A 57,671-nucleotide genomic window follows, 5' to 3' on the forward strand; every position below is an offset into this window, starting at 1 on the left:
GGCTTTGGTAGATGGCCATCCGCGTACGCTCGGCCTAAAAGAACTCTTGCAGGTTTATATCGACCACCGGATTGATGTGGTACGCCGGCGCAGCAAATTCCGGCTCAATAAGGCCCGCGAAAACCTGCATTTGACGGAAGGCTTGCTAATTGCGGTACTCAATATTGATGAAGTGATTGCCGTAATCCGTTCCTCCGAAGATACGGCGGCCGCCAAAGCCCGGCTCATGGCCGTTTTTGATCTTTCGGAAGTGCAAGCAGAATATATCCTCGAACTGCGTTTGCGCCGGCTCACAAAATATTCGCAACTCGAATTGGAAGGGCGGCGCGATGAACTCCTAGCTACCATCGCGGATTTGGAAAGCATTTTGGGTTCGCAGGCCCGGCTTGAAGAAACCGTGGCGGATGAGATGACGGAAGTGGCACGCGAATACGGTACGCCCCGGCGCACCGTCCTCCTCGAATCCGAAACCAAGGTGGCCGATATGCCCCTGGAAATTGCTGATGACCCAACCTGGGTGATGCTTTCCGGTACGGGCCTGATCGCCCGCACTACCGGAGCAGATGCTCCGGATAGTGGCCGGCCACGTTCCTCCCATGATGCCTTGATCTCGATTGCGCAGGCTACCGCCCGCGGGCGGATCGGCGTGGTTACCACGGCCGGCCGGGTGATCGCCGTAGACGTAGTGGCCATCCCCGCTGTCCCTGAAAATGCGGGAATCGCTGGTGGTTCGCGCGTCCGCGAACTCGCTTCCCTCGAAAAAGAAGAACAAGCCTTGGCTTTGGTAGAGCTAAGCGGGCCGAATGCGGAAGCCGGCGTTTTAACTTTGGTTACCGCTCAGGGCCGGATCAAACGGCTCTCGGATTCTCACCCAGAAAACCGAGACGTGGCAGAAGCGATCACCCTGGCCGATGGGGACTATGTGGCAGATGCGGCAATCTCTGCCGATACCGACCAACTGGTGATTATCACCTCCGATGCGCAACTATTGCGGTTCGAAGCTTCTTTGGTGCGTCCGCAACGGCGCGCCGGGCAGGGCATTGCCGGTATCCGGCTCAATCCGGGAGCGCGCGTGATCGCCCTCGGGGTGGCTCCCGCCAACGATATTTCCGGGACCATGGTGGTAACCATTGCCGGTAATTCGAGTGCTTTGCCGGGAACTACAGCAGGCAGTGCCAAGGTCACGCCGCTGGATCGTTTCCCGGCCAAGGGCCGGGGCACTATGGGCGTGCGAGCGCACCGTTTCTTGAAAGGCGAAGACGTTTTGACCATCGCCTATGTAGGCCCCGAACCCTTGCGGGCCGTGACCTCCAACGGCAAAGTCGTAGAGCTACCCGAAATTGAAGAACGGCGCGATGCTTCTGGCACCGCGCTAACTAAACCGGTAGCGGCTATTGGCAGATAGCCAGCGGTCCCTGGCTGGTTGCGCTCGGTTTGGTGGCAGGAGGCCGGCTCGGCTTGCTAGCGCAACCGGAGCTGCTTGCCGCCGAAGCAATTTGCCGGGCCGCCGGGCCCATCCGGAGCCGCGCACAGCTGGAGCCGCTCGCGGGGCGTTCGCCGGGCGCTCCTGCGGTTCGCCGGGCGCTCGCCCGGGGCGGCCCGCTCCGCACAAACGACACAGGGCGGCCGGCTCCGCGCAAACGACACAAGGCGGCAGCTTTAGAGTTGTTTCAAGAAGACGCGCGTTTCGGTAGCCGGGGAAAATCCGAGTTTTTTATAGCGGGCCACCCGTTCTGCGGTATCTTCCGGGCCTGTTTTGGCAGCGGCGTCGTTATTGTTTGCGCCGGAGTTATTTTCCCCCGCATCGGCCGCACAGGTGCCCGCATCGGCTGCACGGGAGCCCGCCGGGAAACGGTTAACCGTCACGTCCATGGACGTATACCGCATCCCCGCGGCCTTTTGGGCCGTCATTGAAGCAATTAGCAAAGCCGAAGTGATCTCCGCACCCCCGTGTACGGCCAGTTCATCCACGTAGCCTTCCGGCCAGCCCAAGGTTTCCCAGTCTTGTTCATATTTGGCGGCAATTAGATAGCCGAGTACCCGAGGCCTATCCCCGCGCGTATCCAAAGCCAAAAAGCTCCAATCCCGCGCCAAATAGGTACGCTCCGCGGCCCACTGTTCGGGCGTCATAATCGTATAGTCGAGTTTTTCGGTGTGGAAAGAGTTATGGGTAGCCAAAGCCAGCGCATCATATTTTGGGCTCAGCTCCACCAATTCCACGCCTTTTGGCACCCGCAAGGGCGGCAATTCGTCATGCAAATACCGCCGCATTTGCACGTAGCTATATGCATGTTGGAAACCGAGCGCGGCTAGCTCCAAGGCCCTTTCGCTTTCCCAAGGTTCCACGTGGGTTACCGCTACTGCCGCGGCCGGGCTAGCACTATCTTTTGCCGCGGTCTGGTTCTCAAAATTCCCTAACTCGCCGGCCGCAACTAGTTGCCGGGCTGCCCATAACTGTTGCGAAGCCAATTCGGCTACCAGTTGGTTGTGTGCTTGCGGATGCACCGCCCCGGAAAGAATTACCGAAGGCCGCCCACTGCCCACCCCGAAACTACGCACCAGGCCAAAAGCTACTAGCTCCCCGCCCGGCCCGCGCCGGCCAAACGCATAGTAGGCGCGCGCCGGATCAAAAAAGCTTTCCACTTCTTCAAAAGATGTACGGAAAGGTGCGCCGTCGTGCTTTTGCACCCGGGTAAGAAAGGCATACACTTCCGCCGCGTTAGCCACGGCTATAGGTTCCCAGCCCGCGCTGAGCTCAGGTACATGCGCGGGTTGTGCCGGTGCAGGCATTCATCACCTCGATTTGTGTTTCGGATTCGCGGAAGGTGCGAGAATTGAGCAGCAAATGCGGGGCTTAGGCAAAGCTAAGGCCAAGCTTAAGCGGAGCTTAGGCATGGCTCAGGCAGAGCTTAGGCGGAGCCGCAAGCGCTCGGGGCAGGTTCTAGACTACGCGTCGATGGCTTCCAAAGACACCTTATCGGCGCCTTCCACAATAAACTCGCGGCGCGGTGCCACCTCGGTACCCATCAGCATATCGAAAACCGATTCGGCTTCCTTTAGGGCAGCTTCATCTTCAATCCGGATCCGCCGCAAAGTACGCCGGGCCGGATCCATCGTGGTTTCCGCTAACTGGTTGGCGTCCATCTCCCCCAAACCCTTATAGCGCTGAATTGGTTCTTTATAGGTCCGCCCCGATTTTTCTAGCTTAGCTAGTTCGCGATGCAATTCCTCTTCCGAATAAGTGTAAATGTATTCGCCTTTTTTGCCGCCACGGCCCGCCACTTCGATCCGGTGCAGGGGCGGCACGGCGGCATACACGCGCCCGGCTTCCACCAAAGGCCGCATATACCGGAAGAACAACGTGAGCAACAAAGTGCGAATATGGGCACCGTCCACATCCGCGTCCGTCATCATAATGACCTTGCCATACCGGGCTGCATCCAAATCAAAAGTACGCCCCGAACCGGCCCCCACCACTTGGATAATCGAAGAGACCTCGGCATTACGCAAAATATCGGCCGGAGAAGCTTTTTGCACATTGAGAATCTTGCCGCGGATCGGGAGCAAAGCTTGGTATTCGGAATTGCGGGCCAGCTTCGCTGTACCCAAGGCCGAATCGCCTTCCACAATAAACAGTTCCGCTTGCGCTACTTCTTCTGAACGGCAATCGGCCAGTTTGGCCGGCAATGCCGAGGCTTCCAAAGCGTTTTTGCGCCGCGAAATTTCCTTATGCATCCGCGCGGCCACGCGGGCCCGCATTTCCGCCACGATCTTTTCCAGCAAGCGGGAAGTTTCGGTGCGTTGGTCGCGTTTGCGTGAATCCAGAATCTGTTCGAGCTGGGTGCTAACCACGCGTGAAACGATGCTACGCACCGCGGCCGTACCCAAGATTTCTTTCGTCTGCCCTTCAAACTGTGGTTCATCCAAACGCACGGTAACTACCGCGGTGAGCCCCGCTAAAATATCTTCCTTTTCGATGCGTGGATCGCGGGCCGTAATCTTTAGCCGCCGCGCATTCTTTTCAATGAGCGCGCGCATGGTCCGCACCAATCCGGCTTCGAAACCTTGCTGGTGGGTACCCCCGCCCGGCGTCGCAATAATATTGACGAAGAATTCTTCCTTCGTTTCATACCCGGTGCCCCACCGTAGAGCGATATCGACGGTGCAGGTACGTTCCACTTCTTCGGTTTTCAGGTGCTTCGTCTTTTCGTCCAAGACCTGCGCTTTTTCCGTGAAAGTATCCTCGCCTTGCAAGCGCATAGTGGCCGTGACCGCGGGATCTTCCGCCAAGAAATCCACAAAATCGGTAATCCCGCCCGCATACTGGAAAGTTTCTTCATGCCGGCCGTCTTCTCCCGGCGTGCCTTCCAAACCCCGTTCGTCTACGATCGTGATTTGCAAACTGGGAATCAGGAAGGCGGTTTGCCGCACGCGTTCCACCAGTTCGTCATAGTGGAAATGCGCATCGGAAAGGAAAATTTCCGGGTCTGCCCAGTAGCGTACCCGCGTCCCGGTTTTCTTTTTCGGGGTTTTTCCGACGACGTCCAGCTCCGATTTGTGCGTGAACGGATCAAAAGCGGCGTCTGGCTGGGGTTCTTTTCCGTTATCTTCGAACCGGCCGGGTTCGCCGCGCCGGAACTGCATTTGATAGGTTTTCCCATCCCTATCTACCTGTACGTCCATCCGTGCGGAAAGGGCGTTTACCACGGAAGCACCCACCCCGTGCAAACCGCCCGAAGCGGAATATGAACCGGTGCCGAACTTCCCGCCCGCATGTAATTTGGTATAAACCACTTCCACGCCCGATAGGCCCACCCCGGGAACCGTATCTACGGGTACGCCGCGGCCATTATCGGCAACCTCTACCGAACCATCCGCGTACAGGGTGATCTTGAGCTCGGAAGCATAACCTTCCAAAGCTTCGTCAACCCCGTTATCTATCAGCTCCCACAAGCAGTGCATGAGGCCCCGCGAATCGGTAGAACCGATGTACATGCCGGGCCGCTTACGAACGGCTTCGAGCCCTTCTAAAACCTGCAGATGACGCGCTGTATATGCTTCCGTAGTTGACACGCCCGCCAGTTTACCGAAACTCTTGTTCGAATCGGCCCTCCGCCGCGCGTTTACCCCGCCACCTGGCGCAAACGCGCCGCCAGGACCGGAAAAATAACCCGCCGCGGGCCCAGCACTTAGCCGGCGCTGCCGCGACGGGAAGAAGCGGCAAATTCTTGCCGCTTGCAGGTTTCTATCTGTCTATTTAATTATTTGATGCGGTCACGTTCATCTTGAATTTCAATCGCGCCGGCACTGAGCTTATCGAGATGTTGCGAAGCATGGTGCCCGCAGAAATACAGTTCTCCATATGGCATATGTACTCGCACGTATGCCTGTGCCCCGCAGGCATCGCACCGGTCCCGAGTGGTTAGAGTCCTCGTTTCTTGCAGTGTTGTAGTCACATATACATCAAAGCATGAACCGGCCCAAAAATTCCTGTCGGGACGGCTAGGTTCACCCGCCGGGAAATTTCCGGGCTGCTACTGCCCCGCTATTTCGCGGCTTCGCCTCCTTATTTGAGGAGTCGCTCTCATCTCGTGGCTTTCGGGATGACTTGGGGCCAGGTCAGCTTAGACTTCCGGCATGATTCCTTCCGTGCCATCTAGTAGCGGTTTTGCGGTGGTGGACGTGGAGACCACCGGCCTGGATCCGCGAACCGATAGGATCGTGCAAATCGGCGTCGTCTCCCTTGATCGGCAGGGCTATAACCAGGGTGAATGGGTGAGTTTGGTGCAGCCAGGCCGGCCTATGGGAGCAACTTTTGTGCATGGGCTTACGGCGCAAGACGTGCGGGAAGTACCTTCCTTTACGGCGCTGATTCCGCAGCTAGAAGAGCTTTTAAGCGGCCGGGCAGTGGTAGCCCATAACGCACCTTTTGACGTGAGCTTTTTGAATGCGGCGTTTGAGCGTGCTTCCTACCCGTTTGCGATTCCCGCCCAGGCCACCGTGTGCACGATGGAATTATCGAAAATTTATTTGCCGGAAGGCCGGCATTCTTTACCAGCAGCCGCAGAGCGAGCCGGAATACAGCTAACCGAACACCACCGTGCTTTGGCAGACGCGCGGGCCGCAGCGGGCCTCTTGCAACACTATTTGCAAGAAGAAGCTAAAGGAAACCACTATGCCGAGCATGCCATCGCTCGCGACGGGCGCGTCTGGAAACCAGCCGCCTGGGAAGGCGCACTTCGCGCTGCCATTGATATTTCCTGGCCAGAGCCGCTGTTCTAGTGCCGCGCACGTTATCGCGCCGCGCACGTTATAGCGCCGCGCACGTTGTAGCGCCGCGCACGTTCCTCGCACCGTTTTGGAAAGACAACGCTTCTCGGTATTCACAGCGCGGTTTCACACAAGATTTTTTGGCCCGGCTCGCACTACAAAAAATGGAAATGGCCCGGCAGGCACTGCGAACCGCGGAAATGGCCCGGCACGCACTGCGAAACCGTTTGGTTCCAGCAAGGCACACCGGGCCACTTAGTTTTGTAGTTGCGTTAGTTTTTCAGTTACGGCTTTGCCCGCGCGCTTTCCCGCCCGGGCTGCTCGCACGCAACACCTGATTTTTTCTTTTAGCCGCGCTTTATTCGAGGTAATCGCGCAACACCTGGCTGCGGGACGGATGGCGCAGCTTGGACATCGTCTTGGATTCAATCTGGCGGATGCGTTCACGCGTCACGCCGTAAACCCGGCCAATTTCGTCGAGCGTCTTCGGCTGCCCATCACTCAACCCGAAACGCATCGAAACCACGCCAGCTTCCCGTTCGGAAAGCGTATCGAGCACTTGCTGGAGCTGTTCCTTCAGCAAAGTAAAGCCGACCGCATCATCCGGATGTACGGCTTCCGAATCTTCGATCAGGTCACCAAACTCAGAATCTCCATCCTCCCCGAGCGGAGTGTGCAAGGAGATCGGTTCACGCCCGTACCGTTGCACCTCGATAACCTTTTCTTCGGTCATATCGAGTTCGTGCGCAAGTTCTTCCGTAGTGGGTTCCCGGCCCAGATCTTGCAGAAGTTGGCGTTGCACCCGCGCCAACTTGTTAATCACTTCCACCATGTGTACGGGGATACGAATCGTTCGCGACTGGTCTGCCATGGCACGCGTAATCGCCTGCCGAATCCACCACGTTGCGTAGGTAGAGAACTTGTAGCCCTTCGTATAGTCAAACTTTTCGACGGCGCGCACCAAACCCAAGTTCCCTTCCTGAATCAAATCCAAGAAGAGCATCCCCCGCCCGGTATAACGCTTCGCCAAAGAAACCACGAGCCGCAAATTAGCTTCCAGCAAGTGGTTCTTCGCCTGCCGGCCATCCCGAGCAATAATCTTCAGTTCCCGGATGTACTTGCGATCAGACGTATCAACCCCATCCGTATCGAGCAAATGCTGCGCATACAAACCGGCTTCAATACGCTTCGAAAGTTCTACTTCCTCTTCCGCATTCAGCAACGGCACCCGGCCAATCTGCTTCAGGTAATCCTTAACCGGATCAGCGGTCGCACCGGCAACATGTACGCGCACTGCCGGCTCATCAGACTCATCCGAATCCTTGACGGTGAAGGAACCCTTAATCCCGCGACTCGCCGTCGGCTTATCGTCCTTAAGTGCGGCTTGGGCTTCGGTTTCTTCCTCTTCCTCTTCTTCCTCTACTTCGCCGTCCTCAAGGTCTTCATCATCATCGACCAGATCAGCTTCGAGGTCATCTTCTTCATCCAGGTCTTCCAGATCTTCCAGATCCTCTTCATCGTCCAGATCTACATCGAGATCTTCCGGCAAAGTATCTTCGAGTTCTTCTTCTACTTCTGGTTTTTCTGGTTCCGCCTGGGCCTTCGCCGCCGCCTTCTTCGTAGCCGCCGACTTAGTTGCCGTGCTCTGCTTCGCCGTAGATTTCGCCGCAGCCTTCGCGCCGGTCTTAGCCGGGGAGGCCTTCTTGGTAGTAGCTGCCTTCGTGCCGGTAGTCTGCGAAGCCGCCGCCTTAGTGGCAGTGGTCTGCTTCGCCGTGGACTTCTTGGCAGAAGTCTTCTTCGTTGCGGCGGTGGACTTAGCCGCCGTCTTCGTAGTGCTGGCCTTCGCGGCCGCCGTCTTCGTAGTAGAGGTCTTCGTTTCCGAAGCCTTCGTCGCCGCCTTCTTAGCGGTGGCGGACTTCGCAGCAGTTGCCGCCTTGGTAGCAGTCTTCTTGGTTGCCGCCGCCTTCTTAGCGGTGGCGGGCTTGGTAGCAGACTTTGCCGTCGTACTCTTCTTCGCACCCGCCTTCGTACCGGTGCTACGAGAACTAGATTTTGCACTCGCGGACGTTCCCGAAGTGGAGGTTTTCTTCGCCCCCGACTTCGCGGAACCCGCCGCTGCCTTCGCACTACTCTTCCGCGTAGTACCGGACGCCTTTTGCGAAGTAGTACCGCTCCCCTGCGCTTGCGTTTCCTTCGCGTCCTGCACGGCTGAGTTTTCTGTGCTGGCTGACTTCGTGGCCACGAGACACCTTTCTGCTGACGACTATGCTTTCTGGCGTCCACTATGATCCCCCATAAAATAGCAGGAAACCAAATGGACGCACTTCGACCTATCAGTTAAAACGTCCGCACCCGCATTCTCATTCCCAGCAAACTCCAAAGTGGCTCGAAACACATCTACGCGCCTGGATTCCCGCCCCGCACTTTCCGTTCCCCGCTTCCCCGCCCCACACTTCGCCGCCCTACAACGCGCTCTGTTTTCTCCTGCTTCTCGTCCTCACCTCGTTCCTTCCCGATCTTCACCGCCGGGCGTGGAAAGCCACGGTGGTAGCGAAGCCCATTCCAGAGCGCGTGCCACCAAATTCGCAAGCGTGTAGTCCCGATCGGCGCGCAATGCTTCCCGGGCGCGCTGGCCCGCTAGCGAGGTCATGCCAATCCACCACGCAATATAGGCGCAGGTTGCCAAGGGGCACGGATCGTCATCCGGCGCGTAAGCGGCCACGGCGTCGCACAAACTAATCACCGCTTTCGCGCGCTGAATATGCGGGGCTTTATCTTTAATTTCTTCCATCGTGGGCCCCACCGCAATGTTTTCCAGCGCGGTGAGTGGAATTGGGGAAAGGGCGAGGCTGATCACCTGATCGCGCATCGTCGTGTCCATCAAACCCGCGAGCGCGATTCCGGCTTCTTCCGCTGTGACCTCGATAGTGGCTTCGTCGGCGAGTTTTTCGGCGCGGGCCAGGAGTGTATTCCACATTTGGGTTTGCCTGCGGTTTTCTTTCCGACGCCGGCTTTCGTTGCGTATCGTGGTGGCTTTTTGGCGTTGTGCGGAAGTGTGGCGGCGGATGGCGCGAGAGGGTTCTTTTTCTAGGGGTGCGGATCCTTCGTATACGAAACTGGCGGCGGCTGGGGATTCGGAGAGGGTTTCCCAGGCGGCAAATTCTCCGCTTTCGACGTCGAAATAGCCGTCCTTATCGGCAAGGAAAACGTCTAGACTCCACGGCGCGGAGGAGGCGGCCCACATTTCGTCAAGTCTTTCCCCGGCGTGGGTGATCGCGTGCATGGCGGTTTTGTAGATCTCAGTGCCAACGAAGTTACCGAGGTCTTCCGTGTAGATAGCGGCGATCACGCGTTGCATAGCGCAAGCTTGCACGGCATTGGCGATCGCGAGGCGAGTTTCGGGAAGTACGGGGCCGGCACTCAGGTTGATTTTCATGACCGGACCTACCGAGCCGGAAGGTGCAGCCGGACTATTGGGAGCGCATTGGGCCCCAAAAATGATCAGGTGGTTGTGCGGGTAAAAACCCAGGATATGCGGAATGACTGCTAGTGCCTCCGCGGGGCGTCTTAGAGTTATTGTCTGCATGTCCCCTATCTCAACAGGCGCCGGTTTTACTAGCCGGAGCCGGGCGGCAAACTGTGGAAAGCGTTTGCGTACCGCCACCTGTGGAAAGCGCGCGGGCCAGGTAAGGTAAATCGCATGGATTTGCACCTGGATGAGTACCGCACCCGTGTTGAGCAAAGAATTTCTGCCCGCCTCAGCAGCCTACGCCGTTTCGACGCGGTTGCTGGCCCTGCTTCCGAGTTGGTGGATTCCTGTTTGGAGCTTGCCCGGGGCGGGAAACGCTCCCGCGCTGTTTTGGTGCTCGCCGGGTTCTTAGCTGCCAGTGCTACCGACCACGTGGCCAGTGCTACCGACCATCCGGCTCCGCGCAGTCTTGCCCGAACCTCTTCCAATAGCGCCGAACAGGCTGAGTGCTGCGCCGCTGCGCATAGCAATATTGGTGCTACCGCGCCTACCGATGGTGATGCCACTGGGGGTAGCGATAGTTGTTTCGCTGGGCAAACCGAGATCTTGGGCGCTTGGCGCGAAGCGCTGGCCCGGGCGGGCGCCGGCGTCGAACTGTTTCATTTAGCGGCGCTCATCCACGACGATCTGATCGATGCTTCCCCGGTGCGGCGCGGGGTACCTACCGTCCAAGAACGGTTTGCCGATTTCCATGTTTCCCGCGGTTGGGTTGGTTCCGGTACTGCTTTCGGGAGCGCTATCGCCGTGATCGCGGGCGACACCGTCCTCGCTCAAGCCTGCACCGAAATCGCGAGCGGGCAGGATCTGGCCCAAAAAATCTCCGCCACTACGGCCGGGGTGGAAACTTTGACGCTGGAAAACTCGGCGGTGGATGCCTTCAACCTCATGGCCGAAGAAGTTGCCTACGGCCAATATTTGGATTTGCGTGCGGAAGTAGAACCGGCCACGGATCCGATTGCGCGTGCCTTCCAAGTGATCCGCTACAAAACGGTGTCTTATTCCGCGCTATATCCGCTCCTCATCGGGGCGCGGCTCACCGGCGCCAGCACCCCGGAACTCGAAGCTACCCTCACGGCTTTTGCGGTGCCTTTCGGGGAAGCTTTCCAATTGCGCGACGACGACTTAGGCATTTTTGGCGAACCGGAACATACGGGCAAACCCGCAGCCGGGGATATTACCGAAGGTAAACACACCGTGTTGCGTGCCCTCGCCGAAAAGGAGCTATCCTCCAGCCAGCGTGCATGGTTACAATCCCTGCAAAAAGAAAAAGGTGGCATGGTGGCGCTCGCCGATGCGGAAGTGGCACAGGTACGCAAACTGTTCATCACGAGTGGAGCCCGGGACGCACACGAAGCACTTATTGCCCAACGCGAGGAGGCCGCCGGCGCCGCCCTGGAAAAGCTTCCCGCGGCCAGCGCGCAAGTGCTTTCTAGCCTGCTCACCTCTTTTGCCGGACGCATCTACTGACAAACTGTTCTATGCGCCGGCCACTTCTACTGACTAACTAGTTCGAGCTTGTTCTAACTAGCTCTAACTAGCTCTATCTAGCTAAAGCCGGTAGCTAAAGCCGGGCTATAGCCCGGGGCATAGCCTTCGTGCTAGCTATAGGCCCGTATTTAGCCTTGCATTGCCAGTAGCCACTAGAAAGCCCGGCAGCTACTAGAAAGCTACGACTAGAAAGCTAAGCCGGCGATCACGCGGCGGACCGCGTGCGTTTTCCCATCGAGCAGGGCTTGCATGGGTGTAGTTCCCAATTCGAGATCCTCGCGCAACAACCAGCCTTGCGCTTCGGCGTCGTTATACCCAGAATCTTTGAGCATCGTGAGCGTGCCGCGCATCGAAGGCAGCGGAATAACGGCACCATCTTTTTCCACTAGCATCCGCGAATCGACCATGAGGTCCCCATCTTCCGTGCGGCGGGTAGCAAGCAGGCGCAAATCGCGGAGCATGCTACGCACTTCGCGTTGGGAAACATTGAGCGCTTCGCCCACTTCTCGTAAGGTCAACCAAGTCACGTTCTGTTCAGTCACACAACTAGATTACCGCTCGTACCGAGACTTTTGGAAAACAGGCAGCACACGGAGTTGGTTTCAAAAAACCGTCCCATAGTTCCTTGACTTTTTGATGTGATTCATGCAATTTCCCTAGCATGGCCGTGACATCTGACTCAAGATCAACTATTCTCACAGGTGTATTTATAAGAACGCTTATCTGCGCCATAGTTCGAGCTTCAAGGGAGAAATGAGGGCATATGATCGCTGATAAAGTGCGGGTTTTACGCCCACGCCGTGATCCGCTTCCCCACGAATTACGCGAAAGAATGAGCCGTGAGGTAGCGCCTTCAAAAGTCGAAACCCAAGAAATGGTGAACCGGATCGCTGCGATTATGGGAGTCAACCCCAAACTGGCGATGGCGCACGCCTATGTGGAGTCTGGTTTCGACGCCACTCTAGTTTCTCCCTGCGGAGCCGTCGGACCCATGCAAGTGGTGGCGGCTGCGGGCCGCTGGGCGGAACGCCTGGTAGGACGCGAACTTGATCTGTGCCTGCCGGCAGATAATATTACGGCCGGCGTTGCCATTATTCGGTACCTGCAACGCCACACGGACTCGGCGCGCGAAGGTATCGGCGCTTATTACCAAGGTTTGCGATCGATTCAAAAGGTCGGCCCTTATCCCTCAACCCAAAAATATGTGATGCGCGTTTTGCAAGCCGCCAAGCGTTTCTAAGTTTTTTGTAAGCGGTGGCCCACGAGCACAAAACCGGCGCGCGCTAGGCCGGTAAGTGCAAATCCAGTAAGTGCAAAGCTCGCGGGCACAAAACCGGCGCGCGCCAGGCCGGCGCAAGATTTGGTGTGGGGTTATAAGCCCGTTTTTTCCCGAATAAGGAGAGCCTTTCGGGCTTCCATAGGGTAATTTGTTGAGCGTGAGTATGCTTCCTGAGCTTGGGCAAACCGTCAATGACCGCTACCAGATTCTCGAAAAAATAGCGGCGGGCGGTATGGCCACCGTGTACCTGGCCCGTGACTTGTTTCTCGAACGCGATATCGCGCTCAAATTTCCGCACCCGCACCTAGCTAACCAAACGGTTTTCGTGCAACGGTTCCGCACCGAGGCACGTACCGCCGCACAGTTACGTGACCCGTACGTCGTCACCGTGCATGACCAAGGCACCTGGTACACCGGTGGCAACGACACACCTTTCCTGGTGCTCGAATATGTTCCCGGCCCGACTTTGCGTGCCGCGCTTACCAATTGCGAAAGTTTTACCCTCGGCACCGCATTCACCTTGCTCGAACAAGTGTTGCGCGGGCTTGCAACCGCGCACGACGCCGGAATCATGCACCGGGATGTTAAGCCCGAAAACGTGCTTTTGAGTCACGCTATTGCAGCCGATAGTCCGGCCGATAGCATTCACGCTAAGGTGACTGATTTTGGTTTGGCACGGGCGGTTTCTACCGCCACTTCCGGCGCGAATCCTTTCGGAACCGTGGCTTATGCTGCTCCCGAGATTTTGACGCGCGGCCAATCTTCACCGGCCTGCGATGTTTATTCGGCTGGCATTATGTTCTACGAACTGTTGCGCGGGGAGCAACCATTTACCGGGCCGCATAGTGCCAATGTGGCCTATCAGCACCTGAACCGGCCCTTGCCGCTACTACGCGCCCAGGCCGGGTGGATACCCGAAAGTATCGACCGTTTGCTTACTCGCATGGCCGCAAAATCTCCGGCCGAGCGTTTCCCTACCGCACGGCCCGCCCTGGCTGCCCTGCGTGAAGTGCGCGCCGAAATCCCCGACTCTCTTCTGCACCGGCGCATTACTTCCACCGCGGATGCCTCCGCACCGGCGTCGTTTGCACCAGCCGGGCCCCCGCCCACTGTTTTCCCCGGTACACCGATAGCGCCGGCCGCACCAGGATCGCTGGCCGCACCAGGATCCCCGGCCACACCGACATCGGCGACGGTGCCAGTATCACCGCCCACAACGATCTCACCCACCACGCCAATAACCACAGCAATACCAGAGGTGCTCGGCGAAGCTGAGGCGCCCGGCGGAGTTGAGGCACCCAGCGGAGTTGAGGCACCCAGCGAAGCTGAGGCACCCAGCGAAGCTGAGGCACCCAGCGAAGCTGAGGCACCCAGCGAAGCTGAGGCACCCAGCACGGCAACCATGCCATACACGTCTTCCTCACCGGAAGCGGCGCCGCAGGCGACGCTACAAGCGCCCGGCATGGCAACTACTCCATATACGCTTTCTCCGCCGGAAGCGGCACCGGAGAGAGCACCGCAAGCGCTACCGCAAGTTGCACCGCAAACGGTACCTGCGCAAAGTTTTGTTCCCACTCCGGCGCCTACCCCCGCAGCTGTGTGGCCGAACGCCGCCGATGGCACAGTTTCGATGCCGGATAGTGGTGGGCCTGCTGCCACCCGCATAATCACCGGTAGCCTTCCGGTTCCTGAAGCCCCGAGCAGCCTTCCGGTTCCCGAAGACCAAACTGGCCATCCGGTTTCCGAAAACCAGAAAAACTCGCGCCGCGGTACCGGTTATGCGGACCAAAGCGGTACTGGTTATACGAACGGGTTAGTTCGCGCGGGCGGCGCTACGGTTGGCCAGCGGCGCGGACTTTGGGCTATGGCTTTGGCCTGTCTGCTCCTCGCGCTCGCGGGCATCATCTTTTTTGTTTTCGTACGGCCAAGTGCCCCTTTCGGGGTGGAGTCAAGCACCGTGGTAGTGCCGGAAGTTGCTGGGCTCTCGCTTACTGATGCACGGGTCCGGATTGAAAAAGCGGGTTTGGTGACCAGTAGCTTTGAAACACCAAACGGGCAAAAGATTGGAACCGTCCTGGAAACGGCGCCGGCTGCCGGAAGTGAAATCAGGGCCGGAGAAACAGTGCGGATAACTGTTTCTTCCGGCCCTGGCCAACACAAATAACTAGTTTTAGAGGCGGACGTCGCGCAACATATCAGCCACTTGGAAGGCAACTTCCAAGGACTGCTGGTGGTTGAGCCGCGGATCGACCAGGGATTCGTAGTTGTCCCCCAAGGTTTCTTCCACGATTTCTTCCGAACCGCCCAGAATTTCGGTAACGTCGTCGCCCGTCATCTCCAGGTGGATACCACCCGGATGGGTGCCGAGCTTTTCGTGTACGGCGAAAAAACCCCGAATTTCGGTCATAATATCGTCGAAACGGCGCGTCTTGATGCCATTGGAAGCCGTGATCGTATTGCCGTGCATCGGATCGGAAACCCAGGTGACCGGCCGTCCATCGGCCCGTACCGCTTCCACAACCCGTGGCATCCGCTCCACAATATTTGCGGCGCCCATCCGGGTAATAAAGGTCAACCGGCCCGGTTCCCCTTCCGGATTCAAAGCGTCGATCAGCGCAATCGCATCTTCCGGCGTCGCTTCTGGCCCCAGCTTCACCCCGATTGGGTTACGCACACGGGAAAGTAACTCCACGTGTGCTTCATCCAAACCGCGCGTACGCTCCCCAATCCATAGGAAATGCGCGGAAGTCATGTACGGCTGTTTGGTCCGCGAATCAATCCGCGTCATCGCGTGCTCAAAGGGCAAAACCAGGGCTTCGTGGGAAGAGTACAGATCGGTTTCCGTCAAATCCCGCTGCTTCATATCGACCCCAGCGGCCTCCATGAAACGCATGGCCCGATCAATTTCCTTCGCCACGGTTTCGTACTTTTCGTACGCTGGGTTGGCCATAAAGCCCTTGTTCCACGAATGCACTTCCGAAAGGTCCGCAAAACCACCCTTCGTGAAGGCCCGCATCAGGTTCAATGTGGCTACCGAGTACAGGTAAGACTCGATGAGCCGCTGCGGATCATGCCGGCGCGATTCCGGCGTGAAATCGTAACCATTAATCGAATCGCCCAGGTAGGAGGGCAAAGTAACATCTCCGCGCGTTTCCATCGGATTGGAACGCGGCTTCGAATACTGCCCTGCCATTCGGCCAATCTTCACTACTGGCACCGAAGCGCCATAAGTGAGGATTGCGGACATCTGCAAAATGGTTCGCACTTTGGCGCGAATCCGCTCTGCCGTTGTTTTCTCAAAAGACTCAGCGCAATCGCCACCAAACAGCACAAAGGCCTGGCCCTTTTGGGCGCGGGCAATCTGCTCCTTCAATTCATCTGCTTCACCAGCAAAAACCAGCGGCGGTAATTTACGCAAATGCGCGATAACGCCGGCCAACTCTTCCGGATCGTCATAATCCGGCTGGTGCTTGGCAGGTTTATTCTTCCATGCGGAAAGTTCCGCGATCGCATTATTATCGGCGTCTTCGAACATATCGGGATTGTATACATATCCGCCCGTAAGCGGGTAAACATTCCAGCAAGCGGGAGTATCCTTCCCCAATTCGTGGCCATCTTCACGGTTTTACCGAGTAACTCGGTGCTTGCCGGGTATTGCGGGGCGCTTACGGTCTGCGCGGCGTCTGCTCGGCAACATCGCTGCAACCTCGCTGCACTTTCTGGCCTTCGGGCTGGCATTTTATCCGTGTTTACTTTCCTCAAAAATGGGCGACCACCGGCGGCGTCGGAAAACCGCACTGCCCGCAAAACTTCTCGGAAACATAAAACGCGAGCCCGGCAAGGCGCTAAAACCTTACCGGGCTCGCAGGCGTTATTTATATGTTCTGCAGAACAGAAACCGTTTACTTAGCGGGATGAGGTTCGATATCTTGTCCGATGGACCGCATGGTTTCTACGAACCAATCGGTGGTGATATCGAAAGCCTTGTGGCCTGCCACGCGGCTAAATTCGATATTGGTCAAAATGTTGCCGTTTTCTTCATCATGCCCGATAAGGCCCGGCTTGCCAGCTAGTGCGCATTCAACTGCCAGATCTACCATGCCTTTAATGAGCCGCAGGTCTTCCGGATTGGGCCGCGAAGCACGCGAATAGTAGCCCGACTTTTGCACATTGACCTTTTCCGCACCCAATTTGTCTGCAAACTGGCGGGCGAACCACTGGCCGGGATTAATCAAATCGAGCTTCACGTGGCCGAAGGGATCAACCGGAACTTCTTCGCCCGCAGCCTTCATTTCTTCCACGATTTCTTCCACGCCAGCACCTTCGGAAAGGAAAATATTTACGTTCCCGATCTCGTCCATAATGGCGCGCAGGCGCTTAGCTTCCTTCGCAATATCAATATGCATTTCCGGGAGGAACACGGCATGTACATCCCAGCGTTCCTTGGTGAGCCCGAGCGCGGGAGCATATTCTTGTTTGCCAACCCAATCGTGGTAGTACTTGGCGGCTTGAGCGGTGAGGTAACCACAATTACGACCCATCACTTCATGCACCATGAGCATGCGCGGGTTGGAACGGTGTTCCCCAATCACGTGGGCGGCGAACTTGGCTGATTCTTCCGCTGCCGTCCACGCGCCTAGCGATTGCTTGACCGGCACAATATCGTTATCGATCGTCTTCGGCAGGCCGACGACGGTCAACTCGTGGCCATGTTCATGCAGGTAATGCGCAAGATCTGCGGCCGTAGTGTTGGTATCGTCTCCGCCAATGGTGTGCAAGACGTCTACGCCGTCCTCGGTAAGCCGGTTTGCGGCAAATTCCAGCGGATCGGCGTCTTCGGGAACAAGCCCGCGTTCTACTAGATCCTTCTTATTGGTGAGCTTGACACGCGAATTTCCGATCGGTGAGCCGCCCCACTTGTGGAGCACGTGAGCTTGCGCGCGAGCCTGCGGAGTGACCTCGATATAGTTACCAGTGAGCAGGCCATGGTAGCCATACTGATAAGCAATGATTTCTACATCAGGGACCAATTCGGTATACCGCTCGATGAGACCTCCCACGGCGGAGGAAAGGCAGGGAGCAAAACCCCCGGCAGTAAGTAGCGCAACTCGGCGGACAGTCATCTTTGAACCTTCCGTTTCCTGAAAATACCAATCGGGTAGCGGCCCGAGCCACTACCGTCCTTAGTTATCCTACAGGCGGCTAAGCTGATCTTCATGGACCAACGAGCCGAGGAACCGCAGGATAAAGATTTCGACGCCGCCTGGGAAGATATTTCCCGCCAACTCGAAGCAGAATTCGCTGCCGACTCCGAAACTACTACCGCGCCGCCGCAGAATTTGCCGCCGCACACACCCGCGTCCCCGGAGGATAACGCCCAGCGGCAATTAACTGGCGAACCGCAAACCACCACAGCACCAGGGAAGTTTACGCCCGCCTTTGCAGACGCCGTTTCACATACTGAGAATTTTGCGCCGCGCCCGGCCGGGCCGCGCGATTGGAACCCAGCCCCTGAAGATTTAGAGGACGTGCCTTTCGCTGAAGGTCACGATCCGGAAACTTTTGCGAGTTACAATCCGCCGCCAGCTCCCACGCATCCGGCCGCACCATGGCTATGGGGTGGCTCGGGTCTTGCGGGCGTTCTTGCCATATTGTGCCTGCTCGGGTACTTGCCATATGGCACGTTTGGCGCTGCAGTTTGTGCGCTGGTAGCTTTAGGCCTCGTCGGGGCGGCAGTTGTTTGCACCTCCCCCGCCCGGGAAGATACCGATCCTTTCGACGACGGCGCCCGCCTCTAGCCAGTTACTCAGTTTTACTCAGTTTTGATTCCCGCCCGCACTTAGCTATCACGGCTCAGCTCCGCGGTTCTGTCCGCTGGCAAACCGCGGAATTAGTCGGCGCACACAAATCGCGGAACTAGTACCCACCAATTCCGCGAAAACCGTACACACGCAAACCACGGAATTAGTCCGCGCACCAATTCCGCGAAAACCGTACACACGCAAACCGCGGAATTAGCACCCGTACACAAACCGCGGAATTGGTGCGCTGTGCGTAAGCTGATGGGGTGACGCGCGAATCTTTGTGAAAGGACTGCGAAAATATGCGAACTGGCCGGGCGTCTCGTAAGGATTATCTCGATCTTGATCCGGCTCGGATTCACCGGGAAGGGGCGGCCCCGCCCGCGCCTGAACAGCTTACTTTTACGGATTTGGGGCCAGAACTCAACGAAGTGACTTTTATCGTCGTCGATCTGGAAACCACCGGAAATAAACCGGGTTTGCACGCGATCACGGAAATCGGGGCGGTGAAAACACGCGGCGGAGAAACCGTGAGTGAGTTTTCTACTTTGGTGAACCCGGAAGTTCCCGTCCCGGCTTTTATTGCTTCCCTCACCGGGATCACTACCGCGATGACGGTAACCGCCCCAAAAATTGCCGCCGCGCTACCCGCGTTTTTAGATTTTGTGGATCCGGATTCCCGCCCGGTTTTGGTAGCTCATAATGCCCGTTTCGATATTGGGCATTTGCGCGGCGCCGCTCAGGTTTTGGGCCTGGATTTTCCCAGTTTGCCGGTGCTTGATACTTTGCCCCTGGCGCGTCGCGTGTTCACGCGGGAAGAGGTGCCGAACTATAAGCTCGGTACGCTCGCCGGTTTTTGCCGTGCCACGCACAGCCCCAGCCATCGGGCTTTGGCGGATGCCCGGGCAACCGTAGACGTGCTGTACACGATTTTGGGGCGTTTGGGCCCGCGCGGGGTCACTCATATTGCGGATTTGTTTGCGGCTTCCAATCCGGTGCCCGCCCACCGGCGCCGCCGCGCCTACCTTGCCGATGGGCTTCCGAAAGGGCCCGGCGTGTACCATTTTCTGGGGCCGCGCGGCGAAGTTTTGTATGTAGGCACCTCGAAAAACGTGTACAAACGCGTGCGCCAATATTTCACCGCCGCAGAAACGCGGGGCCGGATGGCCGAAATGGTGGACCTGGCCCAAAAAGTGGAAGCCTTCCCCACGGCTACCGCGGTAGAAGCCGCGGTAGTGGAATTGCGGCATATAGAAAAATACGATCCGCCTTATAATCGCCGCTCCCGCCGGCCTAATTCGCAACCGTGGCTGGTTTTGGACCGCAAACCTCGCACCGGCGAACCGCATATTCGGGTAGCGCGCGGCATCCCAGACGCAGATATCGAAAACTGTTTAGGGCCGTTCTTTTCCGGTGCGGCGGCCCGGCGCGCCAAAGAACTAATTTGTTTAGAAGCAGGCCTGCGCGAAGGGGGTTTGCAGATCCCGCGGGCCACCGATTTTTCGGATTCGCCATGTACGATTCCCGGGCACGTACCTGGCTCTGCACCCGGGCAATGTGTTTTGCCACCGCGCGGCACGGCGAACCCGGTTGAGGTTGCTTCACGGCGTGCCGCCCAGATTTTGGCTGGAGACGTAGCCTCCGTATGGGAGCACCACTTGGCTTTGATCCGCAAACTCGCGGCCGCCGAAAACTTTGAGCAAGCCGCAATCGAACGCGACCGCCTCGCCGCGCTTATGGGCGCTGCCCGGCGCCGCGAAAAACTCTTACCTTTGTGGCGCAGTTTCCGGATTATTGCCGCCCGGCGCCGCGATTCGGGCTGGGAGATCGCCGTTATCTGTTGGGGGCGTCTCACCGCCGCAAGTTTTTGTGCCGACGCCGCACGCCCCGCCCTCCCGCTAGCCTCGCCGCAAACCGGCACGCGAACAAATGCTGCGGCAAGGCCTCCAGCAGGCACGCCAGCAGATGCCGCAGTGCGGGCGCAAACAAGTACCGCCGCACGAGCAGAACCAAGTACCGTCACACCGGCAGAACCAAGTACCGCCGCACGGGCGCAAACCCGGGTGCCGGCCGCTGATATTCCGCGACAGGCACAGTTGCTCGCACAAAACGCGGAATTAGTAGACCGCCCGGAACGGGCAGCGGGTTTAGCAAGCAGTGAGGAAACCGAGATTTTGGCGAACTGGTTGGCAGATCCGCGCACGCGTATTTTGGAACATATCGGCACTATGCCACTAGGAGTACCCGTGCAGGGTGCGGCACGTTTCCGCCTGCCCGCAAACCTGCGCCAGCTTCCCCGCAATAAATAAACTTTGGCCGGCTTTGCTTGGCCCGTATGTTCGGACCTAGCAAAGCCGGCCAATAATCGTTTTATTTTCCGTTCGTATTGATTTAGCAAACAACTGGTTCTAGTAGCCGCCTGGCTTTAGTAGCCTGCCGATTTTGCTAAACGGCCGGTTTTAGCAGCCAGCCGGTTTTAGCAGACGGCTAGTCTTAGTAGACGGCCACGATGTCTGCCACCACGCCCATGGAGGCCGTGTCTGGTTTGTTCGGATCAGGCACGCCAATGTAAACGCGCGATCCGGCCGGAACTCCCTGCAAATTCTGGCCAAAGAGTACGTGATCGGAAGGGAAGACGCGCGGGCCGGAAGGCGTGCCTTGGGCCTGCGGTTTCCAGGTGGATTCAGCAACCGAAGAGTTATCCCAAGAAACTGCTTCGAACTGGACTACCACCATCGATTTTTCCTTGATCGGCTGGCCCGTGCCCCGCGCAATCACCTTCGTGGTGATTTCCTGCGGCGCTGCTTGGCCTTCCTTGACCGCCAGGTCGGTTACCGGCTGACCCAACTCGCCCTTGTATTTGACCGGCAAAGAATCCGGATCGGTTTCTACCTTGGCATCTGCCTGCCCGGCCGAATCGCCCTGCCAGGCCCCGTTAACTTCCACGTAGAAAGCGAGCGTGGCATTCGGTTCGATTCCCTGCGTACCGCTTTCGCCATATCCGAGCTCCGGCGGGATGGAAACAATGAACTTATCGCCCACGTGCGAATCTTCCAGCACCGTAGACCAGCCCTTGATTACCCCACCTACCGGGAAGGATGCAGCCGCGCCCCGTTCAAAGGAAGAATCGAAGACCTTCGCATCACCCCACTGCTGGCCCACATAGTTGACCACTACCGTAGAAGCCGCGGTAATCTTCGCACCCGTGCCTTCTTCCAGTTTTTCCACTCGCAGATCGGCGGGTTTTTCTTTCGTTGGGAACTCGAGGATGGGCTGGCCGGCGTCGTTCTTCGCCAGCTTTGGCATTCCCTCACTCGTATAGTTGATCTCTACTGGAGCTGCACTTTCGGTAGCTGAAGCGGTAGCTTCTGCAGAAGCCGAGGCCGAAGCGTTGGCATCAGAATTAGCACCACCCGAGCAACCGGCCAATGCTAACCCTACAGCGGCCAAAGAAACGGCCAGGATCGATTTACGCATGCTTTTCACCCAAATTCTTCAACAACAATGCTTCTGCCAGAATAGCGTTACGCCAGTCGCCCAGGTGTAAGGATTCGTTGTGGGCATGTGCACGAGTGTCGGGATCTTCCACCCCGGTAATCAGAATTTCTGCTTCCGGGAACACTTCATGTAGATCCGCTACGAAGGGAATCGAACCGCCGGTACCAATTCCCACCGCGTGATGGTCAAAAGCTTCCGATAGTGCATCGCGCATAATCTGCGTTGCCGCTGCCCCACTATTCACCTTGAAACCGGGGCCGGCTTCCGCCACTTCAGTAGTTACCTGCGCTCCATACGGGGCGTGTTCATGCACGTGCTTTGCCAGAAGTTCGCCGGCTTCTTGCGGATCTTGGCCCGGTGCTACGCGCAAAGAAAGATAAGCCTTGCACACTGGAATAATCGTGTTGGAAGATTCAGCGGTAGAGGTCACGTCCATACCAATCACCGAAATTGCCGGTTGCGTCCACATCCGCGAGTTATACGAACCGCGCCCAATAATCTGCATATCTTCCGGGATTCCCGCGTCTTGCCGCAGATCGGCCTCGGTGTACTCCACCTCGGCGTCGTCCCAGCTTTGCAAACCGGCAACCGCAACCGCTCCGTCTTCATCATGCAATGAAGCAATAATGTGGCTCATCGCCGTCACTGCGTCCAAGGCCACCCCGCCAAACATGCCGGAATGAATCCCGTGGCTCAAAGTGCGCACTTCCACGCCGAGCCGTACCACCCCGCGCAAAGAAGTGGTAAGTGCTGGTTCGCCAACCTTCCAGTTACTCGAATCGGCCACCACGATCACATCGGCCGCCAAACGCTCCCGATATTCTTCCAAGAAGGCGTGGAAGGTGGGGCTCCCAATCTCCTCTTCACCTTCGATAAACAAGGTCACGTTCACGCCGAGCTCATCGCCCAGCGCGGAAAGCGCGCCCATATGGACCATGACGCCCGCCTTATCATCGGCCGCGCCCCGCGCGTACAGGCGTCCATTCCGTTCCGTTGGCTCAAAAGGTGGTGTTTCCCACCCCTCGGCGGTGCCTTGCGGTTGCACATCATGATGCCCATACAGCAAAACCGTGGGTTTATCCTCCCCCACCTGCTTATGTGCCAATACCGCCGGCCGGCTTTGCAAACCAGAAGGCGCAGTCACCTGCACTACTTCGGCTTCCAAACCGCGCTCACGTGCCAATTGGGCTACGTATTCTGCGCTTTTGCGTACTTCCGCTTGGTCAAAAGCGTCTGCCGAGATCGAGGGGATACGGATGAGATTTTCGAGTTCTTCACGATGGTGAGCCAGTTGCTCATCCACCTTTTTCGCCAGATCTGAAGTCATAGGCTTAGCCTAGCGCGCCGCCGTGCTTGCCCGCGGTAACTTCCTATCGTGGCCCCTGTTTTTCCGTGTTTCCGTACGTATTTTCGTATCGAGTTTTCCATACGGTGTTGTCTGCTCTGCTTTTCCACACCGCGTTTTCCGTATCCATTTTCCTGCTGTGTTTCCTGTGTTTTCTATATCCACCGCGCACTGGCTTCGGTGCAGTACGGCGAGATAGCAATGCGCCGAGATAGCAGTGCGGCGAGATAATCGTTTCACCACACAGTATTGTTTGTGGCGGAATTGTTTGTGGCGGATGTTGGTTTGTTCTCGGGGCGGTTGTGGCACGGTGTTGTTAGTACCTACGGATGCCCCGCGGTTTCGCGGTTGCGTCCGACGCAGTTCGGGTTACGGCGTCGTTAGAGCAACGAAGAGACGATAGTAGGCCGGCGTCGCGCACTTTTTTCTGGTGAACACGTAGACTTGGCGCGGCAAGATTATTGGCAAACTGAGAAAGACTGCGCATGGCACTTTTTGGGAAGAAAAAAACCGAACCGGAAGAAAAACCGGAAACTTCGGCGCCCGCCCAGCGGCCGAAGGGCTATACGCCGGGTAAGGGACGGCCCACCCCGAAACGTAAGGACGTAGAACGCCGCAATCGGCGTCCAATCATTTCCGAAAAATCCACGTTGACTCGGGAAGAAAAGAAGATCCTCAAGGCGGAACAGCGTGCCCGTTCCAATGAGATTTACGAACGGCAACAAAAGGCCATGCGCGAAGGTGACGAAAAGAATATGCCGGAGCTGCATCGCGGCCCTATTCGCCGTTTTGCACGTGACTGTATCGATTCGCGGCGCCACTTTGCGACCCTTGTACTCCCCTTGCTCGCCATTATTTTCATTGGGATTTTCGTGTTGCGGGCCAACCCCGTGGTGATGCAATACTTCGTGTGGGGAACTTACGGTTTGCTGTTCGTAATGCTCTTCGATGGTTGGTTGGCCGCGTATCGCGCTCGCACCCTAGTGGCACACAAGTACGGGGCGGACAAAGTTCCAGATCGCACGATTTCCCAAATGTGGGTCCGTACTTTCTATCCGCGCCGCTGGCGTATGCCGCGCACGCAGTGCGCAATAGGTGAATATCCCGAGGGCGGAGCTCCGGAAGATTTGCGAGCCGCTCGCCAAAAGAATCGGGAAGATCGGCGCCAGGCGCGGGCCGAAAAGCGCGAAGAAAAGCGCACACTACGCCGCGCTAAGAAAGAAAAATAAGAGAAACGCAACCCGCTTGCCGGGCTGGCCCCAGTTCTTCCTGGCCAGCCCGGCTTTTTCGTGCCGCCCGGCCAGCGTAAGTTAGCTGCTCCGCCAGCTAGTGTGAGGTGTCGGCCCTACTAGTGCGCGCTTTCGTTCCCATTCGGCTAACCCGAAGTCCCGCCCGGCAAGTACAAGGTTAGGCGGCTTCGCGCATTTTTTGGAGGTTTGAGGGCCGGGACCATAGCAACCAGGCCAGCGCCAAAATCGCGCCGAGCGTGGGCAGATAGAAATAGGTTTCCCCACCTCGATACCAGGGATTGACGGGCACAAAAGCATCTGGGAAACCCACGCCGAAGAAAGGCAAAGCAATATTTATAATCCAGCACACGGTGGCGACCCAACGCATTTTCCGGCCATTGTGCAAGCAACCGATAGCCCCTCCCAGCCAGCAAAGGGCAGCCAGAATCGTGGTAAATACGTCCAGACCATTCCCGTCAATTGCCGAAGAAGTTGCGGAAACAACTCCCCTCCAACAAAAAACTACTGCCGCTACTAAGAGGGCGAGCAGGAGGAAGCGTGGCCACCCCGTCGCGCGGCGGCGATCGTCCTTAATAATTTCGCCATCTTCTGCCACTACAAACCCCTGTCCTATCGATCGGTTTTCGCACTCCGAGCAAATTAGAGCCCTACTATTATTCGTGCATCTTCATTATTTATGCATCTTTTTCTGCAAGCCCCGAGTGGCTCCGCATCTATCTTGCGTATATTACGCTGTAACTGCAAGAAACTGTGCCTCATCGGGGCCGCGTCGGGCCGCGCCCAAAGCCCCTGCCCGATAGCTGCTTGTGCCCAATGTGGGGCGGCTAAGCGCACCCCGGGCAAAACCCCTGCCGGGAGCTGCTTGGCTCCTGCCCGGCGGTTTGCCCCTGCCCGGTAGCTTGGCTTCGCCCGGTAGCTTGGCTCCGCCCGATAGCTTGGCTCTGCCCGGTATATTATCCAGCCCGGTGGCGCTCATTCCATTCGCGCATAGACTTCGGGTAGCCAGTTTTTTGTACTTCGTAGAACGGCAAACCCAGCTTTTCGGCAAGGCTAAGCGCTACTTTCAAGTCTTGCACTTTGCGCCGCGTCCATTCGCCGTCGCGCGCGATTAGCAACAAAGCGGGTTCTTCCCGCGGGGTGGCCGGCTCAAAATAGGCTTCCACTCCTTTCCGGGTGGAAGTGAAAGCACGCAAGTGTTCTTCCACACGCGTGTTTTCCTCTCGATTGTTCTTGCCGGAAAACAGGCCGCCACCGCGACGCCCCGCACCGCCCCCAGAACGGCGATTATGCTTATTTTTCAAACGCGAGAAAAAACTCATAGGAGAAGCCTACAGATCTTGCGTGCGAGATTCTGGCTACCTCAACAACAAAGTTACGTATCCGTAGCATGTAAATGATAGAAATATCTAGCCCTTTAGTCATTCCAAAGTGGCAGAATAGAACCGTGGTGCGGACCACGTCCGCGTACTGCTCTCACTCATAACCGTAAGGAGAATTTGGTGGCAGAAGTCAAGGAATACGATGTAGTGATTCTCGGAGGCGGTAGCGCCGGATACGCTACGGCGCTCCGCTCAGCCCAGTTGGGCTTACATGTTGCGCTCGTCGAAGCAGACAAAGTAGGTGGCACCTGCCTCCATTACGGGTGCATCCCGACGAAGGCACTATTGCACGCCGCCGAAGTTGCTGACGAAACCCGCGAAGCGCAGCGCGTGGGTGTGCAAGCAAGCCTAACGGGTATCGATATGCCAGCCCTGCAGGACTACAAGAACGGCATAATTGCCGGCATGTTCAAAGGCTTGCAGGGCCTGTTGAAGGGCCGCAAGGTCGATGTGATTAACGGCTGGGGCAAGGTCACGGCCCCGCACACGGTGACGGTTGATGGTACGGAGTATCGCGGGAAGAACCTGGTTCTTGCTTCTGGTTCTTACTCGAAGACGATCGGGCAGCAAATCACCAAGCGCGTTCTCACTTCCACCGAAGCGCTGAATTTGCAGGAAACGCCGAAATCGATCATCGTGCTCGGCGGCGGGGTGATCGGCGTGGAATTCTCCTCTGCTTTCCGTTCCTACGGTGCGGACGTACAGATCATTGAAGGCCTGCCCACTTTGGTGCACGCGGAAGATCCCGAAATCGGTAAGAACCTGGAACGCCAGTTCCGCAAGCGTGGTATCAAGTTCGCCACCAACACCATGTTCGACCACCTCGAAGAAACCGACCATTCGGTGAAGGTCTTCACCCAGGATGGGAAGGAATTCGAGGCCGAATACCTGCTCATTGCCATCGGCCGTGCCCCGCGCACGGAAGGCATGGGTTATGAAGAAATCGGCGTGAATATGGATCGCGGTTTCGTTTTGACCGATGAGCGCCTGCGTACCAATATCGACGGCGTCTATGCCGTTGGGGACATTGTGCCGGGTATCCAGTTGGCACACCGCGGGTATTTGCAGGGCATGTTCGTGGCCGAAGAAATCGCTGGGCTCTCCCCGCGCGTTATTGACGAAACCCTGATTCCGCGGATTACCTTCTGCGAACCGGAAATCGCTTCGGTGGGGCTGAACCAAGACAAGGCGGAAGCCAAGTACGGCAAGGAAAACATTGTTACGGCTTCCTTCAACCTGGCGGGGAACGGCAAGTCGCAGATCCTGGGTGCGCAGGGCTTCGTCAAGCTGGTGCGCGTGAAGGACGGTCCGATCGTTGGTTTCCACGCGATTGGCAAGCGCATGGGCGAACAGATTGGCGAAGGTCTGACGATGGTGGGTTGGCAAGCCTATCCGGAGGATTACGATGGCCTCATTCACCCGCATCCCACGCAGAACGAAGCGATTGGGGAAGTCCTTCTCAAGCTGGCTGGCAAGCCGCTTCACAATTAGCAAGAATTACCGCAGTACCGCGTGGATAACGCTCGTGCCGCAGATAACAAGCTTTTAGACGTAAGAAAACTGAACTGAGGGATTACATGTCTGAACCAATTAAAATGCCCGCGTTGGGAGAATCCGTTGATACCGGTACCGTCACCTCGTGGCTCAAGGAAGTGGGCGATACGGTTTCGCTCGATGAGCCTATCCTCGAGGTTTCGACGGACAAGGTTGATTCCGAAGTCCCCTCCCCCGCAGAAGGCGTACTGGAACAAATCTTGGTACAAGAAGATGAAGAAGTAGCGGTAGGTACCGTGCTCGGCTATATCGGTGATGGTTCCGGAATCGGTGGGGCCGCGGCTGCGGCCGCCACTCCGGCACCGGCAGCCGCCCCGGCTCCTGCAGCCCCCGCTGCTCCGGCTGCTCCGGCTGCTCCGGCTGCTCCGGCTGCTCCGGCCTCCTCGGCCACCCCGGCAAGTGCGGGTACCGGCGTCGCCGTGAAGATGCCCGCCCTGGGCGAATCGGTAACCGAAGGTACCGTAACCTCCTGGTTGGTTGCCGAAGGTGAGGAAGTTTCCGAGGGTGATCCGCTCCTGGAGGTTTCCACCGATAAGGTCGATTCGGAAGTTCCGGCTCCGGCCAGCGGCGTACTCCAGTCCATTGCCGTGCAAGAAGACGAAACTGTAGCGGTAGGTACCGTGCTCGCCTACATTGGCGATGGCGCGGCCGCTGCCCCGGCACCGGCCGCCCCGGCGGCACCGGCTGCTGCTCCTGCTGCCCCGGCTGCTTCTGCCCCGGCGGCATCTGCTGCTCCGGCCGCGGCCCCGGCAGCTCCGGCCACACCTGCGGTTGCTACCGAACCCGATGCTTACATCACGCCGATCGTGCGCAAGCTCGCCCGAGAACTGCAGGTGGATCTAACTACCGTGCAGGGCACCGGCGTGGGCGGCCGTATTCGCCGCCAGGATGTGGAAGAGGCCCACGCAGCCGCCGAAGCCGCCAAGGCCGCACAAGCTGCCCCGGCACCTGCCGCCGCTGCGGCTGCTGCTCCGGCTCCGGCCGCAGCCCCGAAGGCTGCGAAGGTGGTCAAGGGTGGCCCGGATGATCCGGAACTGCGCGGTACCACGCAGAAGATGTCGCGCCTGCGCCGCACGATCGCGGACCGCATGGTCGGCTCGCTGCAAACTTCTGCCCAGCTCACCACGGTTATCAAGGTGGATGTGACCAACTTGGTGAAGGTGCGCCAGGCGCAAAAGAACGCTTTCCAAGAACGCGAGGGCACCAAGCTCACCTATCTGCCCTTCTTCGTGAAGGCCGCGGTAGATACGCTCAAGACTCACCCGACCCTCAACGCCCGGATTTCCGAAGACGGCAAGACCGTCGAATACTTCGACTACGAGAACATTGGCATCGCGGTTGACACCCCGAAGGGCCTGTACGTTCCCGTAATCAAGAACGCTGGAGATCTCAATGTGGCCGGCCTGGCCCGCGCTATCAATGTGGGCGCGGCGAAGGTGCGCGAAGGGAGCGCCGGCGTGGACGACCTAACCGGCGGTACCTTCACCATCACCAACACCGGCGGCAACGGCGTCATGTTCGACACCCCGGTTATTAACCAACCGGAAGTTGCGATCCTCGGAATCGGTGGGATTATGCGCGAACCGGGCATCGTCAAGGCGGCTGATGGTAGCGAACTGATCGGTATCCGTAGCTACCTCTACCCGGCGATCACCTACGATCACCGGCTCGTTGACGGTGCGGTAGCGGGCCGGTTCTTGAAGGACTTCAAGAACCTCCTCGAAAACACTGATTTCAACGAATGGCTGTAAAGCTCTAACCAAACCGGGGCTGTACAACCCCAAACAAGCGGGCCGGGATGCAACCGGAAACTGGGTGGCAAACTCAAGTTTCCGAGAATCCCGGCCCCGCTTTATGCTTCCGGTTGTTTTCCGAGTGTCGCGTTATGCGCCAATTATACACGCCGCCCAAATAGGCCATGATTCATTTCTCTACCTCTAGTTTTATGCAGGTTTTGGAAGGACGAAAAGCCCGTTCTATACTTTTTCTATGAATAAAATTCACGCGGCGGCCGCTCTTCTTGCTGCCTTTTCTTTTGCACTCACCGCTTGTTCTGGTTCGGGTTCGACCCAAAACTCGACCGGAAATGCTTCCGCAAGTTCTGCAGCTACGCAGGCTTCCGGTTCAACGCAGGGGGCTTCCCAGACGGAACGCAAGGCCGTCACTGATCCGGAAAAGGACCAGCCGGTTTCTTGTATGACGGGCGGCACGGCAGAAAAAACCGAATTTGCAAACCTGCAGGAAGCCTGGCAGAAAGGTGCTGCGGATCGTTTTGCTTGCGCGCCGGTTTATAACGGTGTGCAGTGGAAGAGTAGCGGCCGAAACTCGCAAGAAGAAGCCGCACTCAAAGCCGCCAGCGATGCTGGTTCGGCCGCTTCCCTCGGCGATCTTTACACCACTTGCGCTTCCCCGGCCTTCGGAATCGATTCGCTTTCTGCCACACCTTCTGCTAATACCATTGGCACTTTGCAAGGTGCGGTAACCCTGTGCCCAAATCATCCGGACGCCCAGAAAGCCAAGGATTTCATCGCGCAACACCCAGCTCAGCCGGCTAGCAAGTAAACCGGCCCAGCCGGCCGCCAAGCCAGCCCCAGTCAGCCCCAGCGCCCCGTAAAGCTAGAGGGCGCTGCCGGCGGCTAAACAAAAGGGCACTACCGGCGGCAAAACAAACCAGCCCCGCCAGCCGGCCACTAAACAAAATGCGCAGCTATACAACTGTCGTTTTAGTGGCGCGCGGTCTCGGGGCAGGGCAAAACTTCGGAAATCCGCCAGGGTTGGCTTTCTACCACCCAGCGTGCGCAGCGTTCCGGTCCGGCTGGCACACGCTCACCGCTGTTAAAGACAAGTTCTTCTTGCACCGTCAGCACTTCTAGCACTTGTAGCTCAGATTCGGCGGTCCAGTGCGCGGAAACCATGCGCGTGTGTATCTGGGAGACAGGATTGGCGGCCAAAAAGTCCGCGAGCGCGGCATCTTCTGCGGCAGCTGGTGAGGCGGGAACCGTCAGGGCCTGCAACTGGGCCCTGTCTCCCGCCATGATTGCCGCATCGCGTTGCGCGAGCAAACCACGGGCAATGCTTTCTGCCTCCGGCTGGTTCCCACGGATACCAGCCGGAGGGTTTTCTTTTTCTTTTTCGGAGCGCGATGCGGTTTGGGGAGTCTGCGTTGTTCCGGGGGTGTTCGCTGCCGGGGCCGTTTGCGCTACTGCGGGGTCTGGTTCCGTTGCTGGCTCCGCGCCGGGTTCCGACGCCGCCGCGCTCGCGGGTTGCGGGGCTAGGTTTGCCGTTTCGTTCCCGGTTTTTGGTGTTTTCTTCCCGGATTTGTGCGGGGAGATCCGCAAAGTTACTTCGCCGGGTGTGTTTTCCGGCTGGCTTACGGCGCTCTCCCCCGCAGACCACAATACGAGCGAAAATCCGGCCACAATTCCGATTCCCAGAGCCACAAAACCTTCACGCATACGGCTAGCAAAGCAGACTGCAAGGCCCGGCTAGCAGTTATCCACTTTTGCCGTTGCGGACTTATCCACAGGCGGCGATTAGCCCGGGTTGTTCTGCTCGCCCCGGTATTGCGAGTATTACAGGGAATCGCCGAAATCTTCCCGGAATTTTGCGAGCAGCTGTGCCGGCCAATCCGATACGGGCCGCATCCGGCCGTAGAAGAAGCGCAAGATTTCCGGTTCTTCTTCCCACTCGAGGCCACCAATCAGCTGGCGGTTGTCGTAGAGCCAGGTCACGCGGTCAATAAGGTAGTTGACCTGCGAGAGGGTGAAGACCCGGCGTGGTAATGCCAAGCGCACTAGTTCCATATTGGCAAGTGGTTCTACTCCGGCGGCGTCGCGCTCTTCAGACATGGTGCCGCGTTCCATGCCCCGCACTCCGGAGGCAAGGTAGAGGGCGGCGTTGAGGGCACCGGCCGGGTAGTTTCGTTGGTCAATGTGGTCCACGAATTCCATGGCGTTGAGGTGGGCACCCAGGCCGCCGGCGGGTTTTACCACTGGAACACCGCGTTTATCGAGCTCATCTACGGTATAGGCGATGAACCGCGGGCCGTGGGAGATCATGTCATAATCCATGGTTTCTTCCAGCCCCACCGTGATCGCTTCCATCTCGCGTACTGACATGCCGCCATACGTTAGGAAACCTTCGAACATCGGTACTAGCCCGCGCATCTGCTTATAGGTAGCTTCATCGCGAATGAGGATGCCTCCACCGCGCCCGAAGCCGAGCTTACGGGCAGAGAAGTAGAAAATATCGCAAGCCGCCGCGATTGCCAGCGCGATCTCCCGAACAGACATGTTTGCAGCCTGTGGTTCGCGTTCCTTGATGAAGTACAGGTTGTCTTGCAGGAGTGAGGCGTCGAGTACTAACGGCACTCCAAATTCGCGGCATAGCGCGCTTACTTCGCGCAGGTTTGCCAGCGAGAACGGTTGGCCGCCGATCAGGTTTGTGCCCGCTTCCATTCTTACCGCCGGAACCGAGGCCGGAGAGGCTAGCAACTCTCGCAGTTGGGAGGTATCCATATTGCCTTTGAACGGGTGATCGACGTTTACGTCAATACCTTCCGGATATAGGTATTCCGCTACCTGGCCTCCATTGGCCACGATATGTGCCTTCGTGGTGGTGAAGTGGTAGTTCATGGGGACGATATCGCCTTCTTTTACCAGGGTGGAGAAAATGATGTTCTCGCAGGCACGGCCCTGGTGGGCGGGCAGGAAATAGTCCATCCCAAATAGTTCTTTGGCCTTGGCTTCCAACCGGTAGTACGTGGCCGAACCGGCATATGCATCGTCCGCATTGAGCATCGCGGCCTGCTGTTCTTGGCTCATCGCGTTGACGCCCGAATCGGTGAGCATATCCAAGAACACGTCTTTATTTTGAAGCAGGAAGGTGTTGAAACCGGCCTCTTGGATCGCGGTGAGGCGTTCTTCTATCGGCAGTAGGCGCAGTTTTTGGATAATTCGTACCTTGTGCATTTCCAATGGAAAATGCTGATCGCCGTAGAACTTCACGTTAGCCATAAGAAAACTCCTTGCCTAAACGTCAATCGTTTTATTATCGAGCCCACCTTAGCGAATACGCATACATATTAACGCTGGCGTCCAATTCTATTGTTTGCTCCGGCAACTTTTTTCGCGCCTGTTACACCTTTAGTTACTAAAGCACGTGAACATGCTGCTCCGATACTTCGACTAAGGTGGCAAGCGGAGAAGCTGGAGATACACTAGAATTTTGCCGAGATATCGAAGACGGAAGGGGCCTCATGGCAAGGAAGACATCGAAGGATAAACCGCAAAAGCGCAGGTTCTTTAGCACGTTGCGCGATGCCTACAAGGTAGCGCGCCGTACCTACAAATATTTGGGGTGGGTGCTGGCAGCAAGCGCGATTGTGGGCCTGGCCATCGGTATTGTTCTCGCTTTCGTCACCAAGTCGTGGATCGCTTGGATCTTGATCGGCATTATGTTGGCTTTGCTTTTGCCAATGCTGATCTTGACGCGGGCCGTGCGCAATGCCAGCTACCAGCAGATCGAAGGAATGCCGGGGGCTTCTTCCGCGGTGATTGATTCCTTGCGGGGCCGCTGGGTCAAAACTGAAGAGCCCGTGCGGGTAAATGCCCGCACCCAAGATTTCGTCTTCCGGTTGGTGGGCCGGCCGGGCGTGGTGCTCGTAGCGGAAGGTCCGATTAATCGGGCCCGGCGTCTGGTGGAAAATGAGCGGCGGGCCTTGCGCCGCGTGGCACCAAATGCGCCGGTAGAAGTGATTTACGTAGGCAATGGTGAAGGCCAAGTGCCACTACCGAAGCTAGAAAGAAAGATCCGCCGCCTCAAGAAGAAGATTTCGAATGAGGAAGTTTCGGCGCTCGCGCAGCGTCTTGAAGCCCTCAAGCATGATCCGCTGGGCATTCCGAAGGGTATTGACCCGTTCAACCAGCGTATTTCGCGGCGTGCTTTGCGCGGTAACTAGGCCTCGCCGGTAGCCGCGGTAGCTTTCGTTCCTAGCGTTCCAAAGCCCCGAACATCGCTGTTACTGTTTGCCCGGTTTGCGAATCTCAACTCGCGGACCGGGCAAATTGTTCTTTATCGCACATGTGCGTTAGCACAGTTTTTGGTTTGAACGCCGCTGGGGTTTATACGATACCTACGTTGAATGCGTACGCGGCTAGAAAAGAACCGCGCCAGGAGTGAAGGAGGACACGTGTTCGCTAGTATTGCGGAAGCAAGTGACTACATTCAGAACAAAGAAAATGGGGTGAAATTCCTCGACGTCCGGTTCTGTGACCTTCCCGGTGTGATGCAACACTTCACGATCCCCGCCCACCAGGCTACGGCCAAGAACCTTACCGAAGGTCTCATGTTCGATGGTTCTTCGATCCGCGGCTTCACGCGCATTCACGAATCAGATATGAAGCTGGTACCCGATCCGGCCACGGCCTATATTGACCCGTTCCGCCCGGACCGTACCCTGGTGATGAATTTCGACGTCGTCGACCCTTTTACCGGGGAAAACTTTGAACGTGACCCCCGCTCTGTTGCCGCGCGCGCCGAAGCCTATTTGCTTTCCACCGGAATTGCCGATACCGCCTATTTCGCCGCCGAAGCCGAGTTCTACATGTTCGATTCGGTACGTTACGAAAACACGGTGAATAAGGCCTATTTTGAGGTCGACGGCGAAGAAGGTTTCTGGACTTCTGGGCGCGATACCGAGGGTGGCAATCAGGGCTACCATATTCCACTCAAGGGTGGCTACTTCCCCGTCGCGCCGCAAGATCAACACGAATCCGTGCGGGATCAGATGTGTAAGTATTTGGAGCAGGTGGGCTTGGAAGTGGAACGCGCCCACCACGAAGTTGGCACCGGCGGGCAACACGAAATCAACTACCGGTTCAATAGTTTGCGGGCCGCGGCCGATGACCTCATGAAATTCAAGTACGTGATTCGGCGTACCGCCCAGCAAGCCGGAAAAACCGTGACTTTCATGCCCAAGCCGCTGTACGGCGATAACGGTTCGGGAATGCATTGCCACATGTCTTTATGGCAGGATGGCGAACCGCTTTTCTACGATGAACGCGGCTATGGCGGGCTTTCTGATCTAGCTCGTTGGTATATTGGCGGCTTGTTGGCGCACGGCAAATCCTTGGCGGCAATCACGAACCCTTCCGTCAATTCTTATCATCGGCTCGTGCCGGGCTTCGAAGCACCGATCAACCTGGTGTATTCGGCACGCAACCGTTCCGCATGTATTCGTATCCCCGTTACCGGTAGCTCGCCGGCGGCAAAGCGCGTGGAATTCCGCGTACCCGATCCGATGGCTAACCCGTATTTGGCTTTCTCGGCGCAGCTCATGGCAGGGCTGGATGGAATCCGTAACCGGATCGAACCACCCGAACCGATTGACAAAGACATTTACGAATTGCCGCCGGAAGAATATAAGGACATTGAGCAGATTCCGGCGTCTTTGGACCGCGCGCTCTTCGAACTCGAACGCGACCATGAATACTTGCTCGAAGGTGGCGTATTCACCGAGAACCTCGTGCGCACGTGGATCGATCTAAAGATGGAAAACGAAGTGACACCATTGCGTTCCCGGCCCCACCCTTACGAATACGAGCTGTATTACACCATGTAGGAAACTAGCTAGTGCCGGCCTGCCGGTTTCTTCGAGGGTGAGACGTTTTCTTCGAAAGCGAGGCGTTTGAGACGTTCGGAAAGCTACGGTCGGTGAACGGTGAACGGCCAGCTAAAGGCAGGTTGCTGAAATTATGCAAATGCTCTGAGCTCCGGGAGTTTATCTCCGCTGGCGCTCAGAGCATTTGTTTTGCCTTGCTGCTATGCACGTAGGCATAACTTTCTATTTTTCCACTTCTCGTGTCGATATTTCTCCTCCCTCCTCCTCAGGTACTGCAACTTTTACGGCCACTACGTGGGTGCACTCACTATCCGCGTTCCATCCACGTCGCTTCTAGGCTGATTCTTAGTGGATGAAAACGAGCCATATGGCAAGCAAGAGTATAATCGCCGAACCTGCCGAAAAAACGAGAGCCGTACGCTTCCGCCGGGTTACCTCCGCTGTATCTGCAGCGGCCATCTGCTGCTGGAATTTCGGCATACCCCACACAATATAAGCGTTGAAAACTACCGATACGAGGAATATCGGCCAGGTGGATTCTGCAGCTTCCATAAGACCCATTCCTTTGATCGCGGTCAACGCCCAGAGCACTACCAATGTGACAATGGACAGCAGGGAGAATGTCCCGAACCGTTTCATTTCGTATCCCCTCCTTATTGATATTTATTTCAGCACACGCTATTCCACGGGACGAGAGCTGCCATTATGGTGCGCATGCCGGTCGAACTTGCGCCGCATCTTTTAGTTACATCTCGAACGGCTATCTGAGACGCAATCATCTTAAGACCGAAATGATTGACCATCAAACTTTATGCCGCTTTTCAGAAGTGTTGCGCGCCAGGCAAGCTCGGTGGTGATGCATGGAAGGCCGCTCAGCCCGCTCTGGAGCAGGCCCCCGGCCAACTACCGCAAAACATCGACTACTGCAAAGCATCAACTACGGCAAAGCATCGATAATCCCTGCGGGCAACTCGAAGCCCGTCACGGTTTCGGGCGCCGCCCGGCTCGAGGTGCGCGAGTCAAAGCATGTACCGCACACCCAAAATTACCCAGGGCTTGACACCGACACCGGTAACGGTGTCATAATGGTGTCATGCAAGTGCAGAATATGGCATCACAGATTGAGGAGTCTTTGCGCAGCGTTTCCAAATTAGCTGATGCCCAAACCCAAGAAACCGCGGAGAAACTGATTTCCGCCGTCGCCCCCGCCGTCGAACTAGCACAAATGAAAACCATGGCGGATATCGTGGCGACAATAAACGAACAGGTTCCCGATCTGGAACTACAGGTAGCGGTGAGTGCGGCCGGCCCTTACGTAACCGCCAAGGTGCGGGAAGGAAACGGCACCACTCATCTGCCAGAAACCGCCGGTAGTGATGCCAGCGCCGCTCCGGCAACTCCCCCAGAGACAAAAGAAACCGAAAATGTTGCGGACCAGGCGCGCCTCACGCTCCGCCTCCCGGGGGACCTTAAAGCCCATATCGAGGAAGAAGCGCGGCAGGTCGGGATGTCCCTCAACGCTTATATCGTGAATGTTTTGCAAAGCGCGCGTTACCGGCAAACCGAGCACACGCAGTCCCGCACGCACCTGAGCGGGCTGTTCTACTAAACGCACGCAGCTGCTAAAGCAGACCCACGTGCCAGTAAATTGCCGGTCCTTTTCCCCTCATATGCCTACCAATTGCCCGGCAGATACCGGCCAATTGACAGGCAGATGCGGGGCGAATACCCGGCATGGCAATTGTTTTATTTTCATCACCACATAAGGAGTACAAAATGTCGGAAGCGAACCCGATTTTTAGTAGCGATACCACCCCGGAAAACATTTCCATTTCCGGTGACTATTTGACGGTGGAGGCCCACGCGAACCCAGAAGTGGAAGGCATCCGGGTCTACAGCGAATCTGAAGATATTACGGTTATGGAAAACGCCGGGCAGGTACTGATTGAGAGCGCAACACGCAGCGGTCAGGCACCGGTGACGATCAATTTTTTCGGAATTTCGGTTGGCTCATCCGCCCGCAAGAATAGGGTGCGGATCGAAACCGGCGAAGGAGTGAATGCGGAAATTACTACTGACGCCGGCAGGATCACTTGCACCGGAACCTGGAAAAACGTGCGGGCACGAACTGATGCCGGATCAGTGCGGATAGACCGTGCGGTGGATGTAGACGTGAACGCGGATGCCGGAGCGGTTACTATTGGCACGGTTTTGACGGCACGTATCATAGTGGACGCGGGCAATTTGCAAATAGATTCACTGGGCGGGGACGCCACTTTGGAGGCCGACGCCGGTAATATTCGCGTGGGCGCAGCCCGGCGCGGAACTTTACGCGCGCGTACTGATGCTGGTTCGATCCAAGTGGGGATCCCCTTCGGCACTGCCGTGAATGCCAATTGCAAAACAGAATTGGGCCAGGTAAGGAGTGAATTGCCACCCAGCCAGCACGATGACGCTCCCGAACGGTTCCTCAATCTGGACGCGCGGACCAGCTTGGGCAGCATTAAAATCATGCGAGCGCAGTAGGAGAATGCGGCTCTTGGCCGTAGAAAACTCTTTCGACTACTTGGCGGGCGCGGCGCGCCGCTTTTAGGTAGTGCTCATTTACTTCCCTGCCGGGTTCTCCCAAAATAGCTCCCACGCGGGCAAGTTCTGCCGGGTCGGTAGCCAAATAGTCGGCCTTGGGGCCGCCGGTACCGCGGGCTAAGAACCGTGCATCGCGCACGGCCCCCGCCCGTTGCCAGGCTTCGATTAGCTCGGAAGCATCGGGCGCGCGCAAGATCCCGGCTTGGGCAGCGGCGCGTAAGGCTTCCACCGTGGAGGTAGTGCGTAGCCCGGGGACCTGGCCCGCATATTGCAACTGCAACAGTTGCGCCGTCCATTCAATATCGGCCAAGCCGCCCGGCCCGAGCTTTACGTGGTGCGTGGCCCGGCCGCCCCCGGGGATTCGTTCTTTTTCGATACGCAACTTCATGCGCCGCACTTCGGTAACTTCCCGCGCCGAAAAACCGGGCGCGGCCGGATAACGGTGCGGGTCGATTACCTCCCGGAAAGCCAGGCCAAGAGTTTGACTTCCGGCGATCGGCCGTGCCCGCAAAAGCGCCTGTTTTTCCCAAGTTTGTGCCCATTCCTGGTAATAGCTGGCAGACGATGCAAGGCTGCGAGCCAGCGGCCCCTGCTTTCCTTCCGGCCGCAAGTCCGTATCAATTTCCACCGGAGGTTCAGCGCTACCCTCCCGCAAAAAGTGCAAGGTGCGGGAGGCGAGTTGCTGCGGATCTACACTATTTTCTACGGGGGTTTCCATGCTGGAGGTGCTTTCTTCGGGGCCGGCGGCGCTTTCTTCTGTGCAAAAGGCGCTTTCTTCGGGGCCGGCGGCGCGTTTTTCCGGGCCGTACCGGTAAACGAAAAGCGCATCGGCGTCGGAAGCAAAACCCGATTCTTCCCCGCCCAAGCTTCCCATCGCGATTACGCAAATCTCGAGGGTTTCCCCGCGCGGATTACCGCGCTCCTGGCAACCTATGTCGGTGTTTTCTCCGCGCGGGCCGGTATTCATACCGGTATCCTCGCCGCGCGGGGCGTTGTCTTTCCTGCGCGTGCGAATGTAACCGGCGCGTGCCTGGGCGGGGCTAGCTCCCGCTTCGCGCAAAGCTGCTTGCAGGGCGGCTTGGATCGCAATATGTGTGGCTTGACTAAGGGCGCGGCGCGCAGTTTCTGTATCGATAACGCCCAGTGCGGTTGCCAGGCCGATGCGGAGCCGTTCTCGGCGGCGCAAAAACCTACCTGCCAAAGCTATTTCGAGAGAGGTTTCTCGCCTTTCCCCCATGGCTTCTAATTCGGCAGTGAGTTGCGAAAAGGTGCGAGGTTGCAGGTGTTCATCACGAGCCAGCCAGGCTACGGATTCGGGAAGTTCCGGGATTTCGCGGGCCAAAAACTCGGAGCGTGCCAGCACGGTACAAAGTCTTTGCGCTACCGGGCCGCCGTCGCGTAATTCTCGCATATACCACGAGGTAGAACCCATTTTTTCGGAAAGAATCCGGAAGGCCCGCAAGCCCGCGTCAGGATCCGGGCCGCTGGCAAACCAGCCGAGCATTACCGGTAGTAGTTGCCGCGCAATCCGCGCGGTACGCGAATAGCCGCGGGTTAGCGCCGCAATATGGCCGAGAGCTCCGCGTGGATCTCGATATCCCAAAGCTGAGAGACGATCAAAAGCTGCTCCCCGTTCCAAGGAAATATCCGATTCACTGAGCTGGGCCGCGGCCGGCAACAAGGGCCGATAGAAAATATTTTCGTGCAGTCCGCGCACCTGGCGGCGCACGGTCCGGAACTTTTCTGCCAGGGCCGGCCCGCTCATCTCTCCCATGGCCCGCGCGATTCGCCGTAATTCGCCTTCCTGGGTGGGGAAAAGCGGAGCCCGGCGCAAACGTTGCAATTGCAGCCGATGTTCCAAACATCGCTCCCACCGGTACAAGCGATCCAAACTGGCCGCATCTTGGCGAGAAATATAGGTGCCTTCCGCCAAAGCTTGCAAGGCTGCAAGCGTATTACTTTGCCGAATATTTGGATCGGCCCGCCCGTGCACGAGCTGCAACAGCTGGACCGTGAACTCTACGTCCCGTAATCCGCCCCGCCCGAGCTTCACATGCAATTCTTGATCTTGGGAAGCAATTGTTTCTTCCACGCGTTGGCGCATAGCCCGCGCATCTTCCACAAAATCCGGCCTTTGCGAGGCCTGCCATACCAAAGGTCGGGTTTCTTCCACGTAGGCAGCGCCCAGTTCCCGGTCTCCGGCCGCAAACCACGCCTTCAATAAGGCCTGAAATTCCCAGCTTTGCCCCCAGGTACGGTAATAGTCAAGATGCGAGGCCAAAGTGCGGACCAACGGGCCGCGCCCACCTTCCGGCCGCAAATTGGTATCCAAAGCCCACAGTGCCGGCTCGGCTCCTGCTTGGGAAACAATCTGTGCCAAGCGGACCACGATTTTTTCCGCGATGTGTAACGCTTCTGCTTCGCTAACCTGCCCGCGCGGCTCGGCCACATAAATCACGTCAACATCGGAGGCATAGTTCAGTTCCCGTCCGCCGGTTTTCCCCATCGCTATTACGGCAAGCCGCGTTTTTTCGGCACCCGGCGTTTCTGCCTGCGCAAGTTGTAACCCGGCTTCCAAAGTTCGGGTAACGACGTCGGATATCTGCCCGGCAACCTGCGGCATTACTTCCACGGCCGCGGGCGCCGTGAGATCAGCGCCGGCGATCGCCAAAATTTCGGAACAATAGCGAGCCCGCAAAGATGCAATCGCGGCCCCTGAGCTACGGGCTAAGTTAGCGGAAAACTGTGCGCCGCCGGCAGCCGGCCCGGAAGTTTCTGGCAAGCCAAGATTCTCGGCCAATCTTTCTACTTCCCAGGCAGTTCCTGCCTGGCCGGAGGTTTCCCAGCGCGGCGCGGCAAGCAATACTTGCGCGGCTTCCGGATGGCGGGCCAGATGATCCGCGAGCGCGGTGGAAAGGCCCAGCACAGCAAGAAGGCGCTGCCGGGCTGCCTGCCCACCGGCTTCGCTCGCAATCCCGGCACCGTCAACATCACCTGCACCGCCGCCTTCGGCACCCCCGCCGGCTCCGGCAGCCCCGGCAGCCCCGGCACCGCCGCTAGTGCCGCCAACTTCGCCGCCGGTACCGCCCCCGCCACCTCTGCCATTCCCGTCATTCCCGCCAGCTCCGGCAGCTCCCCCGCCAACTCCGGTATCCCCGCTAACGTCACTAGTTCCTCCGGCGGGGGCAAACATTTGTGGCACGGCGGCCGGGAGGGTTTTTTCTAGCCGGGCGAGGGCGAGCAGGGCGCGGTCCGGATCGGCGCAAATCGCGAAATCTTCCGGGCTGAGCCGGAGGGCTTCGAGATCAAGGCTCGCGCAGATACGGGCGGCGCGTTGCGGATCGGTAAATCCGGCGGCCCGGAGGCGGGATGAAATAGAGTTGCGGTTCATGGCTAGTTTTTAGGTCATCCGGAAACGGGCTCTTTCTGCCGGGGTGATTTGCCGCCGGTATTCGGCCCATTCGGCTTGTTTATCGCGCAGGAAGTAGTCGAAGGCATCTTCGCCGAGCATATCGGCCACCAGTTCGGAGCGTCGCATAATCCCGATGGCAGATTCCAAGGAAGTGGGCAAAGATTGAATGCCGAGCACGCTTCTTTCCATATCATTCATGAGCAAAACGTCAGAATCGGCTGGTTCAGGCAGTTCGTATTTGCCGGTGATGCCGGCCAGGCCGGCTCGTAACACCGCGGCGAAAGCCAGGTAGGGATTGCAAGCAGTGTCCAGAGCCCGATATTCGAGGCGGGCACTGGATGGCTTATTCGGTTTGTATTCGGGTACGCGGACCAAAGCAGACTGGTTTCGCGGGCCCCAGCACACATAGGGCGGGGCTTCACCGCCACCCCACAGCCGTTTATATGAGTTCACGTGTTGGTTGGTAACAGCGGTAATTTCCCGGGCGTGTTTCATCAGGCCGGCAAGGAAACGGCGGGCGGTGATAGACATGCCATATTGTCCGGCCGGATCATGGAATGCATTATTTTCGCCTTCGAATAGTGAGAAATGCGAGTGCATGCCAGAACCGGGCCAAGATTGTAAGGGTTTGGGCATGAAGGAAGCTTCCACGCCGTGGTTGAGGGCCACTTCGCGGATAATGACGCGGGTGGTCATAATAGCGTCTGCCATGGTTAGTGCATCCGCGTAACGCAGGTCGATTTCTTGTTGGCCGGGGCCGGCTTCGTGATGGGAGTATTCAACGGAGATACCGGCTTTTTCGAGGGCCAAAATAAGGTCGCGGCGGAACCCGTGGGCCAGGCTACGCGAAACATAATCGAAGTAGGCACCATTATCGATAGGTTGAGGTTCGCTATCAATTGTGGATCCGGGGAGGAAGAGGTAGAACTCGATTTCGGGGTGCACGTAGGCGGTGAATCCTTCATCGGCCGCCAGTTGTAAAGTTTTCTTGAGAATGGAACGCGGGTCGGAACGGGCCGCTTCCCCATCGCGAGTGGTGATATCGCAAAAGAGCATGGCCACCGGGTTTTCATCGGTTTCCACCACGGTGAAAGTATCGACATCCGGGGTAGCTATCATGTCCGATTCGTAGACGCGGGTAAGGCCTTGAATTGCCGAACCGTCAAAACCGATACCTTCGTTAAAGGCGGCTTCCAGTTCGGCCGGGGCTACTGCCACGGATTTCAGGGTGCCCACAATATCGGTGAAGCAAAGCCGAGCATAGCGAATGTCCCGTTCGGAGATGGTACGGAGCACGTACTCTTGTTGTGCGTTCATAAGCTAACTTTAGCGCTCGGCTAGCTGGGCGGGCTTTCCCGACGCCGTGGTGGCGGGAAGTTGGTCGCGGTTCCAGAACCATTTGCGCACCCGGTCCCAGAATTTTTTGAGCACGCCCCACACTCCGCCCGGTTCGTCGTCGTCTTCGGCGGCGGGGTGGCCGTGCAAAGTCAAGTCGATCATTTGCAAGTAGTCACGCACCTGATACCAAGAGCGTAGTTCTTCCCCCGGGGTGACTAGCCAGGGTACGAGTTTGGCAATGGGCCGCGCGTCCGTGCGTGATAAGCGTTCCAAAGACTGCGTCCATTCTTCCAAACAGCCTAGGGCGCGCGCCCACCCCGGATATTTCACGAAATCTTCGAGCCGAGCACCGGCCGAAACTGGTGCTTCGATAAGGAAGCGGCGAAACCCGCGCACTTGGTCGGAAGCCACCACGCCGTCCGGCGAAAGCCGCTTATACCCCAACACGGTTAGCAAGCCGCACAGTGCCACGAAAACGCTCACGCCGGTCCAAAACTCCGCCAGGCCCGCCACTAAAGAAAGCACGAAAGCTGCCACCGCACCTGCAATCCCGGCGAGGAAGAAAACGGCTCCCAGCGAACCTAGAAACTCGCGCCGGCGCAAAATCCACCCGAAGTGGCTCACTACTTCATCGCGCACATCCAAAGCCACGCGGCGCGATAGTTTGCGGGAAAGCCCTTGGATTCGCAGGATGGGTTTGCGCGAAGGCGGTAGGCCGGCCCGTTCCATTTCCGCTCGGTAGGTTTTTGCGTCCATGGGGCGCAGTTGCCGATAAGCTGCGGATTCGCCGGCTCCCGGCTGTTGTATGGCTTCGAGGAATCGTCTTTCTTGGGCGGGCAGATTGGCATCAGCTTCCCGCGTGAGGGAGACGATAATAGTTTCGCGCCGCGCCCCGGTATCGCGAATAAAGTCGAAAGAAATATAGCCTCGGCACGCCAAATCGATCAGGGTGGCCACGGTGGCAGAATCTCCGGTGGCGCCGTCGAGCAGAAAATCGGCGAGGGCCGGCGTCATATCGGGTGGGGTGGAACGGATTGGCGGACGGTCGGAACGGGCCCGGCGGGTTTGCCGCGGGGATTGCGGGCCTGGGAAAACTCCGCGCGGTAAGGCCGCATACTCTTTTTCTGGGCGCCAGGCGCAGGCCAGCACCAGCACGGCCAGTACACATATAGCAATGCCGATCCAAAACTCGTAAACGCTAGCTCCCAAAAAATTCAGTATCGCGCCCATATTCCTCCTGCTCAGTTCCCGCACCGCTTTCAGGCCCCAGCTTACATGCCGCAAGTGTGTAGGATTGCTTCAAATACTTAGCACCTAGCGGAGGGCTTATGAACGAGCACGCAACCACCGGTACCCCGAACGGTGAGGAACACGAAACCGTGAGCACTTTCCGGGATGGAAAGTTCACCCCATCTCGTATTCGGGTACATCACCTGCGGAAAATGATGAAAAACCACGAGTCGATTTCCATGCTCACCGCCTACGACGCCGTCACCGCTCGCGTGCTCGACGCCACCGGAGTGGAAATGCTCCTGGTGGGTGATTCCATCGGTAACACTATGCTCGGCTACTCTTCCACTATCCCCGTAACGATGGAGGTAATGGAGACCGCTACCGCGGCCGTTATGCGCGGCACTGAACGCGCTTTCATTGTGACTGACCTGCCGTTTGGTTCCTATGAGGAAAGCCCTCAGCAAGCACTCCACAATGCTATCCGGCTCACGCGTGCCGGGGCCGACGCCGTCAAACTCGAAGGCGGCGCGGAATACGCCCCCACCATTCGTACGATTACCCAAGCCGGAATCAACGTGGTGGCTCATATTGGTTACACCCCGCAATCCGATTCGGCGTTGGGAGGGCCGCGGGTACAGGGCCGTGATGAACGCGCCGAAACCCGCCTCAAGGACGATGCCATCGAACTTGAAAAAGCCGGGGCTATTGCCATCGTCTTGGAAATGATCCCCGCCTCGGTATCCCGCAAGATCACCGAAATCGCTCATATCCCCACCATCGGTATTGGGGCTGGGCCGCACACTTCCGGCCAAGTTTTGGTGTGGACGGATATGGCCGGTTACGGCGAGTGGGCGCCAAAGTTTGTGCGAAAATTTGGCGAAGTAGGCCAGGCGCTCAAAGACGCAGCCTCCGCCTACCGCGAAGCGGTACGCAAGGGTGAATTCCCCAGCGCCGAACACAGCTTCTAGTCTAAGTTCTAGGGCGCATGTTGCTAGCGCCCGCTGTGGGAGCGAGCAACGCGCTAACTAACTTCGGCGCCAGTTGCGGGGTTAGCTACGCCATTAGTTGCGGGCGCCAGCTGCGGCGCGGGCCGGCTGGCCTTAGGCTTTCTTCCGGCCCGCGCCTATGATGGGACTCATGAGTTTGGCACATCGTGCGCCGGTTGGCGCGATTACCCCCGGAAAGTTGTCCCCTAAGCGGTCGGTACCGCAGCATATTGAGCGCCCGGAGTATATGTTCCATGATGGGCCCGAACAGGTGACAGCTTCCGATGTAAAAAGCGAAGAGACGATCGAAAAGATTCGGGAAGCGGGCACTATTGCCGCCGATGCCATGTATGAAGCCGCGAAAGTGATCGCTCCCGGGGTGACTACGGATGAACTAGACCGTATCGCTCACGAATACATGTGCGATCACGGCGCTTACCCTTCGTGCCTGGGCTATATGGGATTCCCGAAGTCTATTTGTACCTCCATCAATGAAGTGATTTGCCACGGGATTCCGGATTCGCGTCCGCTTGAAGAAGGCGACATTATCAACCTGGACGTCACGGCTTATAAGAACGGGGTGCACGGGGATACGAATGCTACTTTCCCGGTGGGTGAAGTAGATCCGGAATCCCAGCTGTTGATCGAGCGGACCGCGGAGGCTACTTTACGCGGCATTAAAGCGGCCAAACCGGGCCGGCAAGTCAATGTGATTGGCCGCGTGATCGAGGCTTACACTCGCCGTTTCGATTACGGCACCGTAGAAGATTTCACCGGGCATGGCGTGGGTGAAGCCTTCCATTCGGGGCTTATTATCCCGCACTATGATTCGGCTCCCCTATATGCGGATGTCATCCAAGAAAACATGGTGTTCACGGTAGAACCGATGATCACGCTGGGCACTATCGACTACGAGATTTGGGATGATAACTGGACCGCGGTGACCGCTGATCGCGGCCGTACCGCCCAGTTCGAACACACGATAGTGGTACGCGAATCGGGCCCCGAAATCCTCACTTTGCCTTCGGATCCTAACGTGGGTTTGCGGCTATAAACACCCTGGATGGCGCCCGTAAACATTTGGTTGGCGGCTGCGATCCTTTGGTTTGCGTCTGCGATCCTTTGGTTGGCGGCTGCGATCCTTTGGTTGGCGGCTGCGATCCTTTGGTTGGCGGCTGCATTCCTGTGCGAAGCCAAGTTTTACTATGCGGGCAAGGTAGGCGTGGCGGGTTTGCCGCGAAAGAGCCAGCCTGTACGCCGGGTTCTGTACCGGGTAGATATTGGCGCCAAGCGCTTATATCTACCCGGTGGCGACCATCCATCTACGTGACTCGTTGCCGGGCCACTGCTCGCGCCGTAGCGCTGTAGCGATCCACCCGCGCGCTCGGCGGGATACCTCGAATGCGCGCTGCCTGATCTTGCTCCCGGTGGGGCTTGCCGTGCCAGCGCCGTCACCGGCGCCGCGGTGGTCTCTTACACCACCTTTTCACCCTTACCTTGCGGCGGTTTCTTTTCTGTGGCGCTTTCCCGCGGGTCACCCCGGGTGGGTGTTACCCACCACCGTTCCCTGTGGAGCCCGGACGTTCCTCGGTGCTTACGCAACGCGGCCGCCCAGCTGGCTCTTTCGCGATCTCCCATTCTACACGTTTTCCGCCCTGCACCATAAACGAGGCTATCGGGCGATGCTCCGTCTAGATTCGGCACCGTTCACGCACCGGCACCCACGCGCGCTAACTTAGAACCGCCACCGCTCACGCGACGCCGAGGGCCGCCACCGCCCGCGCGCCGCTGCCCCTATCGCCCGCGCGCCGCTACCCCGGCACCGCCCACCGGCCACGCGCACTACGTCAGAGTTTTTCGCGAGTCCCTAGTTCCTCGTCCTTAGTTCCTCGTCCTTAGTTCCTCGTCCCTAGTTCCTCGTCCCTAGTTCCTCGTTTCTAGTTGCTTGCGCCCGCGCCTTTCGCGCAACAGCGTAAAACCGCAGATTCCGATCACCCAGAGGCCTGCCAGCACAAGGCCGATTCGGGTTTCTTCGAAGTAGCCGAGCAGTACCACCATGAGTCCGAAAAACACGAGCGCGGCCACTGCCGAAACCCGCCCACCCGGAACAGGGAAAGTGGAAGCGGCGCGCAACTTTGGATATTTCACCGCGTAGCGCAGGTAGGAGATAACAACCATCGACCATACGAACATGAACAGCATGGATGCCATCGTGGTCACGAACTCAAAGGCGCGCGATACGGAATCTCCCATTGCCATAAGGACGATCCCAGAAAGTAGGAACAAGCAGGAAGAGGCCAGTGCGTTTACCGGTACGCCATGGTGGGAAAGCCGCGCAAATATGCCTGGTGCCTGCCCTTGATTGGCCAGGCCGTAGAGCATGCGCGAAGTCGAATAGATCCCGGAATTGGCCGAACTCATGGCCGAGGTGATCACCACGAGGTTTACGATAGAAGCTGCGGCCGGTAATCCCACTTGTGTATACATGGTGACGAAAGGCGAAACTTCCGGGTCGATCGTGTTCCACGGGTTGACCATCATGATTACGGTAAGTGCGCCGATATAGAAAAGCAGGATGCGCACGGGCACGGAATTGATCGCCCGCGGGAGCGTGTGGGCCGGATTAGCAGTTTCTGCCACGGTTGCGCCCACGAGTTCAATCCCCACGAAAGCAAAGATCGCGATTTGGAAACCGCGGCAAAAACCTGCAAAGCCATTGGGGAAAATACCTCCGTAATTCCACAGGTTAGATACCGCCGAATGCGTGCCATTGGGGTTCTCGTGCGCCGTCGCCACCATGATCAGACCGGTAACGATGAGAGCTCCGATCGCCACGATTTTGATCATGGAGAACCAGAATTCTAGTTCTCCGAAGGCCTTCACCGTTACCACGTTGAGTAAGAAAAGTGCGATGGTAACGCCGACGACGGGTATCCAGGGCGAAAGATCGGGCCACCAGAACCAGAAGTAACCCGTGATGGCGATAACGTCTGCGATTCCGCACACGATCCAACACAGCCAGTACGTCCAACTCACCGCGATGCCGGCCCAGCGGCCCAGCTGCCCACCCACAATGTCGGAGAACGTGCCAGCGCCGGGGAAGGCGAGGAATAGTTCGCCCATGCACCGCATAAAAATAAACAAGGCGGCGCCGATCAGGGCATATACCAGGAGTATTGAGGGACCGGCCAACGAGATCGCTCTTCCCGACCCCATAAAAAGTCCGGTACCGATAGCACCACCTATGGCAATGAGCTGCACATGGCGGTTTTGTAAATCTTTACGTAAACCTGAAGTATTATTGTTGCTTTTATTCATGGAACCACCTCGTTCAATGCGGGATAAATTACCACACGCAACGTGCTTCCAGAAATACGTCTCCGTTTGCGGACAGTCCCAATTATTCTTTCTAGATTCTGTTACTACCCTATTATTGCCTGGTTATTGCCTGGTTAGGCATTTTCCGGGCATGTTTTTAGGCAGGGTTTGGTAAAGCCGTGTCGATAGGCACGATAATGCAGTCGTATTCTTCCGCCAAATATATTTCATCGGCCGGCTTGTTTTTGATAGCCGCCACTTCCACCGGGGAAAGCCGCAAACCGCCGTCGGTACTACCATCCGGGGCCATGGCCATCACGGTGTATCCGCCGCTGGCTACCGCGTGGTCATAAAGATTCTTGAGTGGGGCTGCCAAAGGTTCGTAGAGCGCATCACGATGGCGGCGAATATCTGCTTGTTGGGATTGAATTTCGGCTACCACCGTTTCGAGTTTTTCCCGCTCGGCGGTGAGTTTTCCGGAAAGTGCCTGCAGTTTTTCCTGCCCTTGCGCCAGTGCCGTTTCTTCGTTTTCCACGGTTTCCAAAGCCGTAAATTCGGCTTCGGCTGCGCCGTCTAGGGCTTCCCGCAAGCTTGCCATTTCCGCTTCCAAGGTCAACAAATCTCGGGAAGTGAGCCCCTCACCCGCATTGTATTTTGCTTCCCGGTCCGCGATTTGGGATTGCAGATCTGCCGAACGTGCTTCGGCTTCCCGCAAATTTTTACGAGCCTGGGTAAGGCGAGTGGTGGTTGCCTGTACCTCCTCGCCTTGCCGGGCGGTCCCATTCATTAGTTTTGCCAGGTTTTCCCGCAAGGGATGTTTCTGGTTATCGCGTTCGAGCCGGTTAATTTGCGCATCCAGGCGCGCTACTTCCAAGAGCTGTAATTGGTCTTTCCGCGGTGCTTTCATAGTCTTAAGGCTAGCCGATAGTGGATTTGCGAACGGCTATATTCCAGGCGTCGGTGGGAATTGTGGAAACATAGGTTTGTAGTTCCGGTAGTTTTTCGGCCAGAGCTTCGCGCATGTATGCCAATAGTGGCCATTCACTAGCCCAGTGGGTGGCACAAATAAGCGCGCATCCATCGTTCCACAGGTGATCAGTGGCCGGGTGGTGGCGCAAATCCGCCGTAAAGTAGGCGTCGGCGCCAGATGCTTGCGCGGCGGCAAGTAATGAATCTCCCGAACCAGAGCAGATGGCGAGGGTCTTGATTGGTTTTTCGGGATCGCCGGCCCCCAGAACGCCAGCTGGCACATCGGGCAGTTTTGCGGCGAAAGTTTTTACTAGGTGGCCGAAGGGAACCGGAGCAGGTAAGTCCCCTACCCCACCGATCCCGGTTTCCGGATCAAGTGGCTCTCTAATTTCCATGCCAACCAGTTCGGCCAGGGCACGAGTAGAAGCAGCTACATCGGCGTTGGTATGAGCCGCAAAGAGTGCCAGGCGGGAACGCACAGCGCGAGTAACCCAGCGGCCCTTCGCATTAGTTGCCGCCACCGAAGATGTTCCGCGCAAGTAAAGCGGATGGTGGGTGATGAGCATATCTGCCCCGGCCGCAATTGCTTCTTCCACACTGGCGGCGCACGGATCAACGGCGAAATGCACTTTTTGCACGGTATCTTCCGGAGCTCCGGCAATCAGCCCCACGCGATCCCAATCCGCCGCCGTTTCCGGCGGGAAAGCTTCATTCATGGCACGGCAAACATCAGCAACGGTGTATCTCATACCCACAAAGCTACCCTATGGGGCACTTTCCAGCCCGGGCAGGGCACACATTTCCCGTTTTGCAGACCGGATACCTTGCCGGCTTGCAGGCTCGTAGGCCCCGATATACCCCGATATACGTTTAGGCGTACTTTTAGGCGCACTTTTATGCGCAGCATTTTATGCGCACATCGGTCCGTCGCAGCCGGCACTGATTGGCGCAAACCCTGCGGTGAGCGGGAGGGAATCAATATTCGAATGGTCAAAGTGGAAAACGGGCCCGCGGCTACGTAATTCCACTTCCGGTTCGGTTTCGCCTGCCCCACCACGGACCAATAGCGCCGCTTGCTGAAGCGCGGCCGGGGCCGGATTTTCCGTCGTGGTGATTTCTAGGCCCAGCTTTTCTAGTACTTCGGTGAGCTTGGCGTGCACGGTAACGACGTCGTCGAACGGGAAAAGTGGGACCAGGGCGTGCGAAACCGCGATAAGCACCTGGCGGTTTTCTTTTTCCCGGCAGTCGTACGTGTACACGCGAGAAACTTCCGGGCTGGTGAGAGCAATATTGTACGTGGCCACGGTGATCCTTTCGCTTCTGGGATGCTCGCGCACGGCCGCGGCGAGCATAACCTTCGCAACGCAATATCTAGTTTACGTCCAACATGCCGGTGCAAGGGCCGAAACCCGCAACCCAAAAAGAACAAAGGCCCGCCGAAGCGGGCCGATTCATATCGAGTAAATAAAATGGTGGGCCCGGAGGGACTCGAACCCCCGACCTCTTGGGTGTAAACCAAGCGCTCTAACCAGCTGAGCTACAGGCCCCTATGCTTTTATAAGTTTTTATTCCTCGCGCCAGCGGGAGCCAGCGACGAGCACCAGTAAATAGTACCTGATATTTTGCAAATAAAACGGGGCGTGGCGTGTGCGATAGGCAACGCCACACCCCGTGTCCGACATTCTTGCGTGAGTGAAACGAGTGTGTTAGAAGCTAAAACCCGCCGCGGTTAGTTTCACCGCCGTCCATTCTGTACCTGCCGAGGCCGATGTGGTTGCCTGCAAACCTGCAGTGTCTGCGGCTTCTTCAATACTCTCGTGAGCCACCGCAAATTCACTGCGCGGGCCGGGCACAAATAGCCAGCACGTCGCTTGGTCTGAATCGAAATTCGCCTTGATATCTAGCAAGTAATCCGTGAGATCATCGGTATCCCCATCATCTGATCTCCACCATGCGATGGCGCCGTCAACGGTATCGGGGTAATCCTCATCAACGAGCTCCCCACCGATGGCGGTCTCGATTTCCTTGCGAATTTCCTGGGCTACGTCCTCGTCGTAACCGAACTCCTGAATTACGTTTCCTTTCCGGAAACCGAACGATGTCATGTCTTCACTCCACCGCATTGGCGCCGTTTTTTCAAGTTCAAAACGCTAATTTTGGGAAATCTCTCCGCGCGTCGCCACTAATCGGCGTTTCGCCCTATCTTCTCTGGATAAAAAATAGTGAGACCTTCGTCCGCTTTGCCTCGCAGAGTGGGCGTGGCATCGGTTACAGAGATAAGATGGAAGAGTTCAGTTCTGCGCCTCACTCGGGTTCCACAAGAACTCGTACAATGCGCGGATTTCCAACGATTCGAGGGAGTTTCTGTGAGTGATAAGCAACAGAGTGCTCATATGATCAATGGGCAGCTAAGCCAGATCCCTGATACGGACCCGGAAGAAACCCGGGAATGGCTAGATTCGGTCGATGACCTGATTGATACCAACGGCAATGAGCGTGCTCGTTTCCTGCTTGGCACCATGGAAGAACACGCACGGGGGCGCGGAGTTAGCATTCCGCCCGAACTCACCACCCCGTATATCAACACGATTCCGGCGAGTGCCGAACCAGAATACCCAGGAGATGAAGAACTGGAGCGCCAGTTCCGGATGTGGACGCGGTGGAATGCGGCCGTTATGGTCACCCGCGCGCAACGGCCGGGCGTGGGTGTAGGTGGGCATATTTCTTCCTACGCCGCCCAGGCCACTCTCTACGAAGTTGGGCAAAACCACTTCTTCCGCGGGCCTGATGCGCCCGGCGGCGGGGATCAAGTGTTCTTCCAAGGTCATTCCAGCCCCGGTAACTACGCGCGTGCCTATTTGGAAGGGCGCCTTACCGAAGCGGACCTGGATTCCTTCCGGCAAGAAGCTAGCCGGCCTTCCGGCGGGCGCGGGCTACCTTCCTACCCGCACCCGCATCAGATGCAAGATTTCTGGCAGTTCCCCACGGTCTCTTTGGGCATTGGCCCGGCCACTTCGATTTACCAGGCGTGGTTCAACCGCTACCTGCACGAACGCGGTATTAAAGATACTTCTGACCAGCACGTGTGGGCTTTCGTGGGCGACGGCGAAATGGACGAACCCGAATCGCGCGGGATGCTCCAGCTCGCGGCCTACCAGAAGCTCGATAATCTCACCTGGGTGGTGAACTGCAACCTGCAGCGTTTGGACGGGCCAGTACGTGGTAACGGTTCGATCGTGCAAGAGCTGGAAGCCTTCTTCAAGGGCGCCGGCTGGAACGTAATCAAAGTACTGTGGGGCCGCGAATGGGATCCGCTCCTGGCGGCCGATAAGGAACACGCTTTGGTAGACCTCATGGGTTCTACGCTCGACGGCGATTATCAGGGATTCAAGGCTAATGACGGCGCGTATGTGCGCAATAACTTCTTTGGCCGTGATCCGCGCACCAAGGCACTCGTTGCCGATATGAGTGACGATCAGATCTGGGCGCTGCGCCGTGGCGGGCATGATTCCCACAAGATCTACGCTGCTTACCGCGCGGCTTTGGCCCACAAGGGCCAGCCCACGGTGATCTTGGCACAAACGGTGAAGGGCTACGATCTGGGTACCGCGTTCGCGGGTCGTAATTCCAACCACCAGATGAAGAAGCTCAACAGCGCCGATCTGAAGCTGCTCCGGGATACTACGGGCGTGCCGATTGAAGATTCGCAGCTCGAAAATCCCTACGCAGCGCCGTATTACAAGCCGCCGGAAGATCACCCGGCAATGGTGTACATGCGCGAACATCGCGCCCAGCTGGGTGGAGATATTCCGCAGCGCCGCGTGCATCAAGGTGGCATTCAGATGCCTAAGGAGAAGCCTTTCGAATCGATGAAGAAGGGCTCGGGCAAGCAAAAGGTAGCCACCACGATGGCTCTGGTGCGTTTGCTCAAGGACCTCATCCGCGATAAGAACTTCGGTTACCGCTTGGTGCCGATTGTTCCCGATGAGGCACGTACCTTCGGCATGGATTCCATGTTCCCCTCGCAGAAGATCTTCAATACCCTCGGCCAGAACTACACGGCTGTGGATCATGACATGTTGCTCTCCTACAAGGAATCTACGCAGGGGCAACTGTTGCACACGGGTATCACGGAAGCCGGTTCGGTAGCGGCCTATACCGCGGCCGGCACTTCCTATTCCGTGCATGACCTGCCGATGATTCCCTTCTACATCTTCTACTCGATGTTTGGGTTCCAGCGCACCGGCGATCAGTTCTGGGCCGCCACAGATGCACTGGCGCGCGGCTTCATTATTGGGGCTACCGCGGGGCGGACCACCCTCACCGGGGAAGGCTCACAGCATATGGATGGCCATTCGCCGGTGATTGCTTCCACCAACCCTTCCGTAATCATTTACGATCCGGCCTACGCCTACGAAATCGGGCATATTTTCAAGGACGGCCTGGTGCGTATGTACGGGGACGGTTCTGATGGGCGCGACCAAAACGTCCAGTACTACCTCACGGTTTACAATGAGCCGATCCACCAGCCGGCGGAACCGGAAAACGTGGACGTGGAAGGCATTATCAAGGGTATCTACAAGCTGGAAGATGCCGATGGGCTGGGTGGGCCACGGGTGAACCTGCTGGCTTCCGGCGTCGGCGTACCGTGGGCACGCGAAGCCAAGAAGATGTTGCGCCGCGACTGGGGCGTAGACGCCACCGTATGGTCCGTCACTTCCTGGTATGAACTGCGCCGCGACGGCCTGGAGACCAATGAATACAACTACCTGCACCCCACCGAGCAGCCGCGCGAAGCCTACGTGACGGCGAAGCTGAAGAACGAGCAGGGTCCCTTCATTGCCACCTCCGATTTCGAACACCAGGTACAAGATTCGATCCGCGAATGGGTACCCGGCCAGTACGAAACCCTGGGGGCGAACGGCGTCGGTATTTCCGATACGCGCCCTGCCGCCCGCCGCTACTTCAAGATCGACGACGCCACCATGGTGGTCCGCGCGCTGTACGCGCTGGCTAAGAACGGGCAGATTGACCGTTCCGTGGTTCAGCAAGCAATCGAGAAGTACGACATCAACAACCCGCAAGCCGCCGAACCGGTACCGGATAACGATCCGGAATAAGTTCGCCGTGTGGCAGGACCCCCTGCCACACTTGCGGGGTTTCCGCTTCGCGCTAAGCAACTCGTAGTTTGCAACTAGCGCGGCACGGTAACCTCCAAGCAACCGCCGGTTTTCCCTTCCGCTTCCCACTCCGAACTAGTCAGAACTTGCTCGAACTAGCGAGAACTAGACAGAAACTAGTGCGAGCTACTCAGAGCTAGACAGAAACTAGTTACTCAGAGTGCGGAGCAGGTATGGAAGACCGGCGGTTTTCTATACCTACCTATTTAGCGTCGCATGTTTCACATACGCGCCCGCCGCATCTTCCACATACGTGCCCGCCGCATGTTCCACCTCACGCAAGGTGAATTTGGGCAGGGTTTTTCCTCGTAATTTGCCGCATTAGCAGGGGTAATGATGTTGTGAGCGAAATTTACGGGTAGAGACATCTGTCTTTCACGCGTAGGCTAACCGAGCGGTCTTCGCGCTCTGCTAGCCATACTCACGCTGTACAAAAACGCTAGCTTTGCGCCGACCACGGGCGTGTGGAGCTGCTAGGCGCACGCGCGGTACAACGCTAACGCTCGCTGCGTAGCCCTGCTTACTCGCCGCCCCGCAGGAGCGGATCTACAAGGTGAAAGGCTTAGATGACGGTATACAAACTCGCGTGGAAGTATTTGCGTGCACATGCCTGGGAATTGGCACTAATCCTTTTTCTGCAAGTTCTCCAAGTACTCCTCAATCTCACCTTACCGGCGCTCAACGCGCGCGTTATCGACGTGGGTATTTTGCAAGACGATGCAGGATACATCTGGAAAATAGGCGGCATTATGATCGCCTTCATCGTGGTGCAGGCACTGTGTTCGGCCACGGCAATTTTCTTCGGTTCCCGAATTTCTACTCGCATGGGCCGGGATTTACGCCGGGATACTTTCCGCCACGTGCAACGTTTCTCCCCCGCCGATCAGCGCCGCTTCGGCGCCTCCACCCTAGTAACCCGCACCACGAATGACGTTATGGGTATTCAGATGGTTGCCCTGTTCACCTTCACCTTGGTGGTAACCGCACCCATTATGGGAATCGGTGGCATCATAATGGCGATTGGGCAAGACGTCACTCTCTCTGCCACCCTGCTAGTTATCGTTCCGCTGCTCGCCCTTATTATTTTGCTGTGCATGGTGGCTTTGGCTAAACGCTACCGGATTGTGCAAAAGCGAGTGGACGCTATTAATGACGCTTTGCGGGCCCAACTTACCGGGGTACGGGTGATCCGCGCCTTCCGCCGCCAAAACTACACGGCAAAAAGATTCGATGAATCCAATGCCGCGCTACGCAAGATCTACTTGGAAGTAGGGACGATCTGGTCTGGCCTTATGCCCCTGATGTCTGCGGTGATTGGTATTGCTTCCGCCGTAATCGTCTGGCTTGCCGGCCACCGCATCGAAGCTGGCCTCATGCCCGTAGGGGCGCTTACCGCCTTCATCAACTACCTCATGATGATCCTCGGGGCGGTACTTATGATCGGCATGATCATTATGATCGTGCCGCGCGGCAATGTTTCGGCGCGGCGTATCAAAGAAATTCTAGACACCGAACCTTCTATTTCTTCCCCTGCCAGCCCGCAACCCCTTCCCGCCGGCCCACTCACCTTTAGTTTGCGTGATGCCGCGCTCACGTACGACGACGCCGAAGAGCCGTCCTTCTACGGGGTTAGCCTTGACTTTGCTCCCGGGACTACCACAGCTATCGTCGGTGCCTCCGGGTGCGGTAAATCCTCGCTGGTGAAAATTTTGCCCCGGCTCGCCGATCTAACCACCGGCACTTACCAAGTAAATGGCGTGGACGTACACAAACTCGATCTCGCCGCATTTCGGCAGAGAATTGCCTATGTGCCGCAGCGCGCTTTCCTCTTCTCCGGCACGATTGCCACCAATGTGACTGGAAACAGCAAGGATATAGATGAAGCGCGGGTCCGGAAGGCTTTGGAAGCAGCTCAGGCCCTGGATTTTGTGGAAGAACAGGGCGGGATTCACGCCCGCGTGGAATCCGGTGGCAAGAATCTTTCGGGTGGGCAGCGCCAACGCGTGACCATCGCCCGTGCTCTATATCGGGCTTTGCCGGATGCGGACGGCAAACCCGGAGCTGACCTCATAGTTTTTGATGATTCTTTCTCCGCTCTAGATTTTGCTACCGATGCACGTTTGCGCCAAGCCCTGCGGGAAGAAGCCGCGGGATCCGCCGTCGTGATCGTGGCGCAACGCACCTCTACCACGCGTAGTGCCGATACGATTTTGGTTTTGGCAGATGGGCATCCGGCTGGATTGGGTTCCCACGCAGAACTTATGCGCGATTGCAAAACCTACCAAGAAATCGTGAAATCCCAAGAACATGACGAAACCGCGGAGCAACGGAAGGAGACCCTCTAATGCCTAGACGGGGCAATATTGAAGTTGCGAAAGATACCAAGGGGACGCTACTAAAGCTCGCCAAGAGCCTCAAAAGTGAGCGCTGGCGGATCCTCGCTGTGCTCGTGGTAACCCTGGGCGCGGTTTTGCTAACGATCGCCGGCCCCTACCTGCTGGGTATGGGCACTAATACGGTTATCGATGGTATTCGCGGAGACGGCGTGGACTACGGGCGGCTGCTCAAAATCCTTGGCGTGACGGGCGGTTGCTACATTGTGGCAGCGCTTTTACGTTTCCTGGCGAGCTATATTGTGCGGCTAATCGTGCAGGATTTGGGTTACCGGATGCGCCGCGAAGCACAAGCAAAAATCGATCGCATGCCGCTTACCGAAATTGATAAGCAGCAGCGCGGGAATGTGCTTTCTACGGTCACTAACGATATCGATAACGTGGTGCAATCGCTTTTGCAAACCCTTTCCGAAGTGATTACGGCTTTCTACCAGGTTTTGGGCATCATTGTGATAATGCTCTTCCTTTCCTGGAGCCTCACCGTGGTTTCGCTGGTGGCGGTGCCGGTGGGGGCGTTCGTCGTAGTGCAGATTTTGAAGCATTCCAAGAAGCAGTTCCGGCGGCAGTGGAATTTGACGGCTGATGTTTCCTCCGTGGTGGAAGAATCTTTCACCGGTTTGGAAGTGGTGGCCGCTTATGGTTTAGAAGATGAGTTTGAGAAGAGCTTCGATAAGTCGAATAATGCCCTGTTCGACGCCGGTTTCAAGGCGCAAGCGATCTCGCAGCTTTCCCAACCGACGATGACGGTGGTGGCGAATGTAATGTTCGTGATCGCGACCGTGATGGGTGGTTTGCAAGCGATTGCCGGGGTGTTGACCATTGGTGGTTTGCAAGCCTTCTTGCAGTATTCGCGCCAGCTTTCCCAACCGATTCAGTCTTTGGCTTCTACCGTGAACCTGTTGCAATCGGCAGCGGCTTCGCAGGAACGCATTTTTGCTTTTATGGCAGAACCGGAAATGACTCCCGATAGCGAGGCTACTTACGAGGATCTGGTTCCGGCGGAAAACCGGCGCGGCCAGGTTACGTTCGAACATGTTTCCTTCGGGTATGAACCGGGCAAGAAGGTTATCCACGATCTTTCCTTCACCGCGCAACCTGGGCAAACCGTGGCGATTGTGGGCCCCACGGGTGCTGGGAAAACCACGATCGTGAACCTCCTCATGCGTTTCTACGAGGTCGATAGCGGGCGGATTCTCACCGACGGCGTAGATATTCGCGACTTTTCGAAAGATTCCCTGCGTT

Annotated in this window: 43 protein-coding genes, 1 tRNA gene and 1 other RNA gene (2 of these 45 only partly in view); 20 read left to right on the forward strand and 25 right to left on the reverse strand. The window is 57.4% G+C overall.

Annotation, left to right across the window (positions count from 1 at the left end; genetic code table 11):
• Nucleotides 1–1,405, forward strand: partial view of a DNA gyrase/topoisomerase IV subunit A gene (locus H8274_RS06150; protein ID WP_185934100.1) — the 3' portion only. It extends 1,016 nt beyond the left edge of the window; the window shows 1,405 of its 2,421 coding nt (coding positions 1,017–2,421); its start codon lies beyond the left edge, outside the window; its stop codon occupies nt 1,403–1,405.
• 254 nt (nt 1,406–1,659) lie between these two features.
• On the opposite strand, the gene H8274_RS06155 is transcribed toward H8274_RS06150, so the two are convergent.
• From H8274_RS06155 to H8274_RS06165, 3 genes are all read right to left on the reverse strand, one after another.
• The gene (locus tag H8274_RS06155) at nt 1,660–2,790 is read right to left on the reverse strand and encodes a hypothetical protein (RefSeq protein WP_049620107.1); all 1,131 of its coding nucleotides are present in this window, start codon (nt 2,788–2,790) and stop codon (nt 1,660–1,662) included.
• A gap of 156 nt (nt 2,791–2,946) precedes the next feature.
• Nucleotides 2,947–5,073 (reverse strand): DNA gyrase/topoisomerase IV subunit B, encoded by a 2,127-nt coding sequence (locus H8274_RS06160; protein WP_065415121.1) that lies wholly within the window; start codon nt 5,071–5,073, stop codon nt 2,947–2,949.
• Between the two features lie 188 nt (nt 5,074–5,261).
• Complete coding sequence (locus tag H8274_RS06165) at nt 5,262–5,456, reverse strand: DUF7455 domain-containing protein (RefSeq protein ID WP_049620109.1); 195 nt, start codon at nt 5,454–5,456, stop codon at nt 5,262–5,264.
• Between the two features lie 181 nt (nt 5,457–5,637).
• Here H8274_RS06165 and H8274_RS06170 point away from each other — a divergent pair, with 181 nt between their 5' ends.
• The gene (locus H8274_RS06170) at nt 5,638–6,282 is read left to right on the forward strand and encodes a 3'-5' exonuclease (protein ID WP_185934101.1); all 645 of its coding nucleotides are present in this window, start codon (nt 5,638–5,640) and stop codon (nt 6,280–6,282) included.
• Between the two features lie 346 nt (nt 6,283–6,628).
• On the opposite strand, the gene H8274_RS06175 is transcribed toward H8274_RS06170, so the two are convergent.
• Together H8274_RS06175 and H8274_RS06180 are read right to left on the reverse strand one after the other, a co-directional pair.
• The gene (locus H8274_RS06175) at nt 6,629–8,512 is read right to left on the reverse strand and encodes an RNA polymerase sigma factor (RefSeq protein ID WP_049620111.1); all 1,884 of its coding nucleotides are present in this window, start codon (nt 8,510–8,512) and stop codon (nt 6,629–6,631) included.
• 255 nt (nt 8,513–8,767) lie between these two features.
• Nucleotides 8,768–9,856, reverse strand: coding sequence for a DUF4192 family protein (locus tag H8274_RS06180; protein WP_156181490.1), 1,089 nt, complete (start codon nt 9,854–9,856; stop codon nt 8,768–8,770).
• A 114-nt stretch (nt 9,857–9,970) separates the two neighbouring features.
• On the opposite strand from H8274_RS06180, the gene H8274_RS06185 reads away from it, so the two are divergent.
• Nucleotides 9,971–11,266, forward strand: coding sequence for a polyprenyl synthetase family protein (locus H8274_RS06185; RefSeq protein WP_185934102.1), 1,296 nt, complete (start codon nt 9,971–9,973; stop codon nt 11,264–11,266).
• 206 nt (nt 11,267–11,472) lie between these two features.
• On the opposite strand, the gene H8274_RS06190 is transcribed toward H8274_RS06185, so the two are convergent.
• Nucleotides 11,473–11,829: an Rv2175c family DNA-binding protein gene (locus H8274_RS06190; protein ID WP_049620114.1), complete on the reverse strand. Its 357-nt coding sequence runs from the start codon at nt 11,827–11,829 to the stop codon at nt 11,473–11,475.
• A 221-nt stretch (nt 11,830–12,050) separates the two neighbouring features.
• Here H8274_RS06190 and H8274_RS06195 point away from each other — a divergent pair, with 221 nt between their 5' ends.
• Nucleotides 12,051–12,527, forward strand: a complete 477-nt coding sequence (locus H8274_RS06195) for a lytic transglycosylase domain-containing protein (protein WP_049620115.1) — start codon at nt 12,051–12,053, stop codon at nt 12,525–12,527.
• Between the two features lie 202 nt (nt 12,528–12,729).
• Nucleotides 12,730–14,730 carry a serine/threonine protein kinase gene (locus H8274_RS06200; RefSeq protein WP_244924618.1) on the forward strand — a complete coding sequence of 667 codons (2,001 nt, stop codon included), beginning with the start codon at nt 12,730–12,732 and terminating at the stop codon, nt 14,728–14,730.
• Nucleotides 14,731–14,736: 6 nt separating this feature from the next.
• Here the strand turns inward: H8274_RS06200 and H8274_RS06205 are convergent, their stop codons facing one another.
• Nucleotides 14,737–16,101 (reverse strand): class II 3-deoxy-7-phosphoheptulonate synthase, encoded by a 1,365-nt coding sequence (locus tag H8274_RS06205; RefSeq protein WP_185934463.1) that lies wholly within the window; start codon nt 16,099–16,101, stop codon nt 14,737–14,739.
• A 367-nt stretch (nt 16,102–16,468) separates the two neighbouring features.
• Nucleotides 16,469–17,689 (reverse strand): pyrophosphate--fructose-6-phosphate 1-phosphotransferase, encoded by a 1,221-nt coding sequence (locus H8274_RS06210; RefSeq protein WP_049620119.1) that lies wholly within the window; start codon nt 17,687–17,689, stop codon nt 16,469–16,471.
• A 93-nt stretch (nt 17,690–17,782) separates the two neighbouring features.
• Here H8274_RS06210 and H8274_RS06215 point away from each other — a divergent pair, with 93 nt between their 5' ends.
• Together H8274_RS06215 and H8274_RS06220 are read left to right on the forward strand one after the other, a co-directional pair.
• Nucleotides 17,783–18,364, forward strand: a complete 582-nt coding sequence (locus H8274_RS06215; RefSeq protein WP_065415124.1) for a hypothetical protein — start codon at nt 17,783–17,785, stop codon at nt 18,362–18,364.
• 305 nt (nt 18,365–18,669) lie between these two features.
• Nucleotides 18,670–20,676 carry a DEDD exonuclease domain-containing protein gene (locus tag H8274_RS06220; protein ID WP_244924540.1) on the forward strand — a complete coding sequence of 669 codons (2,007 nt, stop codon included), beginning with the start codon at nt 18,670–18,672 and terminating at the stop codon, nt 20,674–20,676.
• Between the two features lie 184 nt (nt 20,677–20,860).
• Here the strand turns inward: H8274_RS06220 and H8274_RS06225 are convergent, their stop codons facing one another.
• Together H8274_RS06225 and H8274_RS06230 are read right to left on the reverse strand one after the other, a co-directional pair.
• Nucleotides 20,861–21,844 carry an FKBP-type peptidyl-prolyl cis-trans isomerase gene (locus tag H8274_RS06225; RefSeq protein ID WP_049620121.1) on the reverse strand — a complete coding sequence of 328 codons (984 nt, stop codon included), beginning with the start codon at nt 21,842–21,844 and terminating at the stop codon, nt 20,861–20,863.
• Nucleotides 21,837–23,192, reverse strand: a complete 1,356-nt coding sequence (locus H8274_RS06230) for a dipeptidase (protein ID WP_185934104.1) — start codon at nt 23,190–23,192, stop codon at nt 21,837–21,839. The genes H8274_RS06225 and H8274_RS06230 overlap by 8 nt, the downstream gene beginning before the upstream one ends.
• A 503-nt stretch (nt 23,193–23,695) precedes the next feature.
• Between H8274_RS06230 and H8274_RS06235 the strand changes: the two genes are divergently transcribed.
• Nucleotides 23,696–24,439: a DUF3043 domain-containing protein gene (locus H8274_RS06235; RefSeq protein WP_185934105.1), complete on the forward strand. Its 744-nt coding sequence runs from the start codon at nt 23,696–23,698 to the stop codon at nt 24,437–24,439.
• Between the two features lie 178 nt (nt 24,440–24,617).
• Here H8274_RS06235 and H8274_RS06240 read toward each other — a convergent pair whose 3' ends face one another.
• Both H8274_RS06240 and H8274_RS06245 read right to left on the reverse strand, forming a co-directional pair.
• Complete coding sequence (locus H8274_RS06240; RefSeq protein WP_185934106.1) at nt 24,618–25,055, reverse strand: hypothetical protein; 438 nt, start codon at nt 25,053–25,055, stop codon at nt 24,618–24,620.
• Nucleotides 25,056–25,413: 358 nt separating this feature from the next.
• The gene (locus tag H8274_RS06245; RefSeq protein ID WP_065415128.1) at nt 25,414–25,779 is read right to left on the reverse strand and encodes a hypothetical protein; all 366 of its coding nucleotides are present in this window, start codon (nt 25,777–25,779) and stop codon (nt 25,414–25,416) included.
• A 180-nt stretch (nt 25,780–25,959) separates the two neighbouring features.
• Here H8274_RS06245 and lpdA point away from each other — a divergent pair, with 180 nt between their 5' ends.
• The 3 genes from lpdA to H8274_RS06260 all read left to right on the forward strand — a co-directional run bounded on the left by lpdA (nt 25,960) and on the right by H8274_RS06260 (nt 29,955).
• A complete protein-coding gene (lpdA, locus tag H8274_RS06250; protein WP_065419489.1) occupies nt 25,960–27,330 on the forward strand; it encodes a dihydrolipoyl dehydrogenase in 1,371 nt (456 codons plus the stop codon).
• Nucleotides 27,331–27,416: 86 nt separating this feature from the next.
• A complete protein-coding gene (sucB, locus tag H8274_RS06255) occupies nt 27,417–29,144 on the forward strand; it encodes a 2-oxoglutarate dehydrogenase, E2 component, dihydrolipoamide succinyltransferase (RefSeq protein ID WP_185934107.1) in 1,728 nt (575 codons plus the stop codon).
• Nucleotides 29,145–29,382: 238 nt separating this feature from the next.
• On the forward strand, nt 29,383–29,955 hold the full coding sequence (locus tag H8274_RS06260; protein WP_185934108.1) for a hypothetical protein: 573 nt from the start codon (nt 29,383–29,385) through the stop codon (nt 29,953–29,955).
• 161 nt (nt 29,956–30,116) lie between these two features.
• On the opposite strand, the gene H8274_RS06265 is transcribed toward H8274_RS06260, so the two are convergent.
• The gene (locus H8274_RS06265; RefSeq protein WP_185934109.1) at nt 30,117–30,848 is read right to left on the reverse strand and encodes a hypothetical protein; all 732 of its coding nucleotides are present in this window, start codon (nt 30,846–30,848) and stop codon (nt 30,117–30,119) included.
• A gap of 117 nt (nt 30,849–30,965) precedes the next feature.
• Complete coding sequence (locus tag H8274_RS06270) at nt 30,966–32,408, reverse strand: tryptophanase (RefSeq protein WP_065415132.1); 1,443 nt, start codon at nt 32,406–32,408, stop codon at nt 30,966–30,968.
• 242 nt (nt 32,409–32,650) lie between these two features.
• Between H8274_RS06270 and H8274_RS06275 the strand changes: the two genes are divergently transcribed.
• Nucleotides 32,651–33,352, forward strand: coding sequence for a DUF4191 domain-containing protein (locus tag H8274_RS06275; protein ID WP_049620130.1), 702 nt, complete (start codon nt 32,651–32,653; stop codon nt 33,350–33,352).
• Nucleotides 33,353–33,583: 231 nt separating this feature from the next.
• Entirely contained in the window at nt 33,584–35,014 is a 1,431-nt protein-coding gene (glnA, locus tag H8274_RS06280; RefSeq protein ID WP_074661973.1) for a type I glutamate--ammonia ligase, read from the forward strand.
• A gap of 345 nt (nt 35,015–35,359) precedes the next feature.
• Here the strand turns inward: glnA and H8274_RS06285 are convergent, their stop codons facing one another.
• Nucleotides 35,360–35,653 carry a hypothetical protein gene (locus H8274_RS06285; protein ID WP_049620132.1) on the reverse strand — a complete coding sequence of 98 codons (294 nt, stop codon included), beginning with the start codon at nt 35,651–35,653 and terminating at the stop codon, nt 35,360–35,362.
• A 469-nt stretch (nt 35,654–36,122) separates the two neighbouring features.
• On the opposite strand from H8274_RS06285, the gene H8274_RS06290 reads away from it, so the two are divergent.
• The gene (locus H8274_RS06290) at nt 36,123–36,623 is read left to right on the forward strand and encodes a toxin-antitoxin system HicB family antitoxin (RefSeq protein ID WP_176700783.1); all 501 of its coding nucleotides are present in this window, start codon (nt 36,123–36,125) and stop codon (nt 36,621–36,623) included.
• Between the two features lie 167 nt (nt 36,624–36,790).
• Nucleotides 36,791–37,540 (forward strand): DUF4097 family beta strand repeat-containing protein, encoded by a 750-nt coding sequence (locus tag H8274_RS06295; RefSeq protein ID WP_049620134.1) that lies wholly within the window; start codon nt 36,791–36,793, stop codon nt 37,538–37,540.
• Here the strand turns inward: H8274_RS06295 and H8274_RS06300 are convergent.
• The 3 genes from H8274_RS06300 to H8274_RS06310 are packed head-to-tail and all read right to left on the reverse strand — an operon-like array spanning nt 37,524 to nt 43,559.
• On the reverse strand, nt 37,524–40,991 hold the full coding sequence (locus H8274_RS06300) for a bifunctional [glutamine synthetase] adenylyltransferase/[glutamine synthetase]-adenylyl-L-tyrosine phosphorylase (protein WP_185934110.1): 3,468 nt from the start codon (nt 40,989–40,991) through the stop codon (nt 37,524–37,526). The two genes, H8274_RS06295 and H8274_RS06300, sit on opposite strands and share 17 nt — an antisense overlap.
• Nucleotides 40,992–41,000: 9 nt before the next feature.
• The gene (locus H8274_RS06305; RefSeq protein WP_185934111.1) at nt 41,001–42,329 is read right to left on the reverse strand and encodes a glutamine synthetase family protein; all 1,329 of its coding nucleotides are present in this window, start codon (nt 42,327–42,329) and stop codon (nt 41,001–41,003) included.
• Nucleotides 42,330–42,338: 9 nt separating this feature from the next.
• Nucleotides 42,339–43,559, reverse strand: a complete 1,221-nt coding sequence (locus tag H8274_RS06310; RefSeq protein WP_185934112.1) for a DUF2207 family protein — start codon at nt 43,557–43,559, stop codon at nt 42,339–42,341.
• Between the two features lie 119 nt (nt 43,560–43,678).
• On the opposite strand from H8274_RS06310, the gene panB reads away from it, so the two are divergent.
• Together panB and map are read left to right on the forward strand one after the other, a co-directional pair.
• A complete protein-coding gene (gene panB / locus H8274_RS06315) occupies nt 43,679–44,551 on the forward strand; it encodes a 3-methyl-2-oxobutanoate hydroxymethyltransferase (protein ID WP_185934113.1) in 873 nt (290 codons plus the stop codon).
• 160 nt (nt 44,552–44,711) lie between these two features.
• Nucleotides 44,712–45,623 carry a type I methionyl aminopeptidase gene (gene map / locus H8274_RS06320; protein WP_244924620.1) on the forward strand — a complete coding sequence of 304 codons (912 nt, stop codon included), beginning with the start codon at nt 44,712–44,714 and terminating at the stop codon, nt 45,621–45,623.
• 183 nt (nt 45,624–45,806) lie between these two features.
• On the opposite strand, the gene rnpB is transcribed toward map, so the two are convergent.
• From rnpB to H8274_RS06355, 7 genes are all read right to left on the reverse strand, one after another.
• Nucleotides 45,807–46,192: RNase P RNA component class A (rnpB, locus tag H8274_RS06325), an RNA gene on the reverse strand.
• A gap of 300 nt (nt 46,193–46,492) precedes the next feature.
• The gene (locus H8274_RS06330; RefSeq protein ID WP_074662001.1) at nt 46,493–47,887 is read right to left on the reverse strand and encodes an amino acid permease; all 1,395 of its coding nucleotides are present in this window, start codon (nt 47,885–47,887) and stop codon (nt 46,493–46,495) included.
• A gap of 157 nt (nt 47,888–48,044) precedes the next feature.
• Complete coding sequence (locus H8274_RS06335) at nt 48,045–48,794, reverse strand: zinc ribbon domain-containing protein (protein ID WP_049620140.1); 750 nt, start codon at nt 48,792–48,794, stop codon at nt 48,045–48,047.
• Between the two features lie 10 nt (nt 48,795–48,804).
• Nucleotides 48,805–49,605, reverse strand: a complete 801-nt coding sequence (locus H8274_RS06340; protein WP_049620141.1) for a Nif3-like dinuclear metal center hexameric protein — start codon at nt 49,603–49,605, stop codon at nt 48,805–48,807.
• A gap of 159 nt (nt 49,606–49,764) precedes the next feature.
• Nucleotides 49,765–50,160 (reverse strand): hypothetical protein, encoded by a 396-nt coding sequence (locus tag H8274_RS06345; RefSeq protein WP_185934114.1) that lies wholly within the window; start codon nt 50,158–50,160, stop codon nt 49,765–49,767.
• 166 nt (nt 50,161–50,326) lie between these two features.
• Nucleotides 50,327–50,403: transfer RNA gene (locus H8274_RS06350), tRNA-Val, on the reverse strand.
• Between the two features lie 159 nt (nt 50,404–50,562).
• Entirely contained in the window at nt 50,563–50,979 is a 417-nt protein-coding gene (locus H8274_RS06355; protein WP_244924541.1) for a DUF3052 family protein, read from the reverse strand.
• A gap of 270 nt (nt 50,980–51,249) precedes the next feature.
• Here H8274_RS06355 and aceE point away from each other — a divergent pair, with 270 nt between their 5' ends.
• From aceE to H8274_RS06370, 3 genes are all read left to right on the forward strand, one after another.
• On the forward strand, nt 51,250–53,976 hold the full coding sequence (aceE, locus tag H8274_RS06360) for a pyruvate dehydrogenase (acetyl-transferring), homodimeric type (protein ID WP_407706122.1): 2,727 nt from the start codon (nt 51,250–51,252) through the stop codon (nt 53,974–53,976).
• A 626-nt stretch (nt 53,977–54,602) separates the two neighbouring features.
• A complete protein-coding gene (locus H8274_RS06365) occupies nt 54,603–56,381 on the forward strand; it encodes an ABC transporter ATP-binding protein (RefSeq protein WP_185934115.1) in 1,779 nt (592 codons plus the stop codon).
• Nucleotides 56,381–57,671: the 5' portion of an ABC transporter ATP-binding protein gene (locus H8274_RS06370; protein ID WP_049620147.1), read on the forward strand. 494 nt of this gene lie beyond the right edge of the window; 1,291 of the gene's 1,785 nt are visible here — the first part of the coding sequence; its start codon is at nt 56,381–56,383; the stop codon falls past the right edge of the window. The genes H8274_RS06365 and H8274_RS06370 overlap by 1 nt, the downstream gene beginning before the upstream one ends.

The sequence above is a fragment of the Actinobaculum suis genome, assembly GCF_900618115.1.
Taxonomy (GTDB): domain Bacteria; phylum Actinomycetota; class Actinomycetes; order Actinomycetales; family Actinomycetaceae; genus Actinobaculum; species Actinobaculum suis.

Excerpts from the sequence above, each read along its gene's own strand:
- H8274_RS06155 (WP_049620107.1), bottom strand. The coding sequence starts at position 2,790 with ATGCCTGCACCGGCACAACCCGCGCATGTACCTGAGCTCAGCGCGGGC.
- H8274_RS06170 (WP_185934101.1), top strand. The coding sequence starts at position 5,638 with ATGATTCCTTCCGTGCCATCTAGTAGCGGTTTTGCGGTGGTGGACGTG.
- H8274_RS06180 (WP_156181490.1), bottom strand. The coding sequence starts at position 9,856 with ATGCAGACAATAACTCTAAGACGCCCCGCGGAGGCACTAGCAGTCATT.
- H8274_RS06185 (WP_185934102.1), top strand. The coding sequence starts at position 9,971 with ATGGATTTGCACCTGGATGAGTACCGCACCCGTGTTGAGCAAAGAATT.
- H8274_RS06195 (WP_049620115.1), top strand. The coding sequence starts at position 12,051 with ATGATCGCTGATAAAGTGCGGGTTTTACGCCCACGCCGTGATCCGCTT.
- H8274_RS06200 (WP_244924618.1), top strand. The coding sequence starts at position 12,730 with ATGCTTCCTGAGCTTGGGCAAACCGTCAATGACCGCTACCAGATTCTC.
- H8274_RS06205 (WP_185934463.1), bottom strand. The coding sequence starts at position 16,101 with ATGTTCGAAGACGCCGATAATAATGCGATCGCGGAACTTTCCGCATGG.
- H8274_RS06210 (WP_049620119.1), bottom strand. The coding sequence starts at position 17,689 with ATGACTGTCCGCCGAGTTGCGCTACTTACTGCCGGGGGTTTTGCTCCC.
- H8274_RS06215 (WP_065415124.1), top strand. The coding sequence starts at position 17,783 with ATGGACCAACGAGCCGAGGAACCGCAGGATAAAGATTTCGACGCCGCC.
- H8274_RS06220 (WP_244924540.1), top strand. The coding sequence starts at position 18,670 with ATGCGAACTGGCCGGGCGTCTCGTAAGGATTATCTCGATCTTGATCCG.
- H8274_RS06225 (WP_049620121.1), bottom strand. The coding sequence starts at position 21,844 with ATGCGTAAATCGATCCTGGCCGTTTCTTTGGCCGCTGTAGGGTTAGCA.
- H8274_RS06230 (WP_185934104.1), bottom strand. The coding sequence starts at position 23,192 with ATGACTTCAGATCTGGCGAAAAAGGTGGATGAGCAACTGGCTCACCAT.
- H8274_RS06235 (WP_185934105.1), top strand. The coding sequence starts at position 23,696 with ATGGCACTTTTTGGGAAGAAAAAAACCGAACCGGAAGAAAAACCGGAA.
- H8274_RS06245 (WP_065415128.1), bottom strand. The coding sequence starts at position 25,779 with ATGAGTTTTTTCTCGCGTTTGAAAAATAAGCATAATCGCCGTTCTGGG.
- sucB (WP_185934107.1), top strand. The coding sequence starts at position 27,417 with ATGTCTGAACCAATTAAAATGCCCGCGTTGGGAGAATCCGTTGATACC.
- H8274_RS06260 (WP_185934108.1), top strand. The coding sequence starts at position 29,383 with ATGAATAAAATTCACGCGGCGGCCGCTCTTCTTGCTGCCTTTTCTTTT.
- H8274_RS06265 (WP_185934109.1), bottom strand. The coding sequence starts at position 30,848 with ATGCGTGAAGGTTTTGTGGCTCTGGGAATCGGAATTGTGGCCGGATTT.
- H8274_RS06270 (WP_065415132.1), bottom strand. The coding sequence starts at position 32,408 with ATGGCTAACGTGAAGTTCTACGGCGATCAGCATTTTCCATTGGAAATG.
- H8274_RS06275 (WP_049620130.1), top strand. The coding sequence starts at position 32,651 with ATGGCAAGGAAGACATCGAAGGATAAACCGCAAAAGCGCAGGTTCTTT.
- H8274_RS06285 (WP_049620132.1), bottom strand. The coding sequence starts at position 35,653 with ATGAAACGGTTCGGGACATTCTCCCTGCTGTCCATTGTCACATTGGTA.
- H8274_RS06290 (WP_176700783.1), top strand. The coding sequence starts at position 36,123 with ATGGCATCACAGATTGAGGAGTCTTTGCGCAGCGTTTCCAAATTAGCT.
- H8274_RS06295 (WP_049620134.1), top strand. The coding sequence starts at position 36,791 with ATGTCGGAAGCGAACCCGATTTTTAGTAGCGATACCACCCCGGAAAAC.
- H8274_RS06300 (WP_185934110.1), bottom strand. The coding sequence starts at position 40,991 with ATGAACCGCAACTCTATTTCATCCCGCCTCCGGGCCGCCGGATTTACC.
- H8274_RS06305 (WP_185934111.1), bottom strand. The coding sequence starts at position 42,329 with ATGAACGCACAACAAGAGTACGTGCTCCGTACCATCTCCGAACGGGAC.
- panB (WP_185934113.1), top strand. The coding sequence starts at position 43,679 with ATGAACGAGCACGCAACCACCGGTACCCCGAACGGTGAGGAACACGAA.
- map (WP_244924620.1), top strand. The coding sequence starts at position 44,712 with ATGGGACTCATGAGTTTGGCACATCGTGCGCCGGTTGGCGCGATTACC.
- H8274_RS06330 (WP_074662001.1), bottom strand. The coding sequence starts at position 47,887 with ATGAATAAAAGCAACAATAATACTTCAGGTTTACGTAAAGATTTACAA.
- H8274_RS06335 (WP_049620140.1), bottom strand. The coding sequence starts at position 48,794 with ATGAAAGCACCGCGGAAAGACCAATTACAGCTCTTGGAAGTAGCGCGC.
- H8274_RS06340 (WP_049620141.1), bottom strand. The coding sequence starts at position 49,605 with ATGAGATACACCGTTGCTGATGTTTGCCGTGCCATGAATGAAGCTTTC.
- H8274_RS06355 (WP_244924541.1), bottom strand. The coding sequence starts at position 50,979 with ATGCGGTGGAGTGAAGACATGACATCGTTCGGTTTCCGGAAAGGAAAC.
- aceE (WP_407706122.1), top strand. The coding sequence starts at position 51,250 with ATGATCAATGGGCAGCTAAGCCAGATCCCTGATACGGACCCGGAAGAA.
- H8274_RS06365 (WP_185934115.1), top strand. The coding sequence starts at position 54,603 with ATGACGGTATACAAACTCGCGTGGAAGTATTTGCGTGCACATGCCTGG.